We start from the raw sequence: 41,625 nt of genomic DNA, 5'->3' as shown, positions 1-41,625 counted from the left end.
TCCGCATGGAGCTGGACGAGAAACTGGTAGGAAATATTTGGCTGAAAGTACCTTCCGCAAACAGGAGGCTTCCTGTCTCTGGAAGGCGCTTTCCGGAGAGGTTTCCCTCTCCGGTGCAAGAAGCGACTCATCAAGCAACCAGGCCGATTTCCGCATGTTGCGACAGAAGTTTCTGTTGCACGGCCCAATTTTTGACGTAACGAAAATCAACCTGGTCCTCGCTCACGGTGTCAGCAATGTGTTTTGGCACTGGGACACAGCGATTGTGGTCAAGGAGAAGCTCGCGTAGCTGCATGCAGTAAATAGCGTCGATCATGGAAGTGTCCTTTACGGGGTGTGCCACCAAAACCAATCCAAAGATGGGCTTTGGTGGCACACCCCGTAGGGTGCACCACTTGCTTCAGTCGACTCGCTTCATGCGTTGAAACGCAGGAGCGTCGTATGCGGACCAATCCTGAGGCATCCACAGCTTTCTGTAAGCGGCTGGGGAGAGATCAGTTTTGGTAGCACCAGTTGGTCGAGGTTCGGCGGGCGAAGGAGCAACAGACTCCTTCTTAACGGGCGTGATGTAGTAAATGAATGCTGCGACACGCTCTCTTGCGAATTGAACAATGATAACAGCGCAGATCAACAGTAAAACTATCGCGATCGGGCTAGGAGCAGTCAATGCAAGGTTATTCATGAGAGGCCTCTCTTGAAAAGTAGAGACCTCGACCCCGGTAGGGTGCGGTCCCTACGGGTGATGAGTAGTAGCGAACTACTCAGAAGGTGGGTGTTTGTTTTAAGTGATCACCAGCCACTCCGGAAGCAAGCCTCCGGGATTCTCTCGACAGCGCAGCTGTACGAGAAGAAAACGAATTGATGGAAAAATTACCAGCGCAATTGGAAGCTGTAAAGTCGACATCTCACGTAACCCCCTGCTAGGGGGCAGACTCAAGGTCAGGTCAAATAACACCTCGTTAACCTAAGGTTACCCCCCCCCAACCAAAGGATATGACCATGACAGCTGTTGGCGAATCAGTAGAAAATCAATTGAATACGAACTCCGCTGTAGCTGAGCAGCCGGGAATCTCTGCAGGCGCTAAGAAAACCCCACAAGAGCAAAAACGAAAAACTGAGCCAAAACGGAAAATTTCGACTCCGACCATCAGCTCTACGGTGTCATTGAACACCGATGTCGCTCAGCGCGTTTTCAGGGATACCTTCCAGGTTGCAAGTCGCTCCCTGTTCACAATTGACGTTGTGACTCGAGCACTTGCCAATAAAAATACGGCATTCGACTACAGCGAAGTACTGAATGCCGTCATGAAAATCATCGACGACATCCAGGCCAAGCTTAGCAAGGACAAAGCCCAGATCGAACAGTTGCTGGCCTCGCAAAATGTCACAGGCAAAACCCGGTACGATCACTCCATTGAACAGCCTTACTCGATTTCGACTCCGCACGCGAATCGTTTTGCCCTCATCATCAGCGACCTGGACAGCTACCTGGTACTGATCGATACAGCCTGGCTAAGCGGGCTTATTGCATCCAATTCCGTTGCTGATCTGAAGTACGGCTGGCGGCGATCTGTTCTTCGCGCTACTCGCCAGCTAACGCACATCGCACGCGATTCGATGAAAAAGGTAAACCGTTCCGGCGAAGAGCTAGCAGCAGAGGTGCGTGAAGAGCTTGGCGTCGATGCCGAAACTGATCAAGCAATCCTCTCAGATGCTTTAGCTAACGAAGTTGATTCGACAGCAGAAGTCGCCTGACGCCTACCCGTTCGTTTCAGCTCCCTACAGCCCCCGCCTATGCGGGGGTTTTCTTTGCATTTTTTTTAAACGTGGCAACATAGAAAAAACGAAAGGGATGCTCACGCATGACCAAAATGAAGGTACTAACAGGATTATTCAGCTCACTCGCACTGGCAGGTTGTGCTGCCTCACTGCCTGTGTCCACCAATCAGTTTGAACATGATGGGGTGAAATACGGTTTCGAGGTGAAGGATCGGTCGACGCTGAAATTGGTCAATCAGGCCCCGCTGAAGTTTGCGGAAGACACTTCCACGACAGATCAGGTACTGCTATCAGCGGGGTTGCCGACTCTGAAGCAGGTACCGCTGGGCCGACTGAGCTCGAACGAAGTCGACAACTCAACACGTAAGGAAGGGTTCGACAATGCCCACACAGCGGCTTCACTGGCAATGGACGTTTCGAGTGGTGTGACCAGCGCCGCCACTGCAGGAGCGCTCGGAGCAGTCAACTTCCTGATGGCGCCGACGGACAACGACCCTCGCACGCTGAACAGCGCATACTGCTTCGTACCGCGCACTGATTATCCAGACCAGAAGGCTGCCTACAAAAAATGTCTGGGTGATATCAAGGCCGATATCCAGGCCGCGACACAAACCACCAGTACACGAATCGGCTCAGATGGTACTCAGTGGTTGATGGACGACGCCCGTTGCAAGCTTGGGCCAAAGCAATGCTTCACTGTCGCAGTGAATACAGCAAATGCTGTCGCCGCTTCAGGCTTTGCCCCTGCGAACAAGGGTGGATTCGCGGCATACATTTTCAGGGTCAGCATAGGTTTTTACCGTGGCAAAAACGCAGCTCAAGGCGCAGAAGCTGACCTGAGCAAAGCCCTGGAAACTTCAAGGGGAACTAAGACAACGACGTACCGTTTGTACGACCGTGTCAATGAGAAGGTCTTGGGTGTGTACTAGCGAACATATTCAGAGTTGACGGACGCTAAGTCGGACTTTGACCTAGCGTCTTTCACTTCAGGAATAGTCAGGAAAGAACTACCTTTGATCGACTTTCACTGCGAGAGTCGACTCAAAACCCTACCCCTTTTGTATGTGCGCGATGTAGGTCGCCATCTCGCCGTGAGTGACAGGGTTAAATGGATGCCCTGCCACTTCAAACAACAGCCGTACCTGTTTTTCAGGATCCGAGGGTAGCGGCTGTTCATTGCCGCCAATTTGGACCACGGTTCGACTTGCAAGGCCCGTGCTACGAAGAGGCATCAGTAATGTCCGGATAATTTCCCAGGAGCGGAGCTCTTTGTAGGCCGTCCAATGTGGTCGTACATGCAGCGGGCCTTCAACAAATATGAGCGTGCAATCCAAGGTAGGCGTGTTCTGATTAATATCAGTACGTCCACCAATCCGCACAAGCCCTATCTGATTCACGTCTACACTGTCGAGCAACTGAGGAAAGGGTGGAGCCGAAGTCCCGTCGCTTGCGATTAGACCCTTGTGCTCCCCTAACAATCGACGCAATTGTTGAGTGAAATGAGCCTGCCCAGAAAGACTCGCGTTCTGCAAAAGCTCAAACAATCTAATCGCCTTTTCCTTGCTACTGTCGCGGGTGAAAATGGTACCAAAATAGAAATCTTCGTGTTCCATCCAAATCTCCTTTCCGATCAATTATCTGAGGTTTTTTTTCTTTTCACCAACGTAGTGTCCGCGAGAAACTGGGCGAAAAGCCAGCACGAAAAAACTAAAAAAAGAATCCCTTTCTATACAACACGACTGTGAAGACATTGTCTTTGCTGCTGTTAGCGCCGAGGTCTAAGCACTCGTTCAGACCAGCTGAACTCCTCGCCGCACCACCGTGCCTCCAAGGCGATAATTCGAACCCCCGCGTCCATCACTCGTCATCATCTTCAAAGCACGGTCGACAACAACGGATTCCCACCTGATCGGTGAGCGCAGTCGAGGTGACTGCCCCTGCGCTTGGGGCAATTACAGGCTGTGATGACAGATCCAAAAGGCTATTGGGCGCACAAAAAAACGGGCCGCGTAGGCCCGTTTATTTTTTTCTCTTGCCTGAGCTATTTAACTTCAGACCAACCTTGCGTCTCGGCTTCGTGACGCAGGGTGTCGGCGTCGATGCCCTGAAGACGCTGTTCGTTACGCTTCAGCGTGTCGAGCCGGTCTCCTTTAACGTTCAGGTTGCTCCCCTGCCCTGTCAGATTGTCGAGATTGACCGTGTTCACGTTTGGAAAATTACCCGTGGTCTGCAAAATGCCAATCCACTCACCCAAGTCGATTTTGTCCCAGTTCACTTTGTCCAAGGCCGCGATCGGTATCGGGTCACAGGACGGGTTCTCTGCCTCGCCGAAATTTGTCCCAAGCTGGGCACGAATCTGCTCCTGGAGAATGCGGGCAACCGGACTGTTGAAGCAGCAGTAGGACTCTCTCTTCTCGATGCAACCCAGCGGAGTTTTGGAGGCGCAATAGCTGCCGATGAAATGGCACACCTTGAGTTCCTTTTTCGCGCCGAGCTCAAACTCTTTTTCTTCGCATTCCCAGATAATGTTTACAAGAATCTCGGTCAAAACATAGATCGTGTAAATGATCATGATGACGTTAGCGGCCATGGCGATGTTCTGTGCCAGTGGGCCGAGCGCTGCGTTTCCTCCCGTCGTGACAGTACCGTCTGCACCCGTTTGGGCAAACTGACCACCCGCCTCGCTGACAAACACGGCGTTAGCAGCTTGGGCTCCAAATGTCTGCGCCGTCCATTCCGCGGTCTTGTTCATCAGGGTCTGCTTGAACGTGGCGATAATGCCTTGCTCTGCCCCTTTAGCCACCAGATCGGTTGCCGCCATTCCTGAGTCAGTCATTGACGCCCACAAATCGCTGGTTGCGCGCCACGCCGAGTTGATACCGTCAATGATTGGTTGCTTCAACTGGTTCCAAGCACCGTAGACGGGTTTTGTCATCTCGAAGTTGCCTGTTGCCTCCATCAAGGAATAGGTTTTGATCGTGAGGTTTACGTAATCAGCCAGGGAGATTCCGCCAGGGTTCTCGCAACAATTGACCCATCCGCCCACTGCTTTTTTGCACTCCATCGGTTCGCCCTTGAACAAAGCGCAGGAGCGGTTGTTCTCGATGCCGTCATCTCCAGTACAGTCCATGTCGTGCTGCGCTGACTGAGCGATTTGTAGTGCTGCCACTGCCTTGGAAAAGTCATTGCTTTTGTCATAGGTCGGGTTGTAGCACTCGCCCCCTGCGCAACGTACAGGACCGTCACACTTGTAAACGGTATCTGCCTGCTGATTAGGAACATCCACATCAACACCGCAGTCCCAGACTTCCTCAAAGACGGCACATGCGCCAGATTTACCCTGAGCTCCACCGACGCATTTTTGTTCAATGAAACCGCATTTCGGGTCATCTTCGTATTTTTTACATGAGTTGAGATTGCCTCCATTATTTGTGGGACAGCGCCTGACCCCTTTAGCGTCAACAAAGCACTCCATGTCACCTTGGTAAAATTTGCATTCAGACTTAAATGAAACTTGCCGACAGAGTGGACTGATGCCTGGTAATGGCGATGGTTTTAAATGATTTTCACACACCTGTACGCCGTTGATAGAAGTGCACCCATCTGTAACCGTAGGCATGTCTGTGCAGGTAAGACTTTGGGCTGAGCAGAATCCGTCAGTTATCTGGGTAGCCGCTGCAATTGCAGCTTCGTCGTAATACTCATCTTGGATCACAGCTTTACTTGGATCAAAAAGCAGCTTTATCCTCGCGTAGGCTTCCCCTTTGTCGCCCACCGAAACTCGGGTTTTAAAATCTACGTCACCGTTCACTTTGAAGTGTCTGGTAACGTCGATATCGAGGTTATCTTGCCATTCAGTAGACAGCTCACATGGCCCACCTGTTTCAGGAGGAAAATTACCGTTAGGGCCATTCCAAACTTTTGTGTCACCCGTCCAAATCTGCATGTAATCATCATATTTGGCATATTCGAGGGTGGCTTTTACGATAGCGTCTGGATTAATTATTTTCACAGACATTTTTTCTTCGAAAATCGTGCACCAGCCTGAAAGATAGTTATTGCCTACCGTGCCAATCCATAGATACAAGCATCCCTCACCACAGCTTTGTATGTTTGCTGGTCCAGCCTTATGTTCTAAAATCCCAGCTGAGTAATTGTGCTTTAAGATATGAGTTCCGGACGAATCGCTAACACGCTCACACGTTCTGTAATCAGGGATGTGTTTTTTAATTGTACTGTTATTGAAAACAGTTTCAGCTTTGCAGTCTGAAAATTCGCCTTTGAATACGTTCGGATCAGAAAGCACCTGATCTGTAGTGTTCCATATTGGGTCTTTGATAAGGTTGGGGCTTACTCGATTTGACGAATCAACCAGGGTTCGGTAGGCATCTCCATTGCCTCCCTTTTCCGTCTCCAATCGAGTTTGCGCACCTTTCCCGATTGTGAGCGTATCTTTGTCATTCCCGAAAACATTATTAAGATCCGAGTTCGACCCACCAGCGGCGCCTGGAAATAAACTATCCACACTTACATTTGAACCACCAGGAAATACAGCACCATTTCCGCCGTTACTTGTTGGCCCTTGGTATGATTCTAGAAACTGATTTCCGAACTGGTTCGCCTCGGCTGCCGAGTTTGTAACACCATCAGCCCAAGCGTTAAAAGCTAATGTATTTAGTGTCAGCCCAATTAATGGGACGCACACGGCGGTAACAAATTTAGAATTTCTTAAAATGTTCATTAAACCACCTAAAGTGTTGCGCAGCAGTCAGCCCAACGCCAAAGCATGTAAAGGGCATCTTCACCAACAAACGGAATTAATCTTCCTTTCGGCCCCCCATCCCACTTCATGGGATGTTCGCCAATCCAATGTGCTCGCTTGGTTTCTGGAAGCGGTGAAAACATCGCCATTTTGTATTGTGACTTAACCACAGTAGGGAAAATTTGCGACTTACAAAGCGCTTCGTCACCCATGGTCAAGCGTGCAAGACCTCGACGATGCTGGACCGCCAACGTTTTTGCCGCCAGCAACGATGTACTCCGCTCGAACTCCATATTTCCGGTATGGCCAGCAAAGGGATAAATGGCTCCCCAGCTGCCTGCACACCACCACATCGAATCAAGTGGCTGGCCCACTGTGAGGGTCAGTGCTTCGGCAGTACACGCAGCTTGAGCGATCGGCGAACTTACTGCCGCAGCCTCAGGGTGAGTGAAAAAAGCGAGCTCAGGATTAGTCCATGTTGGATCGATTTCACTAATAGAGATCAAATCAAAGTCGTTAAAGCCATCAACATTGCATCGACTTGGGAGATAGATTTCGAGGATCTGTAACAAAGGGAAGGAGTAATAGTGAACATTGTAGAAAACCGTATCACCGCTGTCGTAATCACCGCTACCATTATGTCCACGCAGACGTTTGTCGCCGATAGCGAGGTTAGCGCCACCTAGTGCCATCGAGCAGCCAGGCGATCTGACAACCTCTACCAATCGAGCAGGTTGCCACATAGACGTTACAAGTCCTGGCCTGTAGATACCGTTGTTGTCAGCGCACGCACAAACAGTTTTGTTACTCGATTTATCCGGTGCCGAACCCCCGAATAAACTGACGCCTGCCACTTTAATAGGGAATAAACACGCCCAGCAAACGTCTGTAAATATCTTCGGACCTAATATCTCCGAATTTTGACATGTGGGGTCTCCAGGCAGATCCTCTGCACTTACTCCAGAAATGAGCAGGAAGAACAGACCCAGAATTTTTAGAAATGACTTCATTCAATTCGATCCGGCTGGAGTATCTATCAACACTGGCTTGGATAGTGAGAAACCTTGTATCCAAGCGCCTTTTAAAGACTTAATAACTTCGCACGGTCTAGTTTGCTCGTAGCGCTCAAGCACCATTTGAACGCCATCGCTTTTGCAATACTCATAGGCCTCGTGCAACCAATCGAGATTTTCTGACGATTTTAAAGCTGTAAGATCGACCTTACAATAATCCCAATGCACTGACTTCAAGCGCTCAAAATCAGAGTGTTCAAAGCCAAAGTCATCAATAGCCATTTTTATACCGAGGCTTCTTAGGTGAATTACCTGCTCAACCATTACCTGTGTAGTTGCATGGTATTTTTCGGACACCTCAAGCACTACATCATTGGAAACCCAATCACGCAGTACCCGTAATTGTTTCACTGCACGTTCAAGAAGGATTTCGTTTTCCAAGGTGGCAGCAGAAAGATTAATGAAGATCGGCACGGACGTATTTTTAAGAAAGTCCGAAGTGTTGGCCAACCCCAATACCAAGCAGTCTAACTCCGACCACGACAGACCGCGCTCTGGAAGCACAAATTGATGAGGAACCAAAATTTTTCCTTCGGGCTCAACTTTTCGTGCGAGGACTTCATATCCTTGGAGCGAACTCCAAGTATGTAGTCCTTGAACAGCGAGTTTCAAAGTCATTCCGAGATCCTCTCAACCTTAGTTTCTTGGACGATAAATTTATTATGGTCGGAGTAAACAGTGCTGGGCACTTTCTCTATTTCGAATGTCGTCAAGACTTCGGGGGTGAGCAGAAATAGAGGTGCACCAATCTCTTTTTGCAGTCGTTGAAAGTTTTCCCAACCATCAGTCGTTTCGAGAGCAGAGAGAATCAATGTAACTCGCGTTGACTGGGAATAATCTTGAAACTCTTGCTTGGCAAGTTTTACTTGTTCTTTATCTCGGCCATCGAAAATAACCAATCGCTGTGTGAATGGCCGAATGTCCAGAGGGTTGATTCTTGTCCCTTTAGCGGTAATCACATTTCCTTTGGGATCTAGAATGTCCTGGCCAACAATCACAGTTGGGTCAATCTCACGTATTCTGCTTTCAACGACATGATCGAGTTCAAAATACTTTTGATTTGCCCAGAACCGATCTTTTGCTGACCTTTTCAACTTTTCAAAGTCGATCTTGTGAGCACGTTCCTGCATTACTTCAACCAGATCTCTTTCAGCGATGTTCACCATCGGGCCCAAAGCACCGAGTTCGCCCCTTTGACCCTGAGCGTAGGCGTCGGTGACATATTGGGCGCTGCTGTTCCCTTTCGCGGTCAGCAAGGCTATCTCGCTCTCCTCGAGGATGGTCACAGGGACTTCCGTAATGTTGTGACGCTTGAAAGCAGGTGGGTCGATGATTAACCCGGCTTTCGAGTGCGTATCCATCACCAGCTTTTGCAGGTGTGATATCGCCTCAACCGTATTGACACCATCAGGAAATCCGCGAACGACCAACTGCACCGATGGATCGTCGGCGTTTTCTAGGAGAATTGATTTAAGCTCATTGTCCGACATGGACCGTGAAACGAAAATCAACGTACGACGCCCCTTAAAGACCTTCCGATCGGGGCTGGCAGTAAGGGATTTCTCAGGGTCTGGCTTCACCTGGTCAGGGATGCTCTCCAATGGGTTGCCGGTGTAGTCGCCTTGCTCTGCCGCAATACTTTTCGCCCACTCGGTTACGTCTTCAGACGTCAATTCCGCGGCGCCCATTGTGAACGGAAGCAACGAGACAAAGGCAGACAGGGCGATCACCTTCTGGATTGCCTTCACCATAACGGATAGGCTCGACCGACGATCTGAGTCTCATCAACAGCCCCCCAATACCGCGAGTCGAATGAGTCTTTAGTCCTGCCTGAGAACCAGTATTTTCCCTTCGCCAGATATTCGTCGCGGGTGTACCTTGATTCAGGTTTATTTAACGTCGCCGCCAAATACAAACCATCCGCAGTTGGAACCTGGCTGCCATTGACAGCAACTCCGTCATGACCGACCTGCACACGGTCGCCAGGAACACCGTCGATCATCTTGGTAAGCAAAGTCCCATTAGGGAAATAAGGCTCAGTCCCAAGCGCTTTGAAGGTGAATATTTTTCCCCTCTCAGGCGATTTGTCTGTCTTGTCGATGAAGAAGACTCTGTACCCCAGGCATCGGCTTTGCTGAGGGTCGATGCCTATAGAGTAACGATCGGCCAATAACGTGCTTCCACCCCCCACCACGCAGGCGACCACCGCGGTCATTGCGAGACTCTTAACCAAAAACTCGCCTCGGCTCATCTTTCTCTTCACTGAGCCGCCTCCTCTTCCGGAGCTTTGCTCATGCTCGGCAGTGGCACTTCCATGTCAGCTGGAACCTGGATCGCAGCCCGACTATCAAGAACCAGAAACCCACGGGCGGCTAAACGCGCGGCTTGCTGGTACGTTTTGCTGGTGGCTTCTTCGATCGCTTCAGGGGTGCGTTCGCCAGGGATCGCTTCTATCGCCGCTGCGATGTTGATCACCGCGATTTTCGGCACCTCGTTCTGCTGTGCCTCCCAAGCCAAATACAGAGCACCAAGGGAAACAGCCAAAGCGATATAGGGGACAATTTTCAAACTCGTGCTCCTCGATCATTGATGACCGCCTTGATGGCTTCAGCGGTACTGAAATTCTGTTTGACGTAGGTATTGATGGCCTGAACGTCTTCCGGCGCGGTCGAGTAGAGGAGCAGGCTGTACTTGTCTACGGTCAGGCGTCCTACCCCGCTGCCACGGTCGGTCATCATGAAAATTTCTGAGTATTGGCCTTTCACCGTATGTACGGTTTTCAAGTATTCGTAACCGCCTTCGGAAAGAGGTAAGCGCTCATCTTTCTTGATCTGGTTGATCGCTTCTTTCTTCTGCCCAAGCAAAAAGGTGTTTGCACTGTTCTCAGCGATTGCTCGCCCGGTAGGGTTCGCGTAAAGGTCGTTCACGGATTGAGTAATCGTGATCGCGCTACCACCGTACTTACGGAACCGGCGATATCCGTGCTCAATGAACTTGGCCACGTCGCCCTCGGTGAGGAGCGACCAAGCCTCGTCGATGATCACGATCTTTCGGCGATCGCGATCGCCCAGGTACATGTTTTGCTGGATCTGGTAGATCAGCTGGAGCAACACCACCTGCTGCAGGTGCTTACGGCCCTTCAGTTCCTCCAGTTCGAGAACAGTGAAAGGGTTGTTGAAAGCGACGGTGTTTTTTCCGTTGAAGAACTTCCCGTATTGACCCGCAGACGTGAAGGTGTACAGCTGCTTACCGATATTGCGGATTGGCTCGTCGTTGTCCGAAAGCAAACTCTGCTCGATGTCGTCGACCAGCATCGCGGTCCCTTTCTCGAGCCATACTTTCGTAAGGTGCCGCTTGAGGCCGGAGACCTGAAGGTCAGTAAGCGGCTGTGTAGGCGCGGCCATGGCTGATAGCAGTCCGACCAGCACGTCCTCTTCTTCTGAGTACTGCTGAACCAGCTCGAAGGGGTTTAAGCAAATCTTCGAGGCTTCAGTAAATTCGATGAAGTCACCATTAAAAGCGTGACATAGCTTTTCGTAGGACCTACCGACGTCAATTACCCAAATTTGAGCGCCCGAGCTCAGATAGGAGGTAATCAGGTAGTTGGTCAGAAATGACTTTCCTGAACCGGATTGGGCGGCGACCGTTGCGTTGTAGTTTGTTTCTGAGTCGAAAAGGTCAAAGTTCATGAGCTGACCGTTTCGGCTCACGAAGCACATTTCAGGGGACCCCGTCCCCTTCCAATCACCATATATAGGCAGGAGCGGCAACGCGTGGCTGATCGCCATGCTCTTGTAGCGATAAGTCTCTTTGATTGCCTTGATGTCAGCCCCAAACGGCAGCGAATTCAAGAACAGAGGAAGCATGAAAAATCGGTCTTCCATCAGCTGAAATTGATGGACGCCCCAATAGTTTCGAGCCTCGCTGGAGGCACGCACTAAACGCTCACGGTCATGAGCAAACACCGTCACTGACAGATACGTTCGGACCATCAAGTCACCGTCGTCCAGTTCTTTGAACAGGGCGTCGTAGCTGTGTTTTTTTGCAGCCAGAATGGGTACGAATTTGAGCAGCGGGCCATAGGCCTGGTTATTTGCCCACGTGCGGCGTGCAGACATTTTGTCTTTTGCGGATTGCTGGTCTGGGAACTGCAATGTCATGTTGATCATGCAGTTGTCACGGATACCGTGACGTCCGGTCATCATGTCGCCCAGGTACCAGGCTGCCTTTCCCTGATATGCCACTTTGGGCATACGCTTGACGCTCAGCGTTTTGATCAAAGTGTCGCCGATCTGGATGTAGTCCGGATGTGGTTCTACAGCCTTGTCGTAGTCGAGGATTTGATACTTGAGTTCTTTGTCAGTCTCGGCCTCGATTGGCAAACGATCTCGCCAAGAAGCGTTCTCGCCTTGGTTCAAAATCGAAGTCATGACCTCGACGTACAAGTCGTTGGTCATTGCCCGAGGTGCAAAACCTACGGAGCTGAGCGTCGACTCAAACTGTGTGCGGTAATCCGAATATTCCTCGACCTCCTTTGCCGTAGGCTCCATTGACTCCATTGGCAAACGAACGGTAATGACCAGAATCGCGTCCCTGACTTTAATACCCGAGAACGCATCAATCGGTTTCAATGTCGCGGCCGTCAGATAGTCAGCTCGTTCCTGAATCGCATTCAGCAAAAGTTGATCAGTCTGGGCCATACGGCGACGCATTAAGGCTTGGATCTGATGGGTGATGTTCTGCCCCGCAAACAGGGTGAACTGCATCAGCGTATCTTTCGGCCAGGATTGCTTCAGCAGTGAACGCAAGTGCTCGGCGACACTTTCATCCCCGCCTGAGAGAGGTTGGCAGACAAACGCGAAACCCATTGCGTTGTCGTCCAGCAAAAAAAGCTTGTTGTCGGGTGAGTACGCTAGGACCTGCAGGTGATCCCCTAGGCGGTAGATCGGCTTCTGAAAAATACCCATATCGACCTCAGCCCTTACCTTGGGCTAGCCAGCCCTTCAAATCGGGGATGAACCCCTTGGTAATGAAGCCGTCCTGACGGATCGAATGCGGAACACCCTTGATGGCAAAGAACTGTGCTGTGATCAGCCGTTTATTGACGGGCAGTTGATCACACGAATCCACCTGCTTCAGGTAGCTTTTGTTGTCGCCTGACAGAACCGTTTTTAGCGCTTCAGCCTTGTCGGCTGCACAAAGCACATCACGTACGCGCGCGACACTGGTTTCACCAAGAATCGGTAACTGGACGATGTTGAAGGTGTATTCATTTTGCAGATCTTGCATCTGCCCGAACATCTTGTGACAGAAGCCACAGTATGGATCGACGAAAACCGTGACCTGTTTTTTGCCGGTGCCAAAAACAAGAGGATCGAGGTCTTGAACTTTAAATTTCATCTTCTCGAAATCGATGTACTTGGATGCGCGATCAGCCATTTCAAGCGAATCGATGTATTCCTTATTCCAGGTGTCGTACATCCGGCCTTCAATCAGAAAACGGCCATTGTCCGAAACGTACCGGAGCTTTCCATTTTTCTCGGCGACCGCAAGACCGCTTACCGGTAGCCCAACCAAGTTCTCTGCTGCAAGGGACAAGGGGGAAGAAAACAAGCCAATCGCTACGGTGAACGCAGCGATCGTTGCCAGAATAAATTTGGTCATTGGAGTCCTCTCACAAGACTTAGGGATCTAGTGAAAGACTATGGAAATGCCCTGCGCTGATGGCTCACATTCACCCCCTTGCGGGGGGTCATCCCAGAAAGCTAGAGACAAAAAAAGGACCCCGAAGGGCCCTTTCCACATACATGTTTTACCAGACGACAGGCTCGGACTCTGCGCCAGAATCGTCCACGCCGATCAGACGAATCTGAGGTGCTGCTGCATAGGACTTTTTAGAAACGGTGATGATTCTTCCATTGATACCGACTTCAGAGTCATTAAGCATCCATAGGTGCTTAACAATTTTCCCATCCTCGTCCTTACAGTTGGCTTTCGCGGTCCAGGCGCCAAAACCTTCACTGACTTCCAACTCGCAGACGGGAGGCTTGTTTTCATTCACCTCAACCTCGACTTCTTTACGAGCTGTTTTACCCATCTCAGTTTCAATATCCAAACTGATCTGGTAAGTGCCTGCCTCTGGCAGCTTGGCTCTGCCATACCTTGATTTGCCAATATCCAACAACTCGCCATTGATGCTGTAGGCCATTTTCGTAACTCGGTCCCGTGGGTGCCCACCTGTCATCGAAGGCCTGAGGAATATTCCAAGCGGCGCCCGACTGGCAGGGTTGTCGCCAGCCCAATTAATGCCCACATTCCATGGGGGCGGCTCTCGGAATCGAAGGCTTCGTTCAACCACGCTGTAATTCCCGCGACCATCAGTGATATGCACTTTGAACATGAATTCGCCCGGCTCATCAATCGAGACGATCCTTACAGGGGCGTAATCGTCTTTGACCAAGGTGAATCCAGACACAGGTGGTAACTCCCAGTCGTAATTGAGCTTTTCGAACTCCTTAAATGGCCCGTTGAACTTCACCCGCATTTCCAGTTGGGCAGGGGCATACTCCGCGGTGTACGTGGGCTGCAGGAACCAGTTCGGCCAGATGTATTCCCAGAATTCCAAGCGCTTGGTAGTCGTACCAATAGCTCCACGGGATTCCCAGTCAACGACCCATGATTTGACAGAAAGATAGTTCTCTGGACGATCACGATCCTCTGCCGTTGGGGTGAACTCGACAGTATTACTCTTAACGACTTCACCTGTAGGCAGGATAAATTCACTCCCCATCTCAACTTCCATGTTGATATAAGGCGGGTAGATTTTCGCAGTCCACGTGACGGGCTTGTCGATCTCTGGTCGGGTCCGCCCAAGAATCTGCACACGCGGTGGTCGGATAGCCCTGAAGCCGACAGCGCCACGAACCTTGCGGTAAGCACCTGGCTCTTCAGGCGAGTCCAGAAAGCGGGCCCTAGCCATGACATAAATCCTGTCTTGCACGTCGCGGGTTATGTCGAGTGTACCGGTCCCCTGCTCCCACGTTTTTCCGCGGTCGAGGGACCACTCGATTTTCTTGTTCGACGGATCGAATTCCGTATTGTCTTTGTTCTGGAGTCTGTAGTGAGCCGTCCCGGTCACAAACACGTTACCGGGCCCTTTAATTTTTATTGCCGGAACGTTGTAGGCCTCAATCTCAACGCTTTGAGTCATCGAGGTGGCCCCACTGTGTTTGTTCACGAGTTGAGCACGCACCAGATACTTCCCTTTATTCAGGGTCATCGATAACCGCTGTGATGCGCGCGATGGATTCTTGACCGGCTGCCAAGACCCGCCGTTGTTGGTAGACATCTCCCAGCTCACAGAGCCCAAATCACGTGCCTCTTTCCTCTTGGCCAAATCAGCGAAGAGGGTCACACGAAGCGGGGCTTCACCCGACATCCTCAGTGCTCTCACCGAACCATCCAAAGGATCACCGTTGAGGACAGAGAGGAATAACGGTTTGAGGCCTGTCCGAATAGAAGAATATTCCGGCACCGGGGATATCACACGCGCTTCAGCCACAATACGCAGTACATCACCAGCCACATCGGCCACCGGCACGTCAAACGACGTTTCCCCTGCCCCGTTGGTGTCTTCCCAGTCGGTTAACGGCGTAGATTCTTTGTAGCTTTTCATCGCAAGCAAACGCACTTGCCATTTACCCATTGTGTTGGAGTCATAGGCATTACCAGGAACGTAGACATCCTGAATGCCGACATCGATCGACAATTTTTCCGTTGAAAGGACAGTCGTTTCTTTGTTGAGAATGACCGGCTTAATACCGTCGTCAGGAACGGACAGAATCTCAAACTCGTGCTCGACAAGACTGCCAGGTAAAGCTTCAAAAGCAGCTTTCGCGTTGAACGTGGAAAGCGTCCATAGACTGCTTTTTGCGTTGGCATTCACTCGGCGGCGAACATTTTGCTCATCCATCCAGCTCCTAGGTGCAACACCGTTCTCAATCACCTGGCCATCTTGAGTCAGTATGAGTTTGATCGGCGCGTTGAATCCTTTGATCGCCAACTCACCGAGATAGCCACCTGAAAGCGGCGCCGAATAGAGGTCACCCTTGATCAGCCTGCGATTGTCCATGCTGATTGCCAATGATGCGGGCTCTACAGCATTAAAAGTGTGCTCACCCTCACTGGCTTTGATTTCGATACCCGTCGGCGAGAAAATCGATACCGCCCACTTGATAGTTTGCGGCCCAAGTTCTTGAACCGCGTTCAGTAGATTTGGCCGTTCCCAATTTTCACGCTGCTGCAAGCCGTTTGGAATTTGAGTCCAGTTCACGTAGCACATAACGTTCGATGACCAGCTGGACGACGTAATTTTCGCGCGCTGTTCAATAGTCGTGAGCGTACATTCAGGCCCCGCAACCTGTTTGAGCAGGAAGTTGATTTCCTCTACCTTGTAGTAGACCTGCTGCATTGCCGGTTCTGGGCCAAGCCTGATAGAACCGTCCAGGGCCAACGTTTCCAGGTCATGGTCATAACTAGCCATGAAGAATTTATTACCATCCCTGTCGACCACGTAAGAAGTAGCCCTGACAGGTTCCACCATTACCTGCGCCCCTGCGGCTTCGAGGCTCAGAGTGTCGCGGTTACTCCGATCTTTCCATTCTTTAGGGGTCGCAGCCCACTCCAAATAGCAGGTCGGAGCATCGATCACATTTCTGGCTTTAGCGGCGACAATTGACGTTGTGGGCACGCACACATTATTTGACGGTTTGAACTCAATCTTCGAACGGCCAATGCCCTGCAATATCTTCCAAGACTGCGATTCAAGACCGCCTTGTAAAGACCAGACGCTAACAGGTACTGCATAGACGGGGCCGGTTCTGTCCATTCTCGACAACAGAACCGTAGACTTGCCGCTATCACCTGCCGAAAGCGCCGCGAGAGGTTCCTCCAAGGAGGTTGGAGAAATCATGTCCGGAGTGAATCGACTACCGTCACCAACAGCCAAAACTCTATGCCCCAGGCGAATGCCGAGAGAACTCGAAGGCTGAACGACCGCTACGATATCGTTGCCGAGCGCTTTCATGGCCTCTATGTCCAGAACACGGAACGAATGCCGCCCGTTCCCGTCCACCATGGCAGCAGTAACGCCTGGAATGACTGGTTTAAAGCCCAGCTCAAGAATCGGGCGATCGATAACAATGTCACTGGCCGGACGAAACTTGATGCGAATGTCCTTCTCGAATGAAAGACCGCCGCGATCAGTCGCACGCAATCTCACTACCGTAGGTGTCTTGCCATCGGTTCGGTAGTCCATTTCAAGACCGTTGAAATTGACAGTGCCATGCTCAGGCTGATTGACGACCTCAAGACGATGAGAATCCCAAAGGTTAGGATCGGATACGCTCATAAGCGCATTCCCGCCAACCCCTTCGTACATCAACACCACATCGGGACCGATATCGGTGGGCGGCGAATTTAATCTCGCCACTTGCGCAGTACCAATCCCCTCTACGTACAGACCTCCTGTGTCAACAACACGGAAGCTGAATAGCTCATCACCGGTGAAACCAACGTTTGGCGTATAGACCATCTGGTCGCCAGTAACCACGACTTTGCCATTGGCTGGCTGCTTGATGATTTCTACAACAAAGGAATCCCAAGCATTAGGATCGACGATCCGGGGTTGTACCGGATTACTGGACCGCCCTTCGACGGTGTAGATCGTGACGTTGGTCTCCGACGGTGGATAGTTGTGCTGGGTAACGACGACCTCGATTTCCCCAACGACTGAAAGACCGCTCGGATCAGTTGCCTTGACCTGGATCGTATCCTGACCAAAAAATCTGTCGGTCGGGGTGTAAATGATTCGGTTGTCCTGAACCACCGCTTGACCGTGGGCACCGTTCATTTCGATCGAGAGTTGATGCCTCATCTGGTCATAGGCATTGCTGTCGATGATGGTCGGATAAAACGGCTCACTCACCTCACCTTCTTTCACAGTGATTTTGCCGGATAGCGCTTCGGGAGCTTTGTCTGTGCGCTGGACGTCGACCCATACCGTTCCGGCGACCGATTCACCACTCGGGTCTGTTGCACGGACAGTAAAGCTGATGACGCCAAAAAAAGAGTCAGGTGGTGAATACTTAACAGCACCGCCCACGAGTTCGGCAGCTCCCACAATCGGCTGCGTCTCGATCGCAAAGGTATGACGATCTGCAGGGTTCTTGTCTTCAACTGTCGGCACACCGCTGACTGGTATCCCTTCTGGCGTTGTCATGTATAACGACAAGCCAGTTGGCGGGGAATTCTTGTGTTTGATAGTGACCGAGGCAACGCCAGAAACCGCTAAATTGCCCTCATCGACCGCTGTGTACTTGAATTGGGTCACGCCTTCAAAGTCATAAGGCGCGGTGTACACAAGCTGGTTATTGATGACTTCGGCGAAGCCGATCATGGACTGTGCTGGTACCGAAAAGGTATGCCGACCCTGATCATATGGATTCGGATCAACCACGGTTGGCGTTACTGGATCGGACTTGAGGCCTTGTTCGGCTACGAGGTTAGCGCTGGTCGAGGTAGGGGCGTAGTTGTATTTGCTGACCGATATGCTTCCTGTTGCAACAGGGGAGTTAGCGCCAGCCGCATCTCGAATAAGGTAGGTGAAAGATGCTTCGCCATAGAAACCTGCGACCGGTGTGAACACAACCTCAAGACCATTGGCTTTTACGCTGCCAACGTTTTCTGGCGGTTGAGAAACAATAACGATCGCATGACTGTCAGGATCATCCGGATCCTGAGCAATCACGATTTGGTTCTGGACCTCGACTGTAATAGTCGCAGGTACGGACACCGCTCCTTCGGCATCAACAGCAATTACAGATGCCGATGAGGTCCCCACCCAGCTAGGTGTTGGCGAGTAATGGATTTTGGAACCGCTGATACTCAGCGAACCCGCCTCTGCCGGGAGAGCAGATGAGATCTGGTATGAAATCGGTGAATCACCATTCGGATCTGTAGCCGCCAATATGGCTTCGACAGGAACTCCAAGCTGGGTCTTCAGCGATAAAGCCGAAAGAATTGGTGGGACGTTTACCTTCTGCACATCGACAAACAGCGTACTCGGGAGGGAGACAATGCCCGCCTTGTCCCTTACCACGAACCTAAAGCTTTGCTTGCCCGAGAACTTTGCATTTGGGGATACGGTGATGTTCAAACCAGATACCGATAGCGTTCCAAAATTCGCCGGTACCGGATCCAACAAAGTCACCGAATGGGTATCACCTTTGTCTGGGTCAACAACCGACATAGTGACTGATTGGGATTGCCCTTGGGCTAGTGTGATGTTTGCGTCCTTGGTCGCAGGCGCATCGTTCTCCGGCGTTACGGTGATCAAAACACTCACGGGCAGAGAGCTTTGATGATCGGCATCGCGAGCAACAATTTTTCCTGATGTAGTTCCAGCCCAGTCTTTCGCCGGTTTAAACACCAGCGTATTGCCTACTACGATCAACGAACCTTCAGAGGCTGGGACCTGGGTGTAGACCTCGAAGGTAAAATTGTTCGGGCTATCAATGTCAGTGGCTGACAACGGTGTGGATGCATCATGGTCCTCTACGGTTGTGATGGTGATGGGCTGCATCACCGGCACATCATTCACCGGCTTGACCACTATTTCGACCGTAGCGATGTTCGATAATGCTCCAGCGGAATCACGAGCACGATATTGAATCCGTGTAGCGCCGTTCCAGTCTTGGGCGGGGGCAAAAGTGAGCTTGTCACCGGTGATGGTCGCGATCCCTTCCTCAGCTGAAGGAAGCGCGATAATTTCGAAAGTATGAGTGTCGCTTTTGTCCGGGTCACGCGCGGTCAAGGATATGGATGCGGCAACATCTTCTCGGGTAAAAATCTCGCGATCATCGACCGAAGGGACATCATTCACAGGGTTGACCGTGATTTGGACTTTGGCAGGTTCAGACCACATGCCTTTGGAATCTTGTACCCGATAACCAACCACCGCCGCGCCATTCCAATCAGGTGCCGGGGTAAAAGTAAACTGGTTGCCCACCAAAGTGGCCGTTCCAACCGAAGTACTCGGAAGCGTGTCGAGTCGATAGATCACTGGGGCTGGGCCATCAGGGTCTCGGCTATTCAGCGTGACTTGACCAGGTGTCTCTTCATCAGTGACCAACACCGCGTCATCAGCGATTGGGGGCTGATTTGAATCCGTACAGACCTGCCAACGCGCGTCGACAACACCGTTGTCCTTTACGTCATTTTTTGTCTGCGCACCGCGGGTGTATTTCACACCGTTCGCAATGAGCTCTTGCGAGGGTGAAACGCCTAAATTGATCCCATTTACCCATAGCACCGGCTGGCCATTTCCTACGCAGTTGGACAAGCCGCTGCAGGACTGCCACATGGTAGCGTTGCTGAAGGTGCATTCTGCGCTCGCCTGCGCGGATGCGAAGACGATGCCTAGCAGGGCTAGTTTGCGGAGGTTTGTAAGCCAGGGAGTCATAGATGTCCTGCCAATGCGGAATATGCAGGAATATCTTGCTGAGGGGGATGGGCAAAAGGGGGCCAATTTGCCCCCTGAGTGGGGGTCGCCCCCCGATTGGTCTTAACTGAGTCGATTAAACGAGCGCAGGGTGGATAGTCGCGGACATGATCGATTCGATCACGGTAGGCGAGTTATACAACCCTACCCCGCCGCCGACGCCCGTTGCGAAAGCCATGATGGATTGACGAACGACACCGCCCACCAGGCCGACAAGGATCATCGCACCGGCAACTACCCGGCCCAGAGTACCTTGCATCCAGCCCTGCAAGCTTTGCCAGATTGGGTCGAACTCTTCACCGCCCGTACCGGCCAATGCCATTCGACCGAACACCATCAATCCTACGACCAGGGCGGCCTGTGCGTAGGTGCGATTGCGATCGCGGTTGCGATTAAGTTTAGGAACGCCTTCTTGGCGTTCGAACAGGTTTTGCATCATATGTTCCTCGATAGTTGGGGGGGTACTACGGACTTACACCAAGGGGGTTCTTGGTATCAGGAGTTGTTTGCGCAACCGGGTGTTGGATTTGCAGTGGCCGTAAAGTTGGAGTGACCTTGGGCGACGGATTCCCAAGCTCCCAGCGGCGTGGCTCGATTTCGGTGTACACGTAGCCGGGAACATTGAGATCTCCGTCCTTGCCTTCCCAGGGAGCGACCCAGATACGCATAACTGTCGCCTGGCTACGAATGGGCAGAGGCTGTCGGGCTGCTTTGGGAATTACGTAACGCTCCCCAGCAACCGGCTGATGAACCGCAACTTCGGTTTTCCCGCTCTGGGGCTCTGCGTTTGGTGAGCTTTCATCTGGCCCAACGCGCTTGCGGAAGCTGTCGCTTTCAGTCGCGCTATAAACATCACGGGCGGACATGCAAGTGACACCCTCAGGCATCCCTTTACAGCCGTAATCAGGTTCACCGATCGACAGGAACGAGCAGCCTCCTAGTGAAGAGGCGGCGGCGATCAGAACGATCAAAGGTAAAAGTCCGCGCATTGTTAATTCTCCAAGTGTGCTGATTTTTGGGCATGAGAGGCCCATGCGGAGGGCGAATTCGCCCCCCGAGTGGGGGTAAGGATTTATGGTTGAAGCTTGAGGGTCTGGCCGCGCTTGACGATAAAGTCGATCTCTCGAAGTGCATCGACTTCAATGACGGGATACAGGCTCTCGGCCATTTCAAGATAGAAATCAGCGATGCGTTCCAAAGCCTTGCCGGTGCCACTGATCGCAGCGCCTTGAAGTGCTTCGCCGTTAAAAGCTTGCTCCATAACAGGGTTATAGGTTTTGTTTGAGTTGGTGCTGTTGATGTCGCGTACGTTGATCGTCGGCACGCTCTTCACGCTGAACGCTTCGCTGACACCTTGCATAAAACCAGCCATCAAACTTCTGGCCAGGATTTGCCCCTGTTTACTGACCAATCTTCCGCGGACGCCAGCCTTACCATCCTCACCTGCGGCGTATGCGTCCAGCTTGGTTTCAATGACCCCGCCGTCTTCACGCACACAGCTGATAACCTCCGCTCGCAGATAAGCACGCTCGGAAGAAAGATCACCAAAACCACTGGCGATCAAGAAGCACTCCTTGATGTCGGCCCGAAAACGATTGGGAAGAATCGCTTCTTTTTTGATACGCAGCAGAGCTGGAAAAGGTTCTTTACGAGCCCCCTGGCCAGTTGGTGCATCCATACCGGTGATCAGTGCACCGGAGAGGATTGAACCTGCCGGAAGAAACATTTCATGTTCCTTCTCAGCCTTTGGGTCAGCTTCTTTTTCTTCGGAAGCAATGGTGCGAATGTCGATCTTAGCGTCTGCCTTTTTGGCGCCGGAACCACTTTTAGGCGGCTCTGGCGGTTGAGGTGCAGACGCAAAATAAGTCTCAGGGTTTTTCTGTACCGATGAAGGCGAATAACGATTGAATTCGCCGCCTGTTGGCGTTTTCACTGATGCAGGGTCTGCTGACGCTAAAGACTCATTACCCTTTGCCTCCCCTTCCATGAGGGACTTGGCTTGCGACGTCTTGAACTCTTCGAGTTGCTGTTTCAGCAGGTCAACATCGCCTGAAGTGCGCGTATTTTGCTCCTGCAACAGCTTGTTTGATTCAAGAACAGCTTTTAACGACTCGGAAGCTTCGCTCTGAGCTTTCTGCCCCTGAAGCAATTTGTTGATCTGAGCCCCCTGCGCCCTCAGCGCCGCGTTCATCGCATCAATACCGACCGACCGAGGGTCGTGGTCAGTAAGAGCAGTCACAATCTCCTTACGCGCCTTCTTCCGAGGTCCGCTGGTACCGTCAAACACAGATGCGGATACCCACAGCACTACGATCACGACAAACGCAATTGTGCCCCAGGTCCAGTACTTACGATGTACAGGGTCAAGCTGGGACCATCTATCTTTTAGTGTCACGGCATACCCCCCTTAATTCAGCAAACTTGGGCGTTGAGAATCATCGGTTTGCTCTTCACCAACCCGCAGAACGATGTAAATCTCAGTCTTCATTCCGGGCTCAAGAAGATTGTTCGGCCAGACCGAAGCCGCTGCCAGTGTCGGATGAGTACAGGCTGTCTCGTCTACCAAAAGTGGCTGATTGGTGACGTTACTCGCGACTGCTACCAACACTTGGAAGTTATGTCCGAGCATCACTTGGGATCGGCTGAAATCGACATCAAGCCCCTCTTGGTAACACGCAGGAACCGTATCGCCCGGAGCCAGTTTTGCGAGGCTGTAACCCTTCGGAAGTTTGTTCAACGCCAACGCCCGCATGATTCCGCGGATCGAGTCCATATAGGGTTGGGATTCTTCCCATTTGCGGGCGGCTCCACTGTAATGGCGGCGCGCACCGAGACCACCCAACGACTTACCTTGAATGGTGTTGCCTTCATCCAGAACCAGGTTGGCTTCGATTGGAGGAATTTTTTGTGGGGCAAGGGTCAAGGACAACGCAAGACTTTCGTCATCCTTTGGGGTGATGTACATCGTGACGGCCGTATCAGTGTCCGTAGCAACATACACAACGTTATTTTTCACCTTGGTTGTTGCGCCTGTTACCGTTTGAACGATCGGGTCTTCGAATGGCGTGACAATGCGGTTCAAATGCCCCATCGCAATTGGAATGATGGTATTCACACCTGGCGCAATGAGAACCTGCCGCATGGTTTCAATAGGCTCTGCCTTAACCGGCTTAGGTTGACGCATCACAGATCCGTCAACAGCAGGCAAATCGTTCGATTGCCCTGGTGTAACCTGAACCATCTTTGCTGACTTGCCATCCGGCGTTTTCACCGCATGGCCAGCGGTGTCTTTGCTTGATTCAGGGGAAACCGAACTGCCGTTGGCCGAAGCTGCAGGCTGGGTTTGAGCCGCATTGGCTTTACTCACTGAAATATCAGGTAGTACCAGCTTCGACTCCGCATGCGCGGTTGAGGCCGCAATCAAAAGCATCGCAGCCAGAGCCTTAAAATTATTGTGCACGTTCACGTTCACGCTCCTGACGACGACGTTCTTTGTTTTCTTCTGCTCGATCGAGACGGCTTTGCACAATGTCGGTACGAGGCCCCCCCTTATAGGTTTCTACGAACTCGATGATTGGTTTGTAGCGCTTGATACTGATCTCAACCACGTACGTCCGATCCTCACGCTCTTTCTTGCCGGTAGGCCCTTCCATGGTCGACCGACCACTCACGTAAAAGAGATTTGGTTTGCCAGGTTCTCTGGTGATTTTTCGAGGCTCGAATTTGAGAGTGACGCGATCTCGACGTATCTCGGCGACCTGCTTCTGCAGCAGGTTCACAAACGCTTGATAAATGTCCGGAGACAGCAACGGATCCATAATTTTTTGGATCATCTCTGCCGTTCCTGGCGTTACGTTGCCAAGAACTAAAGCCACGTACATTGCCCAGGCTTCGGTGTAGGACTCGGACGCCGAGTTTTCATCGACCCATGCTTGTTCAACCAATGTGGGCGGGGTGATGGTCTGAATGGATTCTTTGTTCAGTGCGACGATCGTCAGAAGTAAATTAGTAACGACCATGGCATACAGCAGCACCTTGAACGTAGCGTTCTCTTTCTTCAGACCTGCGGCTGTATTACCGAAAAATTTGCTGAGCATGAAGTGCCTCAGTGCAGTCGATTGATAAAAGGATTGGGTATCGACCTGGCCTTTGGCCCACCGATACCGGTGTACCACCAGATCATGTGCGCCAAGTACCCATCAGGGTTTCTGTCTCGGTATTTGCGATAGACACGGGTCATCAAAACGCCTGCCAAGGTTAAGATGCCCGCCATACCAAAAAAGACCCCAAGGACGAGGCCAAGGCCAATTGGAGCTACTTCATCCGCTTGCCAAAAAAGCACGTGAGGAGGGTCGTCAACGTATTGAGGAATTGTTACTTGCTTCACTGAGGGACTCCTTGCTGAACGGGCGCACCATTTACCAGTGCCGACATGGCCTTCACGATTTCATCGGGAGGATAGGCACCAGAAAGAACCTGCTTACGGCCCGTCGGGTTATGGATAATGAGAGTGGTCGGTGTCACCTTGACCCCGGCTTGAACCGCCTCCTGGAGATCTGCTCGGATCTTGTCGTCGTAGCGACCGCTGTCCACGCATGCGGTGATTTTTCGAGCGTCGAGCCCCAATTCTTCGGCAATGCTGGATAGGGGTTTTTGCGTGCCACGACCGTTCAACCCTGTAGAGGAAAAAATGGAACTGATCATGCGAAAAAAGGATTGATTCCCTCCCTGATCAGCTGCGCATTCCGCCGTCAACGCTTGAAGCCTCGAGTTCTCGCCATGCAGCGGAACGTGTTTGAAGATCAACGAAACGTTGCCTCGTGAGCCGTCCACTAATGCCTTAGGGGCTGGGTAAAATTGTTGGCAATACGGGCACTCGGTATCGCTGAATTCCACAAGCGTGAATTGGGAATTTGCTTCCCCATAACGACGCTCAATTCCAGCAGGTGCAGCGGTGGTGTGTTCCTGTCCAGGCTCAGTGCTTGCCGCTGAACCTATCAACGATGGATAGAGCACTTGCAGCTGCTCAACAGCATCTTTCATATGCTCATAGGAGTACGCCCAAGGCTTAATTTTCGCTTGCTGAGTACCCAAGCGATCGATCAAGTCGTTGGTTTCGGCAAGCTGCCGGTGAAGATTGTTCTGGGCGTATAGCGAGATTCCCGCCATTACGATCGCAAGAGCAGCCATTGCAACCGGTGCGAACCTGGTGAACTTTGTTTTGGTGGCAGAAGGCACAGAATCACTCCTATTCAGATGGTGTGATTTTGTGTGATCTACTGAATCTAAGGGCGGCAGTTCGCCCCCATGTAGGGGGCGGTTCTCCCCGAGCTAGAGACGCTTCGGTAGGTTTCCGAGCAACAGAACACAAGCGAACGGTATGACGATGATTGTCAGAATCGGAATAATCATTGGCGGAATGGGCAGCGGCGCAATAAAGCTCACGATCAACGCCGCCCCAAAGAACATAAGCAGCATAGAACTGTATTTATTCAAGAACGGCGACGAGTATGCAAAGTTGTAACGCTTTATTTGCCAGGCCATATATCCTGAAACCATTGAGGGTATGACCATGATTACCATGGAAGGGATCCACATCCCTAGAAGAATTATTCTGTAAATTATATGGTAAATGACCATAGCAAGCGCCTCACCTCGGGCCTGTATGAAGGGAAACCATAACTCGCCTAAATGCTCCCAACCTTTTGATTTTTCGATTTCTGCGGCTGACGGGATAAAAAAGCTAGAAACAGTGTCTTTGATTCCGGAGTCGCCCAAAAAGGAAATATACAGTTGGTCAGTCGACTGCCTTACTAACGCTTCAGACTCTTCACCCAACATGGTTCGAGTCCAACCCTGTTCCTTCAGGATTGAACGCTCAATAAAATTGTTTGGTACCAAGCAAACGACAAGAATGATCTCTACAAAAAAGCAGACTATAAATGCCCAGAATGTTTTTGGCCATTTCTCTTCCATATCATTTTCTCCCAGACTCAATCAGGGTCCAAACTTTAGATAATGGGTTTTGAGGCTGCAAAAGGGCTTTAGTGACCGACGTCCGATCACAAAAATCACCCTCATAGTCAGCGTCATTCATTATCCGTGCGATTTCATCGGAAACAATAGAGCTTTTGTTGACCAACTCCTTGTCACCAACGATCTCGCACATTCCATCGATAAAAGGATCCATAAAAGCGGCAAGCCGCTGCCTGTCAGTCGCACCGACATTTGCAAGGTATGACTCTAGCGCAGTTTGAATTACTGCTTTTGTCACGTGAGTGGTTTCAGGCGCCTTGAGTAAAGCTGCAGCAACACTGATAAGTGCGGCAGCGCGAGGCCAGTCCGACTTCAGCAGGTATAAAGCATCCTTCAATGAACGGTTATCGCCGAAAACTTCCATAAAGACTTTGTTAGCCGTATTTGAATTGTTCATGGATTGTCTACGCTGCATTTTTAATAATAACTTCTTTATATTTAGCGGCCTGCTGGGCAGCTTTAGCCATGTCTTTAGGCGTCGTAAGAACAGGCACCTTGCCTTTTATAAGTCTTCCGCCTGCCATAATTGCGATGTACTCAAGATTCGGAAGTTGACCGAACATCTGGGACGGAAAGAGTTCGCCCTCTTCCTCCATCAAGCGTTCGCCGACATTGCCTGAGTGCATATGCGGATCTTGCCCAGATGAAGCACCTTGAGTTCGCATAATATATTTGTATCTTGTCGGAGGAATCTTCGACGCCACGTACTCTTGCGTATCAGGATCCGTGATTCTCAAAGCAATGAGGTGGTTCGTGTTACCCAACACTTGGCGTGCTTTTGCTGCATCCCCCATACGTGCTTCAAAGTCCGCAATGGTCTGGGTAGCCACATACAGACTCAGTTTTGCCCCACGACCTTTGTTGAGCAACTGAATCAGCTGGTCGTTCACCACCTCGGCAGCCTCGTCGACGAAGATGCTCACGGGACGCAACGAAACGCCGTAGTTGTAACGCTCACCAGCTACGGAAGCCAAATCCGCCAAGAAGATCGATCCGATCGCAGAGCCAACAAGAGGGTCTGAAAGGGAGTCGAGCCCCAGGTACATGACCTGCCCACCATCAATAATCTTCTTGGTATCTGTTACTTCACGATCGTCATCATCATCGTCCATTGGGGACAACAGTGGGCCCATGTGCCCCGATGTGAGCATGTTTAGTACGGGCATCAAGGACGCAATCATCTTCCCGAAATGCTGGCTGTCATGCTCGTACATCGAAAGCACACCTTCAAGGTCAGAGTTTGCCTTTACAGGTTGAACTTCGACTCGATACATAGCGATCAGGCCAAGTGCCCTTGCGCCGTCAGATTGCGCCCCTTTCAAATAATGTTTGACTGTTGCCTCAAAATCAGAAATCAGAGGCTCTGAATAAGCCTTGATTGCCTTGATGATCAAAGTTGCCAAACCACCTTCAAGAGCCCGGCGAATTGAAACCAATGTCGGCTGTTCGCCGCAAATCAACATGGCCTGAACAACGTTGTTGATTGCCATCATCGCGAAAGCTTGGAATGGGTTACCAGCCTCAGATTTCATCAGAGCAGCAATTCGACTCGCAACTTCAGTTGGTCTTGAGAAGTTCTTGGTGGGTGAAACTCTTGTAGATTTTTCAGGGAACGCAGGATGAAAATACTTGAATCTATTAGGTTCACCCGCAATCTCGCATGCTCTTTTCGTGTTCTCTGCAAGCTCACGATCCCCTTTCGGATCAATTACGATTACAGCCTCACCGCGAAGTACCGCTTGGGTTATCTTTAAATCAAAAAGCCGAGTTTTGCCCGAGCCTGTAGTACCCACAATTAACTCGTGAAGGCTTGTAAGTTCTGTTTCTACCTTTTGGGCCTCGTCTTTTTTCTGACTGAGGCCGTGAATCCATGGCGCCCCCATAAAGCCGTCTTTCACTTTAGGGACAAACTTCGTGACATCACGCTTAAGCAAATCGAAAAGCATCTGACCTTCTGATTGCGTCCACTGATATCCTTGACCCAGATATACAGAAGTCGGATTTGCAATCATAAAGTCAAGAAGCTTATCTTGACTTAGTAGATCGACTGGCTGCGCTCCCAGACGTTGTTTAATTCTGTGAAGCTGGATTGCTTTAGGCAATTTCTTCAAAGCAAAGGCCGCTTGTATTCCTAATGTACAGGCGAAAGGCATAAAAGGAAGGCCACTACTTAGCAAGCCTAATGAAGCTGTAGCGACCATGCCCCCAGTCCAAGCAGCCACTTCGACCGCTTCAAAATTCGGACGCCAGGGAACGTCATACGCCCACTCACTCATACCATTAACTCCCGCGGGATAATGACCACGATATTTTTACGACGCATGACAAACTCGCAGTATTCACACAATGCATTTCTTATTTCGTCATGACTAAAGCCGATGACAGGCTCAAGCGCTTTGAACGACCCTGGAGTAAATTCCGCAGCTGTTTCACCAGTTTCTAGCGCGATGCGCTCTACGTGTTGAATTGCGAGCTTGACGATTCGCCTACTTCGGTCCAGCGACGCCTGATCCCGTTTTTTATTTACTGAGAGAAATTCGAACTGCTGACCTGTTAGCTCCTCAACTAATGCAGCGATAGGATTGCTCAGCACTACCCCATTAATATTGTTTAATTTCTGCACAACTCGCTGCTTTAAACCACCGCTTTTGAGAAAGTTCTCCATAACCCAACCTGAAGTATGAAGAGTCATCACTTCTTCTTCGGTTAAGACACTGCTTCCACTTGAAAGCGGCAGAAACAGTTTCGAATTCAAGACCGACCAATGCACCACATTCGGAACGTGTCGAATAAGGATATTCATCGCTTCAGGTGAAGCATTCACAAATGAGTCGGCTATCGGGGTTAAGGACTTCGGAGTGGCAGATTCGGTCGATTCCTGAAGGTGCGACTGAGAAGAATCTTTTGCTTTTGACTTCTCCCCCGCAGGTTCATCCACCTCAGCGAATGAAACCGTCGATACGACCTGAATAGAGGATGGCTTATTTCCATTTCGTCGTTGCTGTGGTGTATTGGCCGAGGCGCCAGCGAGTGGCGCCAGCAAATCACCCTGACTGTCCTTGCCCGTCGACCTCCGCGCGGGCTTCCTAGGCTCATGATTGAGGTCCAAGCCTTCGAACAGTCCATGCAGAAGATCTTTCTGAGGAGATACGGTTTCTTGAATAGCAGCGGTCGCGGCTGGAGGCTCAAACTCAGACTCTTCAAACACCACGCCTTGCAAACTAGAATCGTAGTCCTGGCCTTGAGTACTTTGTGTCTGATCTGCCAGGTAGGCTTCGACGTCAAAGTCGTCTGGGCTTACAACTTGGGCTGCAGGCGCCTTCTCCTTTGGCAGCTGCACAGGCGGCGCCGTCGATGGGCCAAAAGCACTTTGGTCATCATCAAGTGAAAAGATCAGTGGCTCGAAAACGTCACCTACTGGCCCCTCACTGCCCCCCAGTTCGTCCTCAGAGAACAAGCCGTCAATATCGAGCCCCTCAACGGCCAAATCTTTTAGGCCAACTGGTCGGATTTCGGGCTCAAGGACCATCGCCAAGGATTCTGTGTCGAGCGGCTCGAGGCTGATGCCCTTCGCGGCTGCCTTTTGGTGCAATGCTGGGCTCGCAGTACGCTTTCCACCAGTCGAGGCAGGTGTGAAATTGTTGACCAGATCGCCCAGCGCGGTGCCCATGTGAGCTTTAGCAGTCGATACTGGTGTTTGGGCAGCGCCGACAGCAGCTTGAGGTTCATCTTGAGCCGTAGCGCCAGGCGATGCAGAAGTAACCTCAAGTGTTACTGCGTCCGCGTCCTTACCCAGCGTCACAGAAACGGCTGTTGGTGGGTGGTCGTAACCAAAGACGGTATCCGCGCTCATGATTTTGAGGCACTTCAAATACGTCTCTTTGGTAAAGCCAGCACCATCGACTTTTCTAAGCTCGAAGGGGGCGACATCCCAGTAAGGTCCCCCATCCGGCCCGCGATCAGCCAACCCATTATCGATCAGAACATTCGCCAGCAGATCGGGCGTTCGAGGGATAGCATTAACTCCCTGCGCGATGATTTCTTTTACGATGTCTTCCGCACCCTGCTTCCATACGACGAAGACGCCATCCAGGGTGATCCACACCCTTGACCCTTTCTTGTTTACGGCCCAAGTCCCCATCGAAACTAGGCGCCGAATGGCATCTACAACAAGACGGTTCACCGGGACACCGGTACCACTTGACGTGGCCTCACCGCCATGGCGCTTCATGTCTTGCTCGACTGATGCCGAATCGGAACGTATGACGATCCCAGTTAGAACACTGTTGGGGTCATCACCACTTATTGCGTTGACCATGGACGCATAGATGTCCTGGCCAGCGTTCATGATCCAGCCTCGGGTTTTACGCGGAATGAGGGTATCGACCATGGTTGCCGACAAGTGCTTATGGACCTTGTGGCGATTCGAGTTCCAGTGCAGGTAGTACCGCGCCACGCTCTGGCTATTGGCCCATTCAAGCAATGACTCCTCAACAGGAGCCCACACTTTTGCACCGGTTTCGTCGGTCACTCGCAGATCTGTTAGAGGCTTTCCGGCATCGTGTATCAGGCCAGCGCACATTGCTGCAACACGCCAGGGTTTTTCACGCTTCGATTTTTCTTGGGGGTACTTATCGTGATCAAAAACCGCGTTGTTTGACTTCAAAACCGCGAATGCCGCGACCTCAATGCCATGGCGCATTAGCCCGCCTGGACCGCGGTGGTGGTGGAGCTCCGATGCTGGAAGGAGGTGAACGTAATCGGCATAGGCGCGCAGCACCGGCATGACCAACTCATCGAACTCTTCTGGCCGTAGCCCTAAGGTAGTTTGGATTTTGGTCAATTTGTCGGCGTGCAGCTTTAGCAGATCCCCACCACGGATAAGCGCCGGATAGCCGCTGATGAAGGGCGGGTACCGCAACATATGCTCATCACCCTCCTTCAGTCCCTTGATGACCTCAGGAGAGAGCAGAACGTGAACAGGGTGTTTGGGCTCAGGAATCACTGGGCCTACCTGGCGGCGGCCAAAAATCCTGGCGAGAGCGTTTCTGAACAATTCACAGCACCGATTCAGTTCTTGTGACCGAAAGGATGCCAACCACTAAGTCGATCAAGCGGGTCAATCGACCCCCTAAGTGGGGGCAGACGAATACCGATGCTCAACTCCTTGCCATTTATTCTCACTGTCATCCACTGACAGAGACCTTCAACGTGAAGTATCAAACTTTTGCGATCGCAATAGCCTTGGGTCTTGCCCTAAGCGGCTGCTCATCGAAGCCTAAAAAACAGGAAATAACCTACGTTGCTCCAACGACTGTGGAGGTTCCTGTCCGACACTGGGAGGAGTTTCGTGCGTCATGGGGTCATGAGGGCCGTGGAGGCGCGGCACTGCGCAAACCAACCTATCAGCACGTAATGGCGTCCGAAGATGCGATTGTGATTCGACCTGTCGTCAGGAATGAAGAGTCCGACCATGGTGCAGTGAAGATCTTTGCGCTTCGCGGAACTCCGGAAGAGTGGCAACGCTCAGCCTTGTCTCAAGGCGTCCCCGCATCGCCCTCCGCGCCCCAGGTAGCGCAACAAAAGCCAACCACCGTGGATATGGATTCTGCACAGTACCTGCGGGCTTATCGAAAGTTCTGTAAGGGGGCCACAAGCGAAATGACTGAAGAAGAGTGGTCAATGGTTGCGCTTGGCGGACCTAACCACATTCCGCCTTCGTTACGGGGCAAATGCCTCACTCAGAAATAAACTGGCGAATTCGTCCGCCCTCAATAACTGTAAATGTCACCGTAGCTGACTGGTATTGACTGAACACCGGCCAGCTACGATTTCTCAGTCAAACCTTCCTTCTCTACGCTTAACGCCATCACGCTCGCCACGATTTTCCAAGAGAGCGCACCAAAGAATAGCCAACCAAATGTTGATATAAGCAGCACTCCCGCTCCCAGCGCCTGGTGCAGAGTGCCAGCTGCTTTTGCCGCTGCTTGTATAAGGACTCCAGCGGGCAAGATAATCAGAATAGGCAACAGCACTCGCTTGCCGGAAACCTTGACTAAGCTGTTTACCCGGTCCGCGTTTCCTTCAGACACCACCCGCAGTGAAAGACCAATGTTGACCACGAAGTGGTACATCCCTCCAAAAAGAATCAGCGGCGGAACGAGGATCATTTGCTGCTCAATCGTCGTGGAAAACAGAATGACGTAAAGCGCCACCTGTTCAAAAAAACTTCTCTCAAGAACCGCTCCCTGGCCAGGGGAATGAGAGGGATTCGTAAAGTACTGGGAGTACACCATCAGTCCTATGAAAAGGATGTGCATTCCGGTTAGCAGTACGAGGATGGGTTTGGCCGATAATCGTGGAAGGCTCAACCAGTAAGATCCCTTCGTCAGTTGCTGATAGCAGGTCGCCGCAACAGGCGCTCCAGTGTCCTTGGCGAACGCTATTGCAACAATGATCAGGAAGAACGGCGAACAGACGTTGAATAGGTGATAAAACGCTTTCCCCCCCATCAAATAGATGATCAGCCCAACGCCGCCGAACAGTGAGGCTGCAAGTAGGTAGCAGGGCAAGGCTTTAATTGAGAGAGCGCCAGCACCAGCAAGCCACTCCCCCCAATTCTTCCAATAAAGCTGATTCGGTAGCGGTTTCACTCAGTGCCCAAGTCTTTAGTAGGTGATGTACCCCAGCGGTACGCCGATAACAAGCCCGGCGCCGACGGCGATCGACACAGCGATTATTACAGACTTGGTCCAAAACGTTGCACCAGGTATCGACGCATCGAGCTGCTTGAGATCTTCCTCAAGTGTCCTGTCAAATGACGACCGTGGCTCGAAAGCAAGCCGCGGCGTCATGCTCGCGATTCGCTGAATCTCATCCAGCGACTGTTGTTGCTGAAGCAGCAGATCACCGCCTGGATATTCTTCGCTTCTGGAAATGGGGTGTGCGGACATTGTTCTCACCTCGACTTTAGGTATCGAAACATTATCCGTACTGGCCTTTCGCTTTATCGCCGATTCGCCCCTCAACAGGGGGTGCGTTGCCTAATTGCCCCCTCGAACGGGGCTAATCAACCGCCCTCGCGCGACCTGCGACTTGTAGAGTTTAGTCACATCTGCTCTGCAGCCTCTTCAGAAAAACCGGGGCTGCATATTGAGCGGCTCCCTTAAGGGCCCTTGCATTTTTTCGGGAGCCCACAGAATCGAAACGAGTGAGGGCGAAGCCCTCCGTTCAATTCAACGAAGACGGCAGTAGCCGGTCACGGAGGAAGATTATGAGCAACAACATTTCTAGCCTGAAGGCGCTTGCGGCAAGCATCACGCCGAAAAATGAAGGCGACATCGGTGCAAAACGGGGCGACTTTTACTCGTTCCCGTTGGACTTGTTTGAAGAGCAGCCTGGGTTCAACCCTAGGAACTATGACAGTCCAAAAACCAAAGCCCACATCGAGAAGCTCGCCCAAGCGTATATGGCTGGGCAAATGTTGCCTCCGCTGATAGTCAAGGTTGTTGATGGTCGGTTGATTGTTCGAGCTGGACATTGCCGACGTCTCGCCGCTCTCCTTGCTCGAGAACGCGGGGCTCAGATATTGCGCCTCAGTTGTATTGAAATGAAAGGCGACGAGAACGAGCAGGATGCTCTTTTGGTCACTTCTCAGGATAGCTTGGATCTATCGCCGATTCAGCGGGCGCGCGTCTACCTGCGCTACATCAACCGAGGCATGACTCCTGACGAAGCCGGTGTTTTTGTCAATAAATCAGGCAAGCACATCAAGGAGGAGCTCGAGTTGCTTGATCTACCTGATGATCTGCAAGCCTTGGTTGAGGATGATGTTGTCAAACCATATCTCGCAAGGAAACTCTTCAAGGTTCATGGTGGCGAAAAAGCGCTAAACATGATCTTGACCCAGATCGCAGCACTTGAAAACGCAGACGGCGTGGATCCCCAGCAGGCGCTTATGCCTGGCGCAACCGCCAGTCCCAAGCCCCGTCGAGTCACCGAAAAGCAGTTCAAGGACGTCATGCCATTGACGATCAAGAAGAGCTTCGCTCAGACGATGTTCAACGGATTTTCAAGCCTTCGGGACCATGTGAAGGACGCTCAACCGGACGCGAAAGACGGCACGGTTCAACTCAAATTACCTGCTGATCTCTTTGCCCAACTGGACACGATCCTGGCCGAGGTCGAGAAGCTCCGCGCCAAACAGTTGGCGGCGAAACCAGACGGTCAGGAAGAAGACTCAAGCGACGACAACCAACAGCAGTTAGCCGTTTAAACCTAAAAAGGAAGGGAAATAAAATGCTGATTCTTACTCGACGTAACGGTGAATCCATCAATATCGGTGAGGACATCATCATCCGTGTCCTTGCGGTGGACGGTGGCCAAGTCCGTATCGGAATCGACGCCCCCAAAGAGGTACCAGTACATCGGGACGAAGTTTACGATCGTATTCAGAAAGCTATCCCGCACAAGCGCACCGCTTGATCTCTAACCTTTGCGTAATGCACTGCACAAAGAAACCGCTTACCCTTTAGTGCTGCGCAGCCGAATGTCGAGCTGATTTCTGACGTCGAAACGACTATGTCCCTACCGTAGGAAAAGAGGGTTCTCTGCTTTTCCCATTGCCACCCTGAAGGACTTTGAGTAATGGATACCCTACTCTACCTCTTAAAGAATGCACTCTTAGTTGCCGCTTGTATTCATGCCTATAGAACGAGCCGAATTTCACTCCTAGTCCCAGTAGCAATACTTCTCGCTATGTCCACTGGTTTTGAAATGGGCTTTCCAGAAGGCATGACGTGGATGGATTTGTTTGCTGGCAATCTCAACGAGGAGGCAGTCAAAAAATGCGTTATGTCATCACTGCTTATCTTAGCGTTCCTTTTAGGGGCGGCAGTTTTTGTCATGCCAGACATTTCTCGGCTCTTGGATGCTGCAGACAAAAGGACCGCAAAGCCGACCGATAACCAAAAGATTGAGTGATACGCCAATTAGCCCGCTGTACCCCAAGCCTCGGCCCTTAAAAGCCGGGGCCGCAGTCGAAAGAGAGGTGCGGTTTTCGCGCCCAGGATCGAGCAGGGAAAACCGTGAACGAGGGTGATGACAAAAATGCGATTTGGTTGGCTGCGGAGTCAGCAAGGCGAGTCGCTTTGCGCGCTGCGCTCCGCGACAAATCGCTTTGGGGTGATCAGTCTGTGAACTTGATCTGCGGGATGATTAAGGCTTTTTGCGTAGCTATGGCGGTTTCAATTGCCTTTCAACGCTCCGGGCTACACGAGATCTTTTGTCATGTGGTGGCTGTACTTGTGACCGGGCCATTGTTGGTATTCAACCCACGGGCGTTTTTCTGGCGAAACGTATTCAGCGAGCGAGCCGACGCTGCGTTTAGTGAAACCCTCCGCGACTACAACCGTAGATAGGAAAAGTATCGCTTCGGGTTCTATAGCCTCAGATACATCAATAAGCCCGCACTTGCGGGTTTTATTGTCGCCGCAATTTCTATAATTTCGCATTTATTTACAACCGACAGCATGAAAATGGCGGCTTCGTGGTTTGCCGCGAGACGCTATTGGTATCGAGGGCAGCGAGGTGCTTGATCGCAGGAAGAACATACTTGTAGGACAGCAACCCTCGGGCTCGCAGCACCACGACGGATTTTCAGCTCCCAGTAACGATTCCAAAGCGCAACAACCTGTGATGTCGCAAGGAGTTTTACTGGTAGGTATGTGGTAGTACCGTAGCCGGTGACACGGATGTACCCGACTGGCGACACCGGGCGCCGATAGCCCAAGAGTGTTTGTGACTCTCGCTCCAAGATCACTTTGTAAACTGAGAGCTGAATGACATCTCGCAGGTACACCGCTGCTTTCTTGCGCCGCTTCGTGTCAACAACAAACAGATACCGCCCATTATCGAAAATTTGATCACAGCGCCCATGCAAAGGAACGGGCATGGTGGTGCTGAGATCTCGCTCCGACATGACCACAGATGCGCTCCGCAGCTCGGCGGGCAACGGCTCTCTCCAATTGGTCAGGCGTGAACTGTTTTCTTGTCTCATGCACCTATCATCCCACCTCTATAAACAATGCAAGTTTCGATGTCGAACTTATGGCCAAAACATACGCCCACGGTTGCATTTTCAATGCAGATGCAATGATGAGGACGACTAACTGATGGATGGAACTGCTATGTCCCAGAAACACCCACGCTCTGTATCAGCCACAAACCTATCGAAGCTTGGCCATTGCGAAATGCTCGTTGTCTTGGGTGAAGTCGTTGCACAATCAACAGCGTCTCGAGCTCGGACCCAGGCAGGCAACACCGAGCATGATCGTTTCCATATCAGGGCAAGTGTAAACGCAGCCCCCCCTGCCGGGGGGCGGATTGGAACGAAGAACATCGACTAGACGGGGCATCGTACCTTCCAATTTGAGGAGGTTGACGTGGCCCTGATGAACCTGTTGATTGTTGAAAGTCCGACCAAAGCGAAAAAAATAGAAAAATTTATAGGCCCTGGCTGGCTGGTCACGGCCTCTGCGGGACATATTCGAGATCTTCCCTCGAACGAAATGGGAGTTTCCGCACCAGACTTCCAGCCCGAATACGTCGTTTTGCCGGATAAGGCGAAGACCGTAGCGTGGCTACGAAAACTCGTGAAAGATGCCGGTAACGTTTATCTAGGTACCGACCTCGATCGCGAGGGCGAAGCGATAGCCTGGCACTTACTTCAAACACTCAAACCCAAGAAGTATTGGCGAGTCACCTTCAACGAGATCACAAAAAAAGCGATCCTCGACGCTATCAAGTCCCCCCGCGAAATCGACATCAACAGAGTCAAGGCTCAAGAGACCCGCAGGGTGCTAGACCGGATTTTCGGTTACTACGTTTCCCCTTGGCTGACCAAAATCGCAGGGATCGGCAGGAGTCTTTCGTCAGGCCGTGTGCAGTCTTCAGCACTGCTGTTGATCGTACTGCGTGAAAGGGCAATTCGTGACCACGTCCAGATCGAACATTACCGTCTCGACGTGAAGTTTCACATGAACCTCAGCGGGGCCCCAGGTGGACCATCCAGTACTTGGACAGCGACATGGGAATACGGCCCTCTTTTCAAAATGCTCGAACAAGAGCCGCCAGCGCACTTCACGGACAAAGCCTTCATTGACAAGTTGGCCATGGCCATTCAACAGCAACGCGGCTTTACCGTGCAGAAAGTCGCTACTCGCAAGACGTTTCGAAAGCCCCCTCCCCCCTTTACAACGTCGACGTTGCAACAGGCCGCATCTGCCCGCCTGAAAATGAACCCGGATGAAACCATGAAGCTGGCACAGTCCCTCTTCGACTCAGGTGCGATTACTTATCACCGCACAGACAGTCTGAACCTCAGTGAAGAGGCTTTGACCGCGATTCGTGATTTTTTAACAAGTTCGGGACAAGCTATTCCCGCATCTCCAAATACTTGGGAGTCGAAGGAAAGTGCCCAAGAGGCTCACGAAGCGATCCGGCCAAGTGACATTGAAATGCGCCAATTTGGCGATGATCAAAACTCGCCCGACGCGCAGCTGTATCGCCTGATCTGGATGCGCGCTGTCGCAAGCCAAATGAACCCAGCTACCTATGATTCGACAAAGGCTGTGCTCGTGAGCGATGTAGCACTCAAGGGACACCAACAACCTTTTCTGGCCAAAGGACGAGTTTTGATTGATCCAGGCTGGCTAGCCCTCACAAAAGGCGATGAAACTGAGGAAGAAGGAACAGCCCAGGACAATGAGCCGACAGCGCCACTACCTGCGTTAATAGATGGCCAGCGCTTGACGGCACTTTTACCTTCAGTCGAGACGCAAAAGACGCAGCCCCCCGCACGCTTGTCCTTGGCTGGACTCGTTAAGGAAATGGAACGCCTCGGTATCGGACGACCTGCTACCTACGCAGCCACCCAGGCGGTCCTTGAAAAAAGAGGCTACATGGAAGTAAAGGCCAGAATGATCTACGCAACGGCTCTTGGCGAAGCTGTTGCAGATGTCTTGCGAGAGTACTTTTCATTCATTGAGCTCAATTTTACGCGGCAAATGGAAGACGGGCTCGACCAGATTGCAGCAGGTAAAGCGGGTTATAAGGCGGTCGTGTCCTATCAGTACAACATCTTGCAGTCCGAACTAGCTGCTGCTTCCAGTGCTGGCTCGACGCAAGCTTTTATCGATATGCGCGCGGATCTTATCCCCTGTCCAGTGTGCTCAGATGGTGTGTTTGTACGTAGAAAAGGTGGAGCCGGCCACTTTTATTCCTGCAGCCGCTATCCAGAGTGCAACGCTACTGCACCCGAAGCCAAGGCCAAACGTGGAGCACCGCACAGCCCTGACCTCGATCGACTCAAAACCGGAGATGAGCCAAAGGTGGCGGTGGTACTCAGCGAACAGAATTGCCCTAAATGCGACAAGCACAAATTGGCGTTGAGAGACGGGACACGTGGCCCCTTTTGGGGTTGCACCGGATTTAAATCACGCCCAGCGTGTAAGGCAATTGTTCAGGACCTCGATGGGATCCCGGATATAGAGAATTGGGTTGAGAAACCCAAGCAGGCTCGCAGATCTTCCAAAGGTACTGGACGTTGAACGGGGAGGTCCATATCTGCCAAGAAGGGCAAAGCGACTATTCCCGCAAGTCAGCATCACTTGGGGGCACAGTCCGAGAGATCCTCGATCGCTGGGAGCGACTTGAACGGCGATCGCTTGGACTCTCCGTCATTCAGGCGACTACAGAAAGCCTCGTGTATCTAATGATCCCAGGCGCAGGTTTGGCAATCGCGACGGAGGGAATTGGCACTCGTTGCACATCCCCCGTCGAGAGCACTGCATTTGCGACGGCTCTCCAATTGGGACAAGTGCAGATCGCCGCTATCCATCACATGACGAAGAGCCAACTGATCCTTCACCATGCCACAGGAATTCCTCTGGCAGGGTCGGCCGTGCCCAGTTCCGAACTGTCTCAGCCTGACAACTCCTGCCAGTGATATTTCTGCCAGTCCATTATTTGGCATCCCTGACCAGGCTGGTGCGGGGTTGCGGCTGGTGTCGCTTTCCAAAAACGACCTTTGTCACTTTCACGGTCAAATACGAACCGAACACGCCCACATTTGCCCATGTTTACATAGGTATCACTCCAGCGTTTCAACTTCCCGCCGCTTTTTGAGATGTCTCCAGCAGCAACTCTCTGAACCTGTCCGGATACGACTACAGCCTCCAGGACTATCGCCCCAGTCCCTATTTTGGCGAGCCTCAAAAATGCACCGTCATCCTGCGGAACATCAGGTGTCGGCTGAGTGCAACCTACTGTTGAAGATCCAAGGAGGATCACCAGAAGAATCTTCAGGCTCATCACTGCTCTCATCGATGCGGGGCAAAGGCGAGCATGGTCGCCAGTTCCCTGGAGCTCACAGTCTGAGTTGAACAACGGCTCATGGAGGGTCTTAACTGCCCCTCTTTAGGGGGGGGACCTCCGGATAGGGGGGCGTTGCGCAGTTGCGTTTTTGAGGGCGCTGTTAGGCTTTAAGTATTACGAGCTAACAGGCAAATGGACATGAAAAAGCAGATCACGCTGACTCTGGAACAAGCTGCAATCAAGGAATATCGCGGTCGGCGCCTGCGGGTCCGTGCATTTGCCGGTGCAGCCAAAACTACGACCCTTGCTGAGTATGCAGAGGCGAACCGAAGTGAGCGGATCCTTTATGTCGCTTACAACAGGGCGATCCGTGACGAAGCGGCAAGCAAATTTCCAAAAGGGGTGGACTGCAAAACTGCCCATCAATTGGCCTACCACAGCATCGGTCGAAGCTACTCAGGAAAGTTGGCCCAGAATCTGCGGCTAACGGATATCGCGAACGCCGTGGACACGCGCAACTGGACAGCCGTGAAAGACATTCAAGAGACGCTGACCAACTACCTGAACAGCGCTGACTTCGATATCGGCGAGCAACATTTCAATCGCGTCGAAGCCGGTACCGAGCTGTCTGGAAAAAAAGCGCAGTACCGATCTTCGGTTGTCGCTGGCGCCAACATGTTGTGGCAACGAATGATCGACCTTGACGACAAAGAAGTAAAAATTACCCACGACGGATATTTCAAGCTCTGGCAAACATCGCAGCCAGAGTTATCGAGTCGCTATACGACAATCCTCGTCGACGAAGGTCAGGACCTGAATGCGTGTTTGATTGATGTGATTTTCAGACAGAAAGCCAAGGTGATCATCTGTGGCGACTCGCACCAGCAAATTTACCGCTTTCGTGGCGCGGTAAACGCCTTGGACCACTCGGCGATGGATGGCGTCGACGAGATGTATTTGACCAGCTCTTTTCGATTCGGCCCAGCGGTTGCTCATACGGCCAATATCATCCTCTCCTACAAAGGTGAAGAGCTTGAAATCATCGGGGCGGGTCCGGCCACCAAGGTGACCCGCAAACTTCCTGATGACATCGATCACCACGCCGTGCTGCATCGTACTGTGATGGGTGTAATCGAAAACGCCCTGATGCTGGCTGCTCAAGATCATAAAATATTTTGGGTTGGGGGCTTGGAAGCCTACAAGTTTTCCGAGCTCGAAGATCTCTATCGCTTCAGCAAAGGTGAGAACACTGAGATTCGGCGGCGCCAGTTGCTCGAGGAGTACAGGGACTTCCAGGAGTACCGGGTAATTGCGGAGGAATCGAATGATCGCGAGATGGAGCGCTCGGTCAAACTGATCGACACCTATGACGATTTACTTGAGCGCCTTGCCGAGCTTCGCCAGTGCTCTGTAAAAGAAGAATTCGACGCTACTGTCACCCTCACCACTGCTCACAAGGCTAAAGGCCTTGAGTGGGACGCTGTGAAGCTGTACGAGGATTTTGCAGATCCGCTCGATCCAAAAATGGAACCCGAAGAGCGGGATGACGAGCTGAACTTGCTCTACGTGGCGGTAACACGCGCCATGAAGATCCTGGCGCTTAATACCGTTGTGATCGGTCTCATGGCGAGTTTCGTTGAGAAACGAAATCGGCAAATCGAGCATGCCTCTCAAGCGCTGGCAACCCATTCATAGAGGAGTCTCCATGGCCTGTATCGAGCAGGAAAGCCCCCCTGAAGACGAAGCTCGCTATTTCCAGGTGATGAGCGACTACAACGAGCTTATGCGAAGTCTGGACGTTGGGCCGGTGCCAATGTGCCATTTCACGCTGATGGAATTTCACGAATGCGATTCCGACCTCAGCGGGCGCAGTGACGGTTATCAGTGTCGGCATTGTGGCCACAGCTTGGACAGCACCGAGGCTTGGGCGAAGGTTCGGGCCCGCGAACAGAAGTAGGGAAACCAATTATGGCTAGTCGCCGTCAGCCTTTCACCCCATGCAAGCTCTATATCGACGGCGCTGACGGCTTGAGCGCCGGAGA

General features: G+C 51.7%; 34 protein-coding genes. 9 read left to right on the top strand and 25 right to left on the bottom strand.

Features of this window, described 5'->3' with window-relative positions:
* The 3 genes from AEQ63_RS28970 to AEQ63_RS14045 all read left to right on the top strand — a co-directional run.
* Positions 1 to 289, top strand: a 289-nt coding sequence (locus AEQ63_RS28970) for a hypothetical protein (protein ID WP_236705263.1), incomplete at its 5' end; no start/stop codon positions are given.
* A 710-nt stretch (positions 290 to 999) separates the two neighbouring features.
* Positions 1,000 to 1,755 (top strand): hypothetical protein, encoded by a 756-nt coding sequence (locus AEQ63_RS14050; protein ID WP_064363858.1) that lies wholly within the window; start codon positions 1,000 to 1,002, stop codon positions 1,753 to 1,755.
* Positions 1,756 to 1,862: 107 nt separating this feature from the next.
* Positions 1,863 to 2,708: a hypothetical protein gene (locus tag AEQ63_RS14045; RefSeq protein ID WP_064363857.1), complete on the top strand. Its 846-nt coding sequence runs from the start codon at positions 1,863 to 1,865 to the stop codon at positions 2,706 to 2,708.
* Between the two features lie 120 nt (positions 2,709 to 2,828).
* On the opposite strand, the gene AEQ63_RS14040 is transcribed toward AEQ63_RS14045, so the two are convergent.
* The 23 genes from AEQ63_RS14040 to AEQ63_RS13940 form a co-directional block, all read right to left on the bottom strand.
* Complete coding sequence (locus AEQ63_RS14040) at positions 2,829 to 3,392, bottom strand: hypothetical protein (RefSeq protein ID WP_064363856.1); 564 nt, start codon at positions 3,390 to 3,392, stop codon at positions 2,829 to 2,831.
* A 428-nt stretch (positions 3,393 to 3,820) separates the two neighbouring features.
* Positions 3,821 to 6,520, bottom strand: a complete 2,700-nt coding sequence (gene traN / locus AEQ63_RS14035; protein ID WP_082367845.1) for a conjugal transfer mating pair stabilization protein TraN — start codon at positions 6,518 to 6,520, stop codon at positions 3,821 to 3,823.
* Positions 6,521 to 6,528: 8 nt separating this feature from the next.
* Entirely contained in the window at positions 6,529 to 7,551 is a 1,023-nt protein-coding gene (locus AEQ63_RS27255) for a TraU family protein (RefSeq protein WP_082367843.1), read from the bottom strand.
* Positions 7,552 to 8,232 carry an EAL domain-containing protein gene (locus AEQ63_RS14030; protein ID WP_064363854.1) on the bottom strand — a complete coding sequence of 227 codons (681 nt, stop codon included), beginning with the start codon at positions 8,230 to 8,232 and terminating at the stop codon, positions 7,552 to 7,554.
* Positions 8,229 to 9,365 carry a TrbC family F-type conjugative pilus assembly protein gene (locus AEQ63_RS14025; RefSeq protein ID WP_064363853.1) on the bottom strand — a complete coding sequence of 379 codons (1,137 nt, stop codon included), beginning with the start codon at positions 9,363 to 9,365 and terminating at the stop codon, positions 8,229 to 8,231. Before AEQ63_RS14025 ends, AEQ63_RS14030 begins: the two co-directional genes overlap by 4 nt.
* Positions 9,359 to 9,829, bottom strand: a complete 471-nt coding sequence (gene lepB / locus AEQ63_RS14020; RefSeq protein WP_161806083.1) for a signal peptidase I — start codon at positions 9,827 to 9,829, stop codon at positions 9,359 to 9,361. Before lepB ends, AEQ63_RS14025 begins: the two co-directional genes overlap by 7 nt.
* A gap of 44 nt (positions 9,830 to 9,873) precedes the next feature.
* Entirely contained in the window at positions 9,874 to 10,182 is a 309-nt protein-coding gene (locus tag AEQ63_RS14015; protein ID WP_064363851.1) for a hypothetical protein, read from the bottom strand.
* A complete protein-coding gene (gene traC / locus AEQ63_RS14010; RefSeq protein WP_064363850.1) occupies positions 10,179 to 12,581 on the bottom strand; it encodes a type IV secretion system protein TraC in 2,403 nt (800 codons plus the stop codon). Before traC ends, AEQ63_RS14015 begins: the two co-directional genes overlap by 4 nt.
* Positions 12,582 to 12,588: 7 nt before the next feature.
* Positions 12,589 to 13,278, bottom strand: coding sequence for a DsbC family protein (locus tag AEQ63_RS14005; RefSeq protein ID WP_082367841.1), 690 nt, complete (start codon positions 13,276 to 13,278; stop codon positions 12,589 to 12,591).
* A 148-nt stretch (positions 13,279 to 13,426) separates the two neighbouring features.
* Positions 13,427 to 20,035, bottom strand: coding sequence for a tandem-95 repeat protein (locus AEQ63_RS14000; protein ID WP_161806082.1), 6,609 nt, complete (start codon positions 20,033 to 20,035; stop codon positions 13,427 to 13,429).
* Between the two features lie 214 nt (positions 20,036 to 20,249).
* Positions 20,250 to 20,609 (bottom strand): TraA family conjugative transfer protein, encoded by a 360-nt coding sequence (gene traA, locus AEQ63_RS13995; RefSeq protein ID WP_442965710.1) that lies wholly within the window; start codon positions 20,607 to 20,609, stop codon positions 20,250 to 20,252.
* A 28-nt stretch (positions 20,610 to 20,637) separates the two neighbouring features.
* On the bottom strand, positions 20,638 to 21,162 hold the full coding sequence (gene traV, locus AEQ63_RS27250) for a type IV conjugative transfer system lipoprotein TraV (protein WP_236705262.1): 525 nt from the start codon (positions 21,160 to 21,162) through the stop codon (positions 20,638 to 20,640).
* Positions 21,163 to 21,245: 83 nt separating this feature from the next.
* Positions 21,246 to 22,568: a TraB/VirB10 family protein gene (locus AEQ63_RS13990; protein ID WP_064363847.1), complete on the bottom strand. Its 1,323-nt coding sequence runs from the start codon at positions 22,566 to 22,568 to the stop codon at positions 21,246 to 21,248.
* 12 nt (positions 22,569 to 22,580) lie between these two features.
* Positions 22,581 to 23,639 (bottom strand): TraK domain-containing protein, encoded by a 1,059-nt coding sequence (locus AEQ63_RS13985; protein ID WP_064363846.1) that lies wholly within the window; start codon positions 23,637 to 23,639, stop codon positions 22,581 to 22,583.
* Entirely contained in the window at positions 23,623 to 24,270 is a 648-nt protein-coding gene (locus AEQ63_RS13980) for a TraE/TraK family type IV conjugative transfer system protein (RefSeq protein ID WP_064363845.1), read from the bottom strand. The genes AEQ63_RS13985 and AEQ63_RS13980 overlap by 17 nt, the downstream gene beginning before the upstream one ends.
* An 8-nt stretch (positions 24,271 to 24,278) precedes the next feature.
* Entirely contained in the window at positions 24,279 to 24,560 is a 282-nt protein-coding gene (gene traL / locus AEQ63_RS13975) for a type IV conjugative transfer system protein TraL (RefSeq protein ID WP_064363844.1), read from the bottom strand.
* Positions 24,557 to 25,411 (bottom strand): DsbA family protein, encoded by an 855-nt coding sequence (locus tag AEQ63_RS13970; protein ID WP_064363843.1) that lies wholly within the window; start codon positions 25,409 to 25,411, stop codon positions 24,557 to 24,559. Before AEQ63_RS13970 ends, traL begins: the two co-directional genes overlap by 4 nt.
* Before the next feature lie 93 nt (positions 25,412 to 25,504).
* A complete protein-coding gene (locus AEQ63_RS13965) occupies positions 25,505 to 26,149 on the bottom strand; it encodes a DUF4400 domain-containing protein (protein WP_064363842.1) in 645 nt (214 codons plus the stop codon).
* Position 26,150: 1 nt separating this feature from the next.
* A complete protein-coding gene (locus AEQ63_RS13960) occupies positions 26,151 to 26,606 on the bottom strand; it encodes a hypothetical protein (protein WP_152972373.1) in 456 nt (151 codons plus the stop codon).
* Between the two features lie 7 nt (positions 26,607 to 26,613).
* The gene (gene traD / locus AEQ63_RS13955; RefSeq protein WP_064363840.1) at positions 26,614 to 28,485 is read right to left on the bottom strand and encodes a conjugative transfer system coupling protein TraD; all 1,872 of its coding nucleotides are present in this window, start codon (positions 28,483 to 28,485) and stop codon (positions 26,614 to 26,616) included.
* A complete protein-coding gene (mobH, locus tag AEQ63_RS13950; RefSeq protein WP_152972372.1) occupies positions 28,482 to 31,214 on the bottom strand; it encodes a MobH family relaxase in 2,733 nt (910 codons plus the stop codon). The genes traD and mobH overlap by 4 nt, the downstream gene beginning before the upstream one ends.
* An 820-nt stretch (positions 31,215 to 32,034) precedes the next feature.
* A complete protein-coding gene (locus tag AEQ63_RS13945; protein WP_064363838.1) occupies positions 32,035 to 32,862 on the bottom strand; it encodes a hypothetical protein in 828 nt (275 codons plus the stop codon).
* 15 nt (positions 32,863 to 32,877) lie between these two features.
* Positions 32,878 to 33,162 carry a hypothetical protein gene (locus AEQ63_RS13940; RefSeq protein WP_064363837.1) on the bottom strand — a complete coding sequence of 95 codons (285 nt, stop codon included), beginning with the start codon at positions 33,160 to 33,162 and terminating at the stop codon, positions 32,878 to 32,880.
* Between the two features lie 320 nt (positions 33,163 to 33,482).
* Between AEQ63_RS13940 and AEQ63_RS13935 the strand changes: the two genes are divergently transcribed.
* The 3 genes from AEQ63_RS13935 (at position 33,483) to AEQ63_RS13925 (ending at position 35,191) form a co-directional block, all read left to right on the top strand.
* The gene (locus tag AEQ63_RS13935; protein WP_064363836.1) at positions 33,483 to 34,484 is read left to right on the top strand and encodes a hypothetical protein; all 1,002 of its coding nucleotides are present in this window, start codon (positions 33,483 to 33,485) and stop codon (positions 34,482 to 34,484) included.
* Positions 34,485 to 34,507: 23 nt separating this feature from the next.
* Positions 34,508 to 34,693 (top strand): carbon storage regulator CsrA, encoded by a 186-nt coding sequence (gene csrA / locus AEQ63_RS13930; RefSeq protein ID WP_064363835.1) that lies wholly within the window; start codon positions 34,508 to 34,510, stop codon positions 34,691 to 34,693.
* 162 nt (positions 34,694 to 34,855) lie between these two features.
* A complete protein-coding gene (locus tag AEQ63_RS13925; protein ID WP_064363834.1) occupies positions 34,856 to 35,191 on the top strand; it encodes a hypothetical protein in 336 nt (111 codons plus the stop codon).
* A 583-nt stretch (positions 35,192 to 35,774) separates the two neighbouring features.
* On the opposite strand, the gene AEQ63_RS29305 is transcribed toward AEQ63_RS13925, so the two are convergent.
* Positions 35,775 to 36,188, bottom strand: coding sequence for a PD-(D/E)XK nuclease family protein (locus AEQ63_RS29305; protein ID WP_442965711.1), 414 nt, complete (start codon positions 36,186 to 36,188; stop codon positions 35,775 to 35,777).
* A 472-nt stretch (positions 36,189 to 36,660) separates the two neighbouring features.
* On the opposite strand from AEQ63_RS29305, the gene topA reads away from it, so the two are divergent.
* The gene (topA, locus tag AEQ63_RS13915; protein ID WP_236705264.1) at positions 36,661 to 38,817 is read left to right on the top strand and encodes a type I DNA topoisomerase; all 2,157 of its coding nucleotides are present in this window, start codon (positions 36,661 to 36,663) and stop codon (positions 38,815 to 38,817) included.
* A 373-nt stretch (positions 38,818 to 39,190) separates the two neighbouring features.
* Here the strand turns inward: topA and AEQ63_RS13910 are convergent, their stop codons facing one another.
* Positions 39,191 to 39,580 (bottom strand): hypothetical protein, encoded by a 390-nt coding sequence (locus tag AEQ63_RS13910; RefSeq protein WP_064363831.1) that lies wholly within the window; start codon positions 39,578 to 39,580, stop codon positions 39,191 to 39,193.
* Between the two features lie 201 nt (positions 39,581 to 39,781).
* Between AEQ63_RS13910 and AEQ63_RS13905 the strand changes: the two genes are divergently transcribed.
* Together AEQ63_RS13905 and AEQ63_RS13900 are read left to right on the top strand one after the other, a co-directional pair.
* Entirely contained in the window at positions 39,782 to 41,278 is a 1,497-nt protein-coding gene (locus AEQ63_RS13905; protein ID WP_064363863.1) for a 3'-5' exonuclease, read from the top strand.
* 10 nt (positions 41,279 to 41,288) lie between these two features.
* Positions 41,289 to 41,540, top strand: coding sequence for a hypothetical protein (locus tag AEQ63_RS13900; RefSeq protein WP_064363830.1), 252 nt, complete (start codon positions 41,289 to 41,291; stop codon positions 41,538 to 41,540).
* Positions 41,541 to 41,625: the final 85 nt, after the last annotated feature.

It is taken from the genome of Pseudomonas sp. RIT-PI-o (assembly GCF_001297215.1).
In the GTDB taxonomy this organism is placed as follows: Bacteria; Pseudomonadota; Gammaproteobacteria; order Pseudomonadales; family Pseudomonadaceae; genus Aquipseudomonas; species Aquipseudomonas moraviensis_A.
Note: the sequence above shows the minus strand (reverse complement) of the source record. Positions and strands in the feature narration are given on the sequence as shown.

Excerpts from the sequence above, each read along its gene's own strand:
- AEQ63_RS14050 (WP_064363858.1), top strand. The coding sequence starts at position 1,000 with ATGACAGCTGTTGGCGAATCAGTAGAAAATCAATTGAATACGAACTCC.
- AEQ63_RS14045 (WP_064363857.1), top strand. The coding sequence starts at position 1,863 with ATGACCAAAATGAAGGTACTAACAGGATTATTCAGCTCACTCGCACTG.
- AEQ63_RS14040 (WP_064363856.1), bottom strand. The coding sequence starts at position 3,392 with ATGGAACACGAAGATTTCTATTTTGGTACCATTTTCACCCGCGACAGT.
- traN (WP_082367845.1), bottom strand. The coding sequence starts at position 6,520 with ATGAACATTTTAAGAAATTCTAAATTTGTTACCGCCGTGTGCGTCCCA.
- AEQ63_RS27255 (WP_082367843.1), bottom strand. The coding sequence starts at position 7,551 with ATGAAGTCATTTCTAAAAATTCTGGGTCTGTTCTTCCTGCTCATTTCT.
- AEQ63_RS14030 (WP_064363854.1), bottom strand. The coding sequence starts at position 8,232 with ATGACTTTGAAACTCGCTGTTCAAGGACTACATACTTGGAGTTCGCTC.
- AEQ63_RS14025 (WP_064363853.1), bottom strand. The coding sequence starts at position 9,365 with ATGGTGAAGGCAATCCAGAAGGTGATCGCCCTGTCTGCCTTTGTCTCG.
- lepB (WP_161806083.1), bottom strand. The coding sequence starts at position 9,829 with ATGACCGCGGTGGTCGCCTGCGTGGTGGGGGGTGGAAGCACGTTATTG.
- traC (WP_064363850.1), bottom strand. The coding sequence starts at position 12,581 with ATGGGTATTTTTCAGAAGCCGATCTACCGCCTAGGGGATCACCTGCAG.
- AEQ63_RS14005 (WP_082367841.1), bottom strand. The coding sequence starts at position 13,278 with ATGACCAAATTTATTCTGGCAACGATCGCTGCGTTCACCGTAGCGATT.
- AEQ63_RS14000 (WP_161806082.1), bottom strand. The coding sequence starts at position 20,035 with ATGTGGCAGTCCTGCAGCGGCTTGTCCAACTGCGTAGGAAATGGCCAG.
- traA (WP_442965710.1), bottom strand. The coding sequence starts at position 20,609 with ATGCAAAACCTGTTCGAACGCCAAGAAGGCGTTCCTAAACTTAATCGC.
- traV (WP_236705262.1), bottom strand. The coding sequence starts at position 21,162 with ATGCGCGGACTTTTACCTTTGATCGTTCTGATCGCCGCCGCCTCTTCA.
- AEQ63_RS13980 (WP_064363845.1), bottom strand. The coding sequence starts at position 24,270 with ATGCTCAGCAAATTTTTCGGTAATACAGCCGCAGGTCTGAAGAAAGAG.
- AEQ63_RS13965 (WP_064363842.1), bottom strand. The coding sequence starts at position 26,149 with ATGGAAGAGAAATGGCCAAAAACATTCTGGGCATTTATAGTCTGCTTT.
- AEQ63_RS13960 (WP_152972373.1), bottom strand. The coding sequence starts at position 26,606 with ATGAACAATTCAAATACGGCTAACAAAGTCTTTATGGAAGTTTTCGGC.
- traD (WP_064363840.1), bottom strand. The coding sequence starts at position 28,485 with ATGAGTGAGTGGGCGTATGACGTTCCCTGGCGTCCGAATTTTGAAGCG.
- AEQ63_RS13940 (WP_064363837.1), bottom strand. The coding sequence starts at position 33,162 with ATGTCCGCACACCCCATTTCCAGAAGCGAAGAATATCCAGGCGGTGAT.
- AEQ63_RS13935 (WP_064363836.1), top strand. The coding sequence starts at position 33,483 with ATGAGCAACAACATTTCTAGCCTGAAGGCGCTTGCGGCAAGCATCACG.
- csrA (WP_064363835.1), top strand. The coding sequence starts at position 34,508 with ATGCTGATTCTTACTCGACGTAACGGTGAATCCATCAATATCGGTGAG.
- AEQ63_RS13925 (WP_064363834.1), top strand. The coding sequence starts at position 34,856 with ATGGATACCCTACTCTACCTCTTAAAGAATGCACTCTTAGTTGCCGCT.
- AEQ63_RS29305 (WP_442965711.1), bottom strand. The coding sequence starts at position 36,188 with ATGTCGGAGCGAGATCTCAGCACCACCATGCCCGTTCCTTTGCATGGG.
- topA (WP_236705264.1), top strand. The coding sequence starts at position 36,661 with ATGAACCTGTTGATTGTTGAAAGTCCGACCAAAGCGAAAAAAATAGAA.
- AEQ63_RS13910 (WP_064363831.1), bottom strand. The coding sequence starts at position 39,580 with ATGAGCCTGAAGATTCTTCTGGTGATCCTCCTTGGATCTTCAACAGTA.
- AEQ63_RS13905 (WP_064363863.1), top strand. The coding sequence starts at position 39,782 with ATGAAAAAGCAGATCACGCTGACTCTGGAACAAGCTGCAATCAAGGAA.
- AEQ63_RS13900 (WP_064363830.1), top strand. The coding sequence starts at position 41,289 with ATGGCCTGTATCGAGCAGGAAAGCCCCCCTGAAGACGAAGCTCGCTAT.